Annotated in this window: 53 protein-coding genes (1 of these 53 running past the window's edge); 35 read left to right on the top strand and 18 right to left on the bottom strand. The window is 67.6% G+C overall.

Annotation, left to right across the window (positions count from 1 at the left end):
- Positions 1-115: 115 nt before the first annotated feature.
- Entirely contained in the window at positions 116-586 is a 471-nt protein-coding gene (locus NOV65_RS05680) for a peroxiredoxin (protein ID WP_257305025.1), read from the bottom strand.
- Positions 587-704: 118 nt separating this feature from the next.
- Here NOV65_RS05680 and NOV65_RS05675 point away from each other — a divergent pair, with 118 nt between their 5' ends.
- Positions 705-1,955: an L-serine ammonia-lyase, iron-sulfur-dependent, subunit alpha gene (locus NOV65_RS05675; protein WP_257305024.1), complete on the top strand. Its 1,251-nt coding sequence runs from the start codon at positions 705-707 to the stop codon at positions 1,953-1,955.
- 5 nt (positions 1,956-1,960) lie between these two features.
- On the opposite strand, the gene NOV65_RS05670 is transcribed toward NOV65_RS05675, so the two are convergent.
- The 3 genes from NOV65_RS05670 to NOV65_RS05660 are packed head-to-tail and all read right to left on the bottom strand — an operon-like array spanning position 1,961 to position 4,691.
- Positions 1,961-2,674 carry a hypothetical protein gene (locus tag NOV65_RS05670; RefSeq protein WP_257305023.1) on the bottom strand — a complete coding sequence of 238 codons (714 nt, stop codon included), beginning with the start codon at positions 2,672-2,674 and terminating at the stop codon, positions 1,961-1,963.
- Positions 2,671-3,333: a hypothetical protein gene (locus NOV65_RS05665; RefSeq protein ID WP_257305022.1), complete on the bottom strand. Its 663-nt coding sequence runs from the start codon at positions 3,331-3,333 to the stop codon at positions 2,671-2,673. Before NOV65_RS05665 ends, NOV65_RS05670 begins: the two co-directional genes overlap by 4 nt.
- Positions 3,330-4,691: an ABC transporter substrate-binding protein gene (locus tag NOV65_RS05660; protein WP_257305021.1), complete on the bottom strand. Its 1,362-nt coding sequence runs from the start codon at positions 4,689-4,691 to the stop codon at positions 3,330-3,332. The genes NOV65_RS05665 and NOV65_RS05660 overlap by 4 nt, the downstream gene beginning before the upstream one ends.
- 294 nt (positions 4,692-4,985) lie before the next feature.
- Between NOV65_RS05660 and NOV65_RS05655 the strand changes: the two genes are divergently transcribed.
- Complete coding sequence (locus tag NOV65_RS05655) at positions 4,986-6,740, top strand: ABC transporter ATP-binding protein (protein ID WP_257305020.1); 1,755 nt, start codon at positions 4,986-4,988, stop codon at positions 6,738-6,740.
- On the top strand, positions 6,737-8,635 hold the full coding sequence (locus NOV65_RS05650; protein WP_257305019.1) for an FUSC family protein: 1,899 nt from the start codon (positions 6,737-6,739) through the stop codon (positions 8,633-8,635). The genes NOV65_RS05655 and NOV65_RS05650 overlap by 4 nt, the downstream gene beginning before the upstream one ends.
- Here NOV65_RS05650 and NOV65_RS05645 read toward each other — a convergent pair whose 3' ends face one another.
- Complete coding sequence (locus NOV65_RS05645) at positions 8,636-10,267, bottom strand: GspE/PulE family protein (protein ID WP_257305017.1); 1,632 nt, start codon at positions 10,265-10,267, stop codon at positions 8,636-8,638. It lies immediately after the preceding gene.
- 134 nt (positions 10,268-10,401) lie between these two features.
- Here NOV65_RS05645 and NOV65_RS05640 point away from each other — a divergent pair, with 134 nt between their 5' ends.
- From NOV65_RS05640 to NOV65_RS05555, 18 genes are all read left to right on the top strand, one after another.
- Positions 10,402-10,755: an NADH-quinone oxidoreductase subunit A gene (locus NOV65_RS05640; RefSeq protein ID WP_257305016.1), complete on the top strand. Its 354-nt coding sequence runs from the start codon at positions 10,402-10,404 to the stop codon at positions 10,753-10,755.
- Positions 10,746-11,255, top strand: a complete 510-nt coding sequence (locus NOV65_RS05635) for an NADH-quinone oxidoreductase subunit B (RefSeq protein ID WP_257305014.1) — start codon at positions 10,746-10,748, stop codon at positions 11,253-11,255. The genes NOV65_RS05640 and NOV65_RS05635 overlap by 10 nt, the downstream gene beginning before the upstream one ends.
- The gene (locus NOV65_RS05630; protein ID WP_257305013.1) at positions 11,255-12,133 is read left to right on the top strand and encodes an NADH-quinone oxidoreductase subunit C; all 879 of its coding nucleotides are present in this window, start codon (positions 11,255-11,257) and stop codon (positions 12,131-12,133) included. The genes NOV65_RS05635 and NOV65_RS05630 overlap by 1 nt, the downstream gene beginning before the upstream one ends.
- Before the next feature lie 9 nt (positions 12,134-12,142).
- Positions 12,143-13,243, top strand: coding sequence for an NADH-quinone oxidoreductase subunit D (locus NOV65_RS05625; protein ID WP_257305011.1), 1,101 nt, complete (start codon positions 12,143-12,145; stop codon positions 13,241-13,243).
- Between the two features lie 19 nt (positions 13,244-13,262).
- Positions 13,263-14,429: a complex I subunit 1/NuoH family protein gene (locus NOV65_RS05620; protein ID WP_257305010.1), complete on the top strand. Its 1,167-nt coding sequence runs from the start codon at positions 13,263-13,265 to the stop codon at positions 14,427-14,429.
- 10 nt (positions 14,430-14,439) lie between these two features.
- On the top strand, positions 14,440-14,943 hold the full coding sequence (locus NOV65_RS05615) for a NuoI/complex I 23 kDa subunit family protein (protein WP_257305009.1): 504 nt from the start codon (positions 14,440-14,442) through the stop codon (positions 14,941-14,943).
- 34 nt (positions 14,944-14,977) lie between these two features.
- The gene (locus NOV65_RS05610) at positions 14,978-15,529 is read left to right on the top strand and encodes an NADH-quinone oxidoreductase subunit J family protein (protein WP_257305008.1); all 552 of its coding nucleotides are present in this window, start codon (positions 14,978-14,980) and stop codon (positions 15,527-15,529) included.
- Entirely contained in the window at positions 15,529-15,831 is a 303-nt protein-coding gene (gene nuoK / locus NOV65_RS05605; RefSeq protein WP_257305007.1) for an NADH-quinone oxidoreductase subunit NuoK, read from the top strand. The genes NOV65_RS05610 and nuoK overlap by 1 nt, the downstream gene beginning before the upstream one ends.
- The gene (nuoL, locus tag NOV65_RS05600) at positions 15,828-18,188 is read left to right on the top strand and encodes an NADH-quinone oxidoreductase subunit L (RefSeq protein ID WP_257305005.1); all 2,361 of its coding nucleotides are present in this window, start codon (positions 15,828-15,830) and stop codon (positions 18,186-18,188) included. Before nuoK ends, nuoL begins: the two co-directional genes overlap by 4 nt.
- 34 nt (positions 18,189-18,222) lie before the next feature.
- Positions 18,223-19,899: a complex I subunit 4 family protein gene (locus NOV65_RS05595; RefSeq protein ID WP_257305004.1), complete on the top strand. Its 1,677-nt coding sequence runs from the start codon at positions 18,223-18,225 to the stop codon at positions 19,897-19,899.
- A complete protein-coding gene (locus NOV65_RS05590) occupies positions 19,899-21,362 on the top strand; it encodes an NADH-quinone oxidoreductase subunit N (protein WP_257305003.1) in 1,464 nt (487 codons plus the stop codon). Before NOV65_RS05595 ends, NOV65_RS05590 begins: the two co-directional genes overlap by 1 nt.
- A 291-nt stretch (positions 21,363-21,653) precedes the next feature.
- Positions 21,654-21,944, top strand: coding sequence for an AtpZ/AtpI family protein (locus NOV65_RS05585; protein WP_257305002.1), 291 nt, complete (start codon positions 21,654-21,656; stop codon positions 21,942-21,944).
- Positions 21,931-22,329 carry a hypothetical protein gene (locus tag NOV65_RS05580; protein ID WP_257305001.1) on the top strand — a complete coding sequence of 133 codons (399 nt, stop codon included), beginning with the start codon at positions 21,931-21,933 and terminating at the stop codon, positions 22,327-22,329. The genes NOV65_RS05585 and NOV65_RS05580 overlap by 14 nt, the downstream gene beginning before the upstream one ends.
- Positions 22,330-22,341: 12 nt before the next feature.
- On the top strand, positions 22,342-23,073 hold the full coding sequence (atpB, locus tag NOV65_RS05575) for a F0F1 ATP synthase subunit A (protein ID WP_257304999.1): 732 nt from the start codon (positions 22,342-22,344) through the stop codon (positions 23,071-23,073).
- Between the two features lie 176 nt (positions 23,074-23,249).
- Positions 23,250-23,555 carry an ATP synthase F0 subunit C gene (locus NOV65_RS05570; RefSeq protein ID WP_257304998.1) on the top strand — a complete coding sequence of 102 codons (306 nt, stop codon included), beginning with the start codon at positions 23,250-23,252 and terminating at the stop codon, positions 23,553-23,555.
- An 80-nt stretch (positions 23,556-23,635) separates the two neighbouring features.
- Entirely contained in the window at positions 23,636-24,817 is a 1,182-nt protein-coding gene (locus NOV65_RS05565; protein ID WP_257304996.1) for a TIGR04552 family protein, read from the top strand.
- On the top strand, positions 24,811-25,149 hold the full coding sequence (locus NOV65_RS05560) for an anti-sigma factor antagonist (RefSeq protein WP_257304994.1): 339 nt from the start codon (positions 24,811-24,813) through the stop codon (positions 25,147-25,149). The genes NOV65_RS05565 and NOV65_RS05560 overlap by 7 nt, the downstream gene beginning before the upstream one ends.
- A 32-nt stretch (positions 25,150-25,181) precedes the next feature.
- Complete coding sequence (locus NOV65_RS05555) at positions 25,182-26,348, top strand: PP2C family protein-serine/threonine phosphatase (protein ID WP_257304993.1); 1,167 nt, start codon at positions 25,182-25,184, stop codon at positions 26,346-26,348.
- Between the two features lie 7 nt (positions 26,349-26,355).
- On the opposite strand, the gene rfaD is transcribed toward NOV65_RS05555, so the two are convergent.
- The 5 genes from rfaD to NOV65_RS15540 form a co-directional block, all read right to left on the bottom strand.
- Positions 26,356-27,291, bottom strand: a complete 936-nt coding sequence (rfaD, locus tag NOV65_RS05550) for an ADP-glyceromanno-heptose 6-epimerase (protein WP_257304992.1) — start codon at positions 27,289-27,291, stop codon at positions 26,356-26,358.
- Positions 27,292-27,322: 31 nt separating this feature from the next.
- Entirely contained in the window at positions 27,323-28,273 is a 951-nt protein-coding gene (locus tag NOV65_RS05545; protein WP_257304990.1) for a DMT family transporter, read from the bottom strand.
- Between the two features lie 68 nt (positions 28,274-28,341).
- Complete coding sequence (locus NOV65_RS05540; RefSeq protein WP_257304989.1) at positions 28,342-29,304, bottom strand: DUF1573 domain-containing protein; 963 nt, start codon at positions 29,302-29,304, stop codon at positions 28,342-28,344.
- A 268-nt stretch (positions 29,305-29,572) separates the two neighbouring features.
- Positions 29,573-30,574 (bottom strand): glycosyltransferase family 9 protein, encoded by a 1,002-nt coding sequence (locus NOV65_RS05535; protein WP_257304988.1) that lies wholly within the window; start codon positions 30,572-30,574, stop codon positions 29,573-29,575.
- Complete coding sequence (locus NOV65_RS15540; RefSeq protein ID WP_257304987.1) at positions 30,571-31,554, bottom strand: glycosyltransferase family 9 protein; 984 nt, start codon at positions 31,552-31,554, stop codon at positions 30,571-30,573. Before NOV65_RS15540 ends, NOV65_RS05535 begins: the two co-directional genes overlap by 4 nt.
- A 63-nt stretch (positions 31,555-31,617) precedes the next feature.
- On the opposite strand from NOV65_RS15540, the gene NOV65_RS05525 reads away from it, so the two are divergent.
- From NOV65_RS05525 to NOV65_RS05485, 9 genes are all read left to right on the top strand, one after another.
- Positions 31,618-33,069: a sigma-54-dependent transcriptional regulator gene (locus tag NOV65_RS05525; RefSeq protein ID WP_257304986.1), complete on the top strand. Its 1,452-nt coding sequence runs from the start codon at positions 31,618-31,620 to the stop codon at positions 33,067-33,069.
- Between the two features lie 88 nt (positions 33,070-33,157).
- Positions 33,158-33,658, top strand: coding sequence for a type II secretion system protein (locus tag NOV65_RS05520; protein ID WP_257304984.1), 501 nt, complete (start codon positions 33,158-33,160; stop codon positions 33,656-33,658).
- Positions 33,655-34,188: a YceD family protein gene (locus NOV65_RS05515; protein ID WP_257304983.1), complete on the top strand. Its 534-nt coding sequence runs from the start codon at positions 33,655-33,657 to the stop codon at positions 34,186-34,188. The genes NOV65_RS05520 and NOV65_RS05515 overlap by 4 nt, the downstream gene beginning before the upstream one ends.
- A 44-nt stretch (positions 34,189-34,232) precedes the next feature.
- The gene (gene rpmF, locus NOV65_RS05510; RefSeq protein ID WP_257304982.1) at positions 34,233-34,418 is read left to right on the top strand and encodes a 50S ribosomal protein L32; all 186 of its coding nucleotides are present in this window, start codon (positions 34,233-34,235) and stop codon (positions 34,416-34,418) included.
- A gap of 4 nt (positions 34,419-34,422) precedes the next feature.
- A complete protein-coding gene (gene plsX / locus NOV65_RS05505) occupies positions 34,423-35,448 on the top strand; it encodes a phosphate acyltransferase PlsX (RefSeq protein ID WP_257304981.1) in 1,026 nt (341 codons plus the stop codon).
- Between the two features lie 94 nt (positions 35,449-35,542).
- A complete protein-coding gene (fabD, locus tag NOV65_RS05500) occupies positions 35,543-36,481 on the top strand; it encodes an ACP S-malonyltransferase (protein ID WP_257304979.1) in 939 nt (312 codons plus the stop codon).
- A gap of 159 nt (positions 36,482-36,640) precedes the next feature.
- A complete protein-coding gene (locus NOV65_RS05495) occupies positions 36,641-38,431 on the top strand; it encodes a 2-oxoacid:acceptor oxidoreductase subunit alpha (protein ID WP_257304978.1) in 1,791 nt (596 codons plus the stop codon).
- 8 nt (positions 38,432-38,439) lie between these two features.
- The gene (locus NOV65_RS05490) at positions 38,440-39,315 is read left to right on the top strand and encodes a 2-oxoacid:ferredoxin oxidoreductase subunit beta (RefSeq protein WP_257304976.1); all 876 of its coding nucleotides are present in this window, start codon (positions 38,440-38,442) and stop codon (positions 39,313-39,315) included.
- A 10-nt stretch (positions 39,316-39,325) separates the two neighbouring features.
- Positions 39,326-39,847, top strand: a complete 522-nt coding sequence (locus NOV65_RS05485) for a ferritin-like domain-containing protein (RefSeq protein ID WP_257304975.1) — start codon at positions 39,326-39,328, stop codon at positions 39,845-39,847.
- Between the two features lie 78 nt (positions 39,848-39,925).
- Here the strand turns inward: NOV65_RS05485 and NOV65_RS05480 are convergent, their stop codons facing one another.
- The 5 genes from NOV65_RS05480 to NOV65_RS05460 are packed head-to-tail and all read right to left on the bottom strand — an operon-like array spanning position 39,926 to position 45,261.
- A complete protein-coding gene (locus NOV65_RS05480; protein ID WP_257304974.1) occupies positions 39,926-40,591 on the bottom strand; it encodes a hypothetical protein in 666 nt (221 codons plus the stop codon).
- A gap of 27 nt (positions 40,592-40,618) precedes the next feature.
- Positions 40,619-42,184 carry a DHA2 family efflux MFS transporter permease subunit gene (locus tag NOV65_RS05475; protein ID WP_257304973.1) on the bottom strand — a complete coding sequence of 522 codons (1,566 nt, stop codon included), beginning with the start codon at positions 42,182-42,184 and terminating at the stop codon, positions 40,619-40,621.
- 16 nt (positions 42,185-42,200) lie between these two features.
- Positions 42,201-43,313 carry an HlyD family secretion protein gene (locus tag NOV65_RS05470; protein WP_257304972.1) on the bottom strand — a complete coding sequence of 371 codons (1,113 nt, stop codon included), beginning with the start codon at positions 43,311-43,313 and terminating at the stop codon, positions 42,201-42,203.
- An 11-nt stretch (positions 43,314-43,324) separates the two neighbouring features.
- Positions 43,325-44,740, bottom strand: coding sequence for a TolC family protein (locus tag NOV65_RS05465; RefSeq protein WP_257304971.1), 1,416 nt, complete (start codon positions 44,738-44,740; stop codon positions 43,325-43,327).
- A gap of 38 nt (positions 44,741-44,778) precedes the next feature.
- Positions 44,779-45,261 (bottom strand): MarR family winged helix-turn-helix transcriptional regulator, encoded by a 483-nt coding sequence (locus tag NOV65_RS05460; RefSeq protein ID WP_257304970.1) that lies wholly within the window; start codon positions 45,259-45,261, stop codon positions 44,779-44,781.
- Between the two features lie 147 nt (positions 45,262-45,408).
- Here NOV65_RS05460 and NOV65_RS05455 point away from each other — a divergent pair, with 147 nt between their 5' ends.
- The 5 genes from NOV65_RS05455 to NOV65_RS05435 all read left to right on the top strand — a co-directional run bounded on the left by NOV65_RS05455 (position 45,409) and on the right by NOV65_RS05435 (position 50,470).
- Entirely contained in the window at positions 45,409-46,104 is a 696-nt protein-coding gene (locus NOV65_RS05455; protein ID WP_257304969.1) for a nitroreductase family protein, read from the top strand.
- 101 nt (positions 46,105-46,205) lie between these two features.
- Complete coding sequence (locus NOV65_RS05450; protein ID WP_257304967.1) at positions 46,206-47,240, top strand: alpha/beta hydrolase; 1,035 nt, start codon at positions 46,206-46,208, stop codon at positions 47,238-47,240.
- Positions 47,241-47,294: 54 nt separating this feature from the next.
- Positions 47,295-47,729 (top strand): hypothetical protein, encoded by a 435-nt coding sequence (locus NOV65_RS05445; RefSeq protein ID WP_257304966.1) that lies wholly within the window; start codon positions 47,295-47,297, stop codon positions 47,727-47,729.
- Between the two features lie 55 nt (positions 47,730-47,784).
- Positions 47,785-48,531 (top strand): 3-oxoacyl-[acyl-carrier-protein] reductase, encoded by a 747-nt coding sequence (fabG, locus tag NOV65_RS05440; RefSeq protein WP_257304965.1) that lies wholly within the window; start codon positions 47,785-47,787, stop codon positions 48,529-48,531.
- A gap of 7 nt (positions 48,532-48,538) precedes the next feature.
- Entirely contained in the window at positions 48,539-50,470 is a 1,932-nt protein-coding gene (locus NOV65_RS05435; RefSeq protein WP_257304964.1) for a PP2C family protein-serine/threonine phosphatase, read from the top strand.
- Positions 50,471-50,492: 22 nt separating this feature from the next.
- Here the strand turns inward: NOV65_RS05435 and NOV65_RS05430 are convergent, their stop codons facing one another.
- The 3 genes from NOV65_RS05430 to xseA all read right to left on the bottom strand — a co-directional run.
- Positions 50,493-53,252 carry a serine/threonine-protein kinase gene (locus NOV65_RS05430; RefSeq protein ID WP_257304963.1) on the bottom strand — a complete coding sequence of 920 codons (2,760 nt, stop codon included), beginning with the start codon at positions 53,250-53,252 and terminating at the stop codon, positions 50,493-50,495.
- A gap of 48 nt (positions 53,253-53,300) precedes the next feature.
- On the bottom strand, positions 53,301-55,847 hold the full coding sequence (locus tag NOV65_RS05425; protein ID WP_257304962.1) for a response regulator: 2,547 nt from the start codon (positions 55,845-55,847) through the stop codon (positions 53,301-53,303).
- 109 nt (positions 55,848-55,956) lie between these two features.
- Positions 55,957-56,489: the final stretch of an exodeoxyribonuclease VII large subunit gene (xseA, locus tag NOV65_RS05420; protein ID WP_257304960.1), read on the bottom strand. Its footprint extends 784 nt past the window's final position; 533 of the gene's 1,317 nt are visible here — the last part of the coding sequence; the start codon falls outside the window, past its right edge; its stop codon occupies positions 55,957-55,959.

Genomic DNA, 56,489 nt, shown 5'->3' with positions numbered 1-56,489 from the left:
TCCCCTCGCAACGCATGCGTTGCGAGGATCTAAGGGCGTGCTGCGCGCACACCCCCGGACCCCCGCGATCAGCCCGGCAGAGCCGGGCGGATCCGCATTCTTTCGGATCCGGGAATCAGGCCTTCAGGCGCACAAGCGTATCCAGCACATCCTGCACGTGCCCCTTCACGCTCACTTTGGGCCAGACGTGGCGGATGACGCCTTTGGGATCGATGAGGAAGGTGCTGCGGATGATGCCTTCGACTTCCTTGCCGTACATCATCTTCTTGCCGAAGGCGCCGAGGGGCTTGAGCAGGGCGCAGTCGGGGTCGGAGAGCAGGCGGAAGGGGAGGCTCTGCTTGGCGATGAAGTTCTGGTGGCTCTTCAGGCTGTCGCGGCTGAGGCCGTAGACCTGGGCGCCGAGGGACTGCACCCGGGCCAGGTTGTCGCGGAAATCGCAGGCCTCCGTGGTGCAGCCGGGGGTGCTGTCCTTGGGATAGGCGTAGAGCACGGTCCAGTGGCCCTTGAAATCCTGGGCCGTGACGGTGTCGCTCTGGTTGTCCTGCAGGGAGAAGGCGGGGAGGGGGTGGCCAACGAGTGAACTCATGGGCGGTAGCCTAATCTGGACCCGCGCTCCTGGATAGGAGATCCGGCGCAGCGGCCGCCGGGGGCCTGTGACCGGGGACAAACCCGGATGCGGACAGAATGGGGCCGCGAGGAAGCTCATGAACCTGACCGAGTACCTGGATGCCGAATGGAAGCCCGCCCTGGGCTGCACCGAACCCGCGGCAGTGGCCCATGCCGCCAGCCTGGCCGCGGCGCAGGGGACGGGTGAGGTCCGCGCAGTGCGCCTGGTGGTGGACCCGCGCACCTACAAGAACTGTCATGCCGTGGGCCTCCCCAACAGCGGCGGCCGCACCGGGATCCTCTGGGCCCTGGCCCTGGGCGCCTGTCTGCCGGACCCCTCCCTGGGCCTGGGCTGCTTCGCGGGGGTGGATGCAGGGGTGCTCGCGGCCGCGGCGGAGCTGCTCGCCCGCAAGGTGATCCGCGTGGAGGTGGATCCCTGCCGCGCCGAGCTCCACATCGACTGCACGGTGGACCGTGAGGACGGCACTGGCCGGGCGGTATTGGAAGTGGAACACACCCATGTGGCGCGGCTGGAGGCGAATGGCGCGGTGGTGGGCGGCGCCCCGGCGCGGATCGGATCCGAAGGGGCACCCTCCGTGCGGGCCACGGTGGGCACCATGGGCCTCCAGGAGCTGCGGAAGGTCGCGGCCACGCTCTCGGATGAGGATCGCCGGCGGCTGCGGGAGGGAGCCGCTTTCAATCTGGCCATGGCCGAGCATGGCGTGTCCCTGCTGCCCGCGGGCTTCGTGCCACCTCCAGGGTCGGACCTCATGACCCGGCTCTCCCGGCTGGTGGCCGCCGGCGTCTTCGCCCGCATGTCCGGCGTGCCCCTCATGGTCGTGTCCCTGGCGGGCTCCGGGAACAAGGGGATCACCGTGTCCGTGCCGGTGACGTTGTGGGGCCGGGCCGGGGGCCATCCCCAGGCGCGCATCGACGAGGCTTTGGCCTTCGCCTGCCTGGTGACCACCGCCACCACCCAGCAGCTGGGCACGCTGTCCGCCGTGTGCGGGGCCGCCAACGCGGCGGGCATCGGCATCGCCCTGGCCATCCTGCTCCTGGAGGGGGCCAACCCAGGGCAGATGGACCTGGCCGTGGCCAACATGGTGGGCAACGTGGCGGGCATGATCTGCGATGGCGCCAAGATCGGTTGCGCGATGAAGGCCATGACCGGCGTGGACGCGGCCTTCCGCTCGGCCACCCTGGCCCTGGCGGACTTCGGCATCCCCGCGACGGACGGCATCGTGGGTGTGGATGGCGACGCCTCCCTGGCCAACCTGGGCCGCCTGGCGCGCCAGGGCATGACCGGCGTGGATGCCGAGGTGCTGGAGATCATGCAGGCGAAGCTCTGAGCCCCTCATCCATGTTCGGGAGCGGCTGAACCGGACGCGCTCCAGGCGAGCGCCAGCACCACGGCCAAGGCACCCCAGCCGAGGGGGCTCGGGTCGGTGGCCAGACGGGGCAGTTGTTCCAGCAACAGGCGGCCCAGGCTGTCGTGGTCGGGACCCGGGCCCAGGCCCAGGGTGGACAGGGTGGCCTCGCCCCAGAGGGCCCCCAGCCAGGCGCTGGGGAAGAGGATCGCGGCCTGATCCAGCCCCCAGGGGCCCCAGCGGCGGAGGGTCGAGGCCCGGGTGGGACCCAGGGTCTGCTCTGCGGCCCAGGCTGGCGACTGGCGGAAGGCATCCAGCTTGACGCGCAGGGGTGGCTCCAAATGAGGCGCCAGCAGCAGGCCCAGCAGCAACAAGAGGGCCATGAGGCCGACACCGCCTGCGGCTGCGGCCAGGGGGAGGAGGAACAGGATCGGCGGCAGGCTGCGGAGGGCGGACAGGGTACCGCGCCAGCTCCGTCCGTACCAGGCCAGGAGCAGGGCGAGGGCCAGCGCCAGCAGGGCGCAGGCGCTGGCGAACCCCACGCTGCGGGAGCCTGCCAGCAGCAGCCGCAGCAGGGCATCCCGACCGAGATCGTCCACTCCCAGGGGATGCCGGAGCGAGGCGGCGAGGCCGCCATGGAAGGGGTCCAAGGGCAGGTCTGGCAGGACCAGGGCCAGCAGGAAGGTCAGACGCCACCTCACGAAACGGCCTCGGTTTCCAGGGGCCGCGACAGCAACCAAAGCAGGGCCAGGGTCGCCATCCAGGCTGCGAGTCCCGCCCGGTCCCGACCGGCCACGCGGTCCATCCAATCCATCCCGAGGCCGGGCACGCCCAGCATCCGTTCCAGCACCAGCGACGCCGTGAGCCAGATCGGCAGACGGGCGGCCAGCCAGCGGCTGACCAGGCGGGCCAGGGCGAGCCGTCGAACCTTCCGCACCACTTGGGGGCCCCAGGCGGCGGGGAAGGGGACCTCGCCCGGCAGGGCCGCTGACAGCCAGCGGACCTCGCCCGGAAGCGCGGCGGCGAGGAAGGCGACGAGCCAGCCGCCTTGGCCTGGCGGGCCCCAGGACGCGGGCCAGAAGGCGAGCAGAGCGCCGGCCCAGAGCAGGTCGGGCGGGGCCTCCAGCAGGGCCAGGGGGCGCCGGGTCGCAAGATCTGGCCCTCCGAGCCAAGCCAGCAGCGGAGCCGTGAGGGCCAGGGCACCCAGGGCGAGGCCGGCGGGAAGCAACGCCTGGACGGGGAAGGGCGGAGGCGGGACGGGCCGCCATAGGGCCCCGGGAAGGCTCCAGGCCAGGACCAGCGCCAGAGCCCAGACGGCCGTGCCCTGGGCGACGGCGCTCCTGGCCAGGGACCGTGTCACCGGTTCCAGCGCCAGCCCGCCGCCCCCGGGGTGCCGAGATAGAGCCCCAGAATGCTGGGCTCCACTGTGAGCCGCTTGTCCACCCAGACCAGGCTCTGGAAGTCGAGGAGGGGCAGAGCGGCGGGGTGTTTGGCCCAGAGGCTCTGGAGGTCCCGCCAGGCGAAATCGCCAGGGAGCCGGAGCCCCGCCGCCAAGGCGGCCAGCTGGGGATCGCGCCAGCCGGTGACATTCATGGGGCCCTTCGGTTCCATGTATTCCAGCACGGCCCAGGGATGCGGCTCGAAGACCACCACGGAGCAGGCCAGCTCGAAGTCGCCCTTGCGGAGCCGATCCACCAGGATGGCCTGCTCCAAGGGGACCAGCTGCAGGTCGAAGCCGTCCTTCCGGGCCCGCTCCCGCAGCGCCAGTAGCAGGTTCTCCGTGAAGGCCTCCCCGGAGGCGTAGAGCAGCTTCAGGCGGGCAGGGGGCTTGGGCGGGGGGGCTTCGGTGTCGATGGCCTGGGGTTCGAAGCCCAGGCTTTCGGGCCACAGGCCGCGGCTGGGCTTCGCATTCTGGCCGAGGAGGCCGGGGGGGAAGGCATCCTGGCGCCAACGCTCCAGCAATTGGAGGGCCCCCATTCCGGTGTGACTCCAGACCACCAGCTGCGCATTCATGGGCTGGATCACCACGCGGTGGGTGGCGGGAGGCGCCAGCGGGCGGGCGGGCGGGACACCCACCGTAAGCCAACCCTTCTGGGTGGCCTGGAGCACCGTGGCGGGGTCGGGCAGCAGGCGGAACCGGATGCCATCGATGCGGGGCTTCAGGAAGTGCTCACGGCGCAGGAAGGTCCAGGCGGCCGGTTCCTTCTGGTACAGGAAGGGGCCTGAGCCCCGTTCCGGGTGGCCTTTCTGGGTCACTGGCACCCGGGCCAGCTCCAGCAGCAGGCGGCCCGGGGGTTTGGGTGAGCGGATCCACACCCGGTCCTCCTGCAGGCGCACCACGACACCCTCCAGAATGGCCCGCTTGGTGGGGCTGGCCTTGGGATCGCGGCTGATCTCCGTGAAGGTCCAGAGGACATCCTCGGGCGTGACCAGACTGCCGTCGGTGAACCTCGCATCGTCGCGCAGGGTGAAGGTGATGGCACCATCCTTCTGGATCTTCCAGGAGGTGGCCAGCCGAGGCACCGCCTGGCCGCCGGAACCGAGACCCACCAGCGCATCCCCCGCCAGGGACTGGAGGATCCACTGCTCATAGCTGTCGCCGTGGATGAAGTCGAGGGGCCCTGGATCCCGGGGCAGGGATTCCTCCACCATCTGGGCTCGGATCGGGGCCAGGGCCGAGAGCAAGACCAAGGTCAGGGCGGCAAAGCGATTCCGCATGGGTGGTGGCTCGAGGAAGTTTCATCCAGCATGCCCGGGAGGGTGGGGCCTGCCAAGGGGCTGCTCGTCAATGCCAGGACATCTTCAAGAAACTGCAATCAGCCGGTGATGAACGGTGATGGACGTTGATAAAACCAATATCAGCCTCATCACCGTAATCACCGTTCATCACCGGCAAAACTGCCTTTGAATCCTGTTTATCCATCTTGCATTTCCGGTAATCCCGTCCGCGTTTTTGTCAGGCCTGCCTACGGTCGGGGGATTGGTGTTGCTACTCTGAATGGTGGAGGCGCTGTGGCGGATCTTTCGGAGTCGAAGCTGTTCTGGTGGTGGCCGCTCATGGACCGCCATCGGCGCACCCTCTACTGGGGTCTGGCGGCCACGGTCTGGTGCAGTGTAGCGGCTTCGGTGGTGCCCTACTGGTCGGGCCGGGCGGTCCACGCACTCGAGCGCCATGACTGGCATGGTTCACGCGTCTACCTGGTCTGGATGCTGGCCTTCACGGCGGTGGCGGGCATCGGCCGTTACCTCATGCGCAATACGCTCATCGGCCTCAGCCGCGATGTGGAGCGGGAGCAGCGCGAATCCCTCTACAGCTTCCTGCTGGCCCGTCCGTTCGCCTTCTACGAGCGGCAACGGGTGGGCGACCTCATGTCGCGGCTGGGCGATGACGTGGGCACGGTCCGCATGGCGACGGGACCGGGCCTCATGAGCTTCCTCCAGGTCCTGTCCATCCTGCCGGTGACCCTGGGCCTGATGTTCAGTACCAGCTGGCGGCTCACCCTGGCGGTGATGCTGCCCTTCTCCTTCCTGGCACTGGGTTTCTACATCATCGGGAAGTGGAGCCACATGGTGCAGCAGAAGCTGCAGCTGGCCTTCTCGGCTCTCTCGACCTACAGCCACGAGACCATCAGCGGCGAGCGCGTGGTGCAGGCTTTTGGCCTGGAGGAAGCGCGGGTGGCGCAGTTCGATGCCCTCAGCCGGCGCCACGCCTCGCTGAGCATGAAACAGTCCGTGATCTTCAGCGCCTATGCGCCCCTGTCGGCCCTCATCAGCGGTGTGTCCGCGCTCGTGCTGGTGACCTACGGCGGCAGCCTGGTGGTGCGGGGCGTCCTGAACCTGGGCGACCTCACGGCCTTCACGGGGTTCCTGGTGGCCCTGGCCTGGCCCATGATGAGCCTGGGCTGGTCCGCGAACCTGTTCCAGCGGGCCAAGGCTGGTCAGGAACGGCTGGACCAGCTGCTCCACAGCCCCGAGCAGCCCCTTCCTCCCGCAGAGATCATCACGTTGCCCGAGGTTCCCGTGGCCCTGGCCCTCGAGGGCGTGAGCCACCGCTTCGAGACCGGTCGCGGCCTGGGCCCGCTGGATCTCGCCCTGGCGCCCGGCGACAGCCTGGCCGTGGTGGGCGGCATCGGCTCGGGCAAGACCCTGCTGCTGCAGGTGCTGGCGGGTCTGCGCGCCCCCCAGGCGGGACGCATGCTCGTGGATGGCGAGCCGCTGTCCGACCCCACCCTGCGCCGCCACTGGGCGGGCCTGGGCTGGGTGCCGCAGGAGGCCTTCCTCTTCTCGGATACGCTGCGCATGAATCTGGCCATGGGTCGCCCCGAGGCCACCGAGGAGGAGATCTGGGAGATCGCCCGGGTGGTGGCCATGGATGAGCTGATCCACCGCCTGCCTGAGGGCCTGGATACGGTGGTGGGCGAGCGGGGCGTGGCGCTCAGTGGTGGGGAGCGCCAGCGCACGGCCCTGGCCCGCGCCCTGCTGCGCCGTCCCCGCCTGCTGCTGCTGGATGATGCCCTCTCGGCCGTGGATGCCGAAACGGAGAGTCGCATCCTTGAAAACCTGCGGGCCTTCCTCGGCAAGTCCACTCTGGTGCTGGCCACCCACCGGGTCTTCGTGGCTGAGACCTGCGCCCGGGTGCTGGTATTGGAGGAAGGCCGGGCGGTCCAGCTGGGCACCCCCGAGTCGCTGACCACTCAGGCGGGTCTCTTCGCGCGGCTCAAGCGGCTGCAGAGCCTGGAACGGGAACTGGTCAAGGGCGCGATATGAAGGATCCGGAGATCGACCGGCCCGTGGTGACGCGGGCCCTGGTGCTGGCTCTGTCGGCCTGGGTGGCCTTCGCCATCGCCACGCTCGTGCACGTGCAGAACGCCTACTGGGCGGCCATGCCGGTCTGGGTGGTGGCCCAGGCCTCGCGGGGGGTGCTGTTCGAACGGGCCCTCCTGCGGGTGCTGGGAACCCTGCTGGGGGCGGCGGTCGGCTTCGCCATCCTCCATGCCCCGGTGCATCCATACGCACAGTTCGCCCTGCTGGGGCTGTGGGTGGGCGCCAACGGCGGGCTCACTCATGTGCTGCGCGGTGTGCACGGCTACGGGGCCCTGTTGGCAGGCGTCACGGCCGCCATCGTCGTCATTCCGGCGGTCCTGGCCCCAGGAGGTTCACTGGACCTCGCCACGGCGCGGGTGGAATGCACCCTGATCGGGGTGGTGGTGACCACCGTCATCACCGGCCTCGCGACCCCCCGCTCGCCAAGCCAGGCCTTCTTCGCCCGCATCCGCCGCCTGTCCGCGGATGCCATCACCTACGCCGCGCAGGTCCTGCGGCGCGGGGCCACCGACATGGGGGCGGAGAAACGCCGGATCCTCTCGGAAATCAGCGAGGTCGAAGCCTCCGCCCGCCTGATCCTGGCGGGCTCCTTCGAGGGCTACCGCCGCCTGCATGATGTGGATTCGCTGGTGGTGGGCTCGCTCGCGGTCATGAGCGCCGGGGTGGCGTTCGGGCCGGGGGATCGGGCCGCGGCCGAGGCCTTGGCACAGCACCTCGACCAGGCTGCGGAAGGCTTGCTCGCGGAGGCTGGAGCCCCGCCATCCAGCGGACTGGCCTTCAGTGGCCCACTGTCCGCCTCCAGTCGCCTGGAGGGCGCCCTGGCCCGTATTCTGGAGGCCAACGCCAGCTTGAGCCAACCCCTGGTTGCCGCCACCGTTCAGCCCTTCCGCCGACAGCTGGCGGTCCTCGCGCCCCACCGGGAATGGCCCCAAGCCGGGCGCACGACCGTGGCCGCGGGGGCCGCCACTTTCCTGGCCGCGGCTCTGGCCCGCTGGACGGGCTCGCCCCTGGTGGTCCAGGCGGCGGTGGGAGTCTGCATCTTTTCGCTGGTGCTGGGCTCCATGGCGCTGCCCCAGCACATCGCGCCCAAGCTGCTGGCCGGGGTGGTGGGCGGCGCCGCCCTCGCGGTGTTCTACCGCCTCGTCGTGCAACCGGTCTTCCCCGCCCCCCCAGGCCTGCTGCTGACGCTGGTGCCCTTCCTGCTGCTGGGAGGCCTTCTGCGGGCCCATCCCCGCACCGCCCTCGCGGGAGTGGATTTCAACATGTGCTTCCTGCTGGCCAGCCAGGCCGGCACCACGGTGGCCGCCAGCGCCATGGCCGTGGTGGGGGGCTCGGCCGCACTCGCCTCAGCGGCCTGCCTGGTGGCCGGCAATTACATCCTGATGCCCCGGAGTTCCGTGCGGCAGGCGGAGGAGACCGCGGAGGTGATCCGCCGGGATCTGCTCCGGATGATCGAGGCAGAGCCCGGAGCCGCCAGCGAGGACTGGCGGGCGCGCGGGTCGCGCCAGATCCTGCGTCTCTCCCTGCATCTGGGCCGCGCGAAGGATCTGGGCGAGCGCTGGCCCAGGGGGATCCTGGCGGTGCTCAACCTGGGATATGCCATCGAGCAGCTGCACGAGTTCCCGGATTCAGTCGCCGGCGTCGCGAAGGCAGGCGCCTTCGAGGTCTTGCGGCATCTGGTCGAGGATCCCCTGCGGACCGCGGGAGCGCTGCGAACGCTGGCCACGGAGGAGGCCGGGGAAGCCCTGCGTCGCGTGCTGTTGGACTTGGCGGAGGGCCTCGAGAAATCGGCCGATCTGCTGACTTTCGGCCAGCCTCAGGGGGCCGGGCCGGTCTGATCAGGCCCCGTCGCGGAAGGTCACCTTGTTGATCTCGGCGAAGGTGGTGATACCCAGCCGCACCTTCTCGATGGCGCTCTCCCGGAGGAACTGCATGCCTCCCCGGCGGGCCGCGGCCTTCACTTCGCGGGTGGGGGCCCGCTGGATGAGCAGCTCGCGGATCTCGTCGTTGAGGCCCATGAACTCGATGATGGCCTGCCGGCCGCGGAAACCGGTGCCGTGGCAGTCCACGCAGCCCACGCGGTCGAACAGGGTGGCGTGGCGCAGCCAAGCCTCGTCCACGCCGTTCTCCACCAGGTCCTGCGGGCTGGGAGCCGGGGCGGGGCGCTTGCACTTGGGGCAGAGCACGCGGATGAGGCGCTGGGCCAGGATGCAGTTCAGGGACGACACGAAGTTGTAGACCTCGACGCCCATGTGCTGGAAGCGGCCGATCACGTCCAGCACGTTGTTGGCGTGGACGGTGGTGAAGACCAGGTGGCCCGTGAGGGCGGACTGGATGGCGATCTGGGCCGTCTCGGGGTCGCGGATCTCACCCACGAGGATCTTGTCCGGGTCGTGACGGAGGATGGACCGCAGGCCCAGGGCGAAGGTGAGGCCCTTCTTCTCGTTCACGGGGATCTGGGTGACGCCCTCGAGCTGATACTCGACGGGGTCTTCGATGGTGATGATCTTGTCCTCGGGGGCCTTGATCTCGCTCAGCACCGCATAGAGGGTGGTGGTCTTGCCCGAGCCCGTGGGACCCGTCACCAGGAACATGCCGTAGGGCTCGCGGGCGAAACGGCGCAGGCGCTTCAGTTCGTGGTCAGAAAAACCCAGGATCTCCAGGGTCAGGGTTTGGAACTCCTCGGTGAGGTTCTCCTTGTCGAGGATGCGGATCACCGCGTCCTCGCCGTGGATGGTGGGCATGATGCTCACGCGGAAGTCGATGGCCCGCCCGCGGACCTTGAGCTTGAAGCGGCCATCCTGGGGTTTGCGCTTCTCCGCGATGTCCAGCTCGGACATGACCTTGATGCGGCTGATGATGGGTGAGGCGAACCGCCGGTCGATGGGCTCGGCCGCGGGGTAGAGGCTGCCGTCGATGCGGTACTTGATCTGGAAGCCCGCGCCGGTGGTTTCCAGGTGGATATCCGAGGCGCGACGCTGGAGGGCGTTGAAGATGGTGGTGTCCACCAGGCGGACGATGGGGGCCTCGTCCTTGTCGGTAAGGCGCTCCAGATCGAGCACCTCGTCATCCAGGTCCTCCTCGTGGAGCACCTGGATCTTGAGGGCCTCGCCCGCCTCGTCCATGACCTTCTGGCCGCTTTCGGATTTCTTCAGCACTTCCTGGATCTGGGCCAGGGGGGCGCCCGCGAAGCGCAGGGGCCGCTTGAGCTGCTGCCGCAGGAGATCCTGGGTGGGGATGTCCAGGGGGTCGGCCATGGCCACCCACAGGACGCCCTCCCGTTCCTGCACCGGCACGAAGTGGTGCTTGAGCATCAGGTCGATCGGGATGGCCTGGAAGAGCGCGAACTCCACCGGCTCCCGGGTCAGATCCAGGTTCGGGTACAGCTCCCGGGCCGGCCGGAAGCCGGTCAGAGCTGGATCGCCGGTCTCGACGGCATCCGCGGGGTCCGGAGGATTGGGAAAAGTCATGGAAACATCCTACTGGAAGGTGCGCCGCCCTGAATGACCGGAATCGGGCATGGGTCACAAAGGACGCAACGGTTGGCTTAGATCGTTGACCTGCGCGGGACCGGCACTCCACAATGACTGGTCCTGGAGGCTCCATGCGTGGGTACGCGTCCATCCTGCTGCTGATTCTGGTAGCAGTGGCCCTGCCGATCATCATCCTGAACCTGTCGTGGCTCCTGCGCCCCAGTTGGCCCAGCGCGGCGAAATACTCCACGTACGAGTGCGGCATCGTCACGACCAACGACGCCCGGGAGAAATTTTCCGTTCGTTACTACTTGGTGGCAGTGATGTTCCTGGTGTTCGACGTGGAAACGGTCTTCCTGATGCCGTGGGCCATCCAGATGAAGGAACTGGCTGTGTTCGGCTTCATCGAACTCGGCCTCTTCCTGTTCCTGCTGCTGTTCGGCTACGGCTACATCTGGTCCAAGGGAGCCCTGACATGGGAATGAACCAACCCTCCGCCCTTGAGCACATCCTGATCACCACCAAGGTGGAGAAGGTCATGAACTGGTCGCGCGCCACCAGCGTGTGGCCCGTGACGTTCGGCCTGGCCTGCTGCGCCATCGAGATGATGGCGGCGGGCGCCAGCCGCTTCGACTTCGACCGCTTCGGCGCCGGGATCTTCCGCGCCAGCCCGCGGCAGGCCGATCTGATGATCATCGCGGGCACGGTGACCTACAAGATGGCCCCGATCATCAAGACCCTCTACGACCAGATGCCTGAACCCAAGTGGGTGATGGCCATGGGCTCCTGCGCCACCGCCGGCGGGCCCTTCGACTCGTACCACACGATCCAGGGCGTGGACAAAGTCATCCCCGTGGACGTCTACATTCCGGGTTGCCCCCCGCGCCCTGAGGCCTTCATCTACGGGTTCCTGAAGCTACAGGACAAGATCATGACCAGCAGCCTGGCCGATCGGTACAAGGACATCTTCGAGGAGGTCGGCTGATGTCGGAACCGAACACCCCTCCGGTCCCGGAAGTGCCCGAGGCTCCTGCCGGCCCGTACGTATACGACTACAAGGCCGCGCCCTTCCGGCAGATCGCCATGCCGAAGACGGTGCCCCTGCCGAGCCGCCAGACCTACCTGGCCGAGCAGAAGGCCGCCGCCGAAGCCGACGAGGCCAAGTGGCAGAAGATGCTGGCTGATTACGAGGTCGCCAAGACCAAGGCTGAGGCCGAAGGCAAGGATGCCCCCAAGGCCCCCGTCCGGCCCGTTCCCCGCAAGGACGACAACGACCTGAAGACCCCCGTGCCCGAGGAGGCGAAGGACGCCGATCTGCTGAAACTGCAGACTCTCCTGGGCGACAAGGTCGAGGAGATCTTCGAACAGGCCGGCGAGCTGGTCTGTCAGGTGAAGAAGGAGGCCATTCTCGAGGCGCTGACTCTCTGCCGCGAAGACGCCGCCCTGAAGTACGAGATGCTCGCCGACCAGTCCGCCACCCACTATCCAGCGGCCAAGGATTTCGCCTTCAGCGTGGTCTACCACCTGACGAGCATCAGCCGCCGCAAGCGGCTCCGGCTCCGCATTCTCGTGCCCGAGGGTTTCGTGCCCGAGAGCGCCTGCCCGCTCTACCCCAGTGCCAACTGGATGGAGCGTGAGATCTACGACATGCTCGGGATCCGGTTCGCGAATCATCCCGACATGACTCGCATCCTCTGCCCCGAGGACTGGGAAGGCTACCCGCTGAGGAAGGACTATCCGACCGTGGGCTGGGGTCAGCGCGACATCTCTTTCCGCGAGGACCGCAGCGGCATGCTCGAGCGCATCGCCCTCCAGAAGGCCGGCCAGCTGGGCATCAACCTGAAGCAACCCAAGGCGGACTAGGAGCGGACGGTGTTCAAGAACGAGGAAATGGAGATCAACCTAGGCCCGCAGCACCCGTCCACGCACGGTGTGCTCCGGGTGAAACTGCGGCTGGATGGCGAGACCGTCACCCACTGCCGGCCGATGATCGGCTACCTCCACCGGGGCGTCGAGAAGATCTGTGAGAACCAGTCCTTCTTCCAGGGCCAGGTCTGGACGGATCGCATGGACTACTGTTCTGCCGTGGCCAACAACCTGGGCTGGGCGGAGGCCAACGAGAAGCTGTTCGGCATCACGGTGCCGCGCCGCGCCCAGTACATCCGCACCCTGCTGAACGAGTTCAACCGCATCGCCTCGCACCTCATCTGGCTGGGCACCCATGCCATGGACATCGGCGCCCTGACGGTGTTCCTCTACGCCTTCCGCGAGCGCGAGGACGTCCTCGACATCAATGAGGCCTTCTGCGGCTCCCGGCTTACCACCACGGCCTTCCGCATCGGCGGCTTGAGGGAGGACCTGCCTCCCGGGTTCGAGAAGCTGGTGCACAAGTTCCTGGCCAAGTTCTCCAGCTGCCTGGAAGAGTACGAGAACCTGCTCACCGAGAACCGCATCTGGAAGAAGCGCACCGTCGGCGTGGCCCGGCTCAGCGCCGAAGATGCCATCGCCCTGGGCGTCACCGGCCCCATGCTGCGCGCCGCCGGCGTGGCCTACGACATCCGCAAGGCCTTCCCCTACGCGGCCTACTCCGAGATGGACTTCGAGATCCCCACCCGCACCGAGGCGGACACCTACGCCCGGTACCAGGTCCGCATGGCGGAGATGCGCCAGAGCGCCCGCATCATCCAGCAGTGCATGGATGGCATGCCCGAAGGCCCCGTCATGGCCAAGCTCCCCAAGATCCTGCGGTCCGAGGTCAACGAGGTCTACCACGCCACCGAATCGCCGAAGGGCGAGATCGGATACTACCTCGTGGGCGAGAAGGGTTCCCTGAACCCCTACCGGTTCCACGTGCGGGCTCCTGGGTTCATCAACCTCCAATCCCTGCCCAAGATGGCCGAGGGAGGACTGATCGCCGACGTCGTCGCGGCCATCGGCTCCCTGGACATCGTGCTCGGCGAGATCGACCGCTAGCCGACGAGGATCCCAAGACATGCCGACCCCGACCCTCACCCAGTCCATCGTGATCACGCTCATCCAGTGCCTGCTGGTCGTGATCTTCGTCTTCGTCGTCGTTCCCCTCACGGTGTTCGCCGAGCGCAAGGTGCTCGGCCACCTCCAGCAGCGCCTGGGCTCCACCCGCGTGGCCAGCGGACACATCGGCTTCAGCGGCTGGATGAACCGCAGGATGTGGAAGATGGGCAGGGTGCCCGTCGTCTCCTATTGGCGCGGCATCCCCGGGCTCGTGGGCGACGTCCTGAAGCTGATCCTCAAGGAAGACATCATGCCGGCGAAGGCCGACAAGTTCGTCTTCTTCCTCGCACCCTCCATCAGCATGGTGGCCGCGATCGTGGTGTTCGCCGCGATCTCCTTCGTGCCCGGCACCTTCTTCACGTTCCCCACCTGGTTCCCCTACCTGGGCGGCCTCCCGGTCTCCGGGGGCATCTCCGACATCAACGTGGGCCTGCTCTGGATTCTGGGCGTGGCGACCGTGGGGGTGTACGGCATCGTCCTGGCCGGCTGGTCCTCGAACTCCAAATACCCCCTCCTGGGCGGCCTGCGCAGCGCGGCCCAGATGGTGAGCTACGAAGTCCCCCTGACCCTCAGCCTCCTCGCGCCGGTGGTGCTTTCCGCCAGCCTGAACTTCAGCGAGATGTCCTCTCACATGGCGATCGGCATGCCCGCGTGGGCACTGATCCCCCAGGTCATCGGCTTCCTGCTGTACCTCACCTGCGGTTTCGCGGAGACCAACCGCCTCCCCTTCGATATGCCGGAGGCTGAGAACGAGCTGGTGGCGGGCTTCCACACCGAGTACTCCGGCATGAAGTTCGGCCTCTTCTACCTGGCCGAGTACATCAACATGACCGTCGTCTCGGCCCTGGCCTCCGCCTTCTTCCTGGGCGGTCCCTGGCTGCTCCCCTTCGGCCTGCAGGGGCTGCTGAACCCCTACCTGCCCGGGTTCCTGTCGTGGTTTGGCGCACCCCACGCCATCTTCTTCGTGGCCAAGATCATCTTCCTCCTCTTCACCTACATCTGGGTGCGCGGCACCATCCCCCGCTACCGGTACGACCAGATCATGGCCGTGGGCTGGAAGTACCTGATCCCCCTGGCGCTGGTCAACCTCCTGCTGGCGGCCGTCATCCGCTGCTTCGCCGTCTAAGGGGCCGTCCATGAACAAGTTCCTGAGGACCCTCATCCCCGCCGACATCGCCAAGGGCCTGTCCGTCACCGGCAAGCACTTCAGCCAGGTCTTCTTCACGGCCAACCGGCGCAAGGTGCCGTTCCACATCGTCTCCGAGTATCCCGAGGTGCCAGCCAAGGTCCAGCCGCGCTTCCGCGGGCGCCTGACGCTGCTGAAAGACGAGCAGGGCGAGATCAAGTGCGTCTGCTGCCTGGCCTGCGAAAAGATCTGCCCCACCCAGGTGATCACCATCGAGAAGGGCAAGAAGGAGGGGCGCAAGATGCCCTTCCCCGTGCGCTACGACTTCGAGATGGAGCGCTGCATCTTCTGCGAGTTCTGCGTGGAGAGCTGCGGATTCGATTCCATCATCCTCAACCACCAGTTCGAACTGGCCGCCTACAACCGCGAGGATTTCTCCCTCGGCACGGAAGGGCTGGGCCAGAACATGTTCGAGCCCTCGCACGTGGGCAAGTTCAGCGTGGCTGACGACTGATTCCATCCCTTCGCGCATATCCAGAGGACGTCCCATGGAACATTTCATCGAAACGATCGGCCGGAACATGTTCGCCATTTTCGGCGTCATGGCCCTTGTCGGCGCCCTGCTCATGATCGGCTCCAGGAGCGCGATCCACAGTGTGCTGGGCTTCCTCTTCGCGATGTTGAACATCGCCGGATGTTTCCTCGCGCTGGAGGCCGAGTTCCTGGGCGTGGCCCAGATCCTGGTCTACGCGGGCGGCATCGTGGTGCTCTTCCTCTTCGTCGTCATGCTCGTCGAGATGAGCAAGAAGAAGGAGGGCGAGGTCTTCCAGCTGCAGTCGCGCTATGCGGTGGTGGCCGTCGCGGGGGGCGCCGCGCTGTTCCTGGCCGTGTTCCGCAAGGCGATCTTCGGCGCGCCCTCGCCGGAAGCCCTGGTCCTGCGGCCGGAACTGGCCAAGGGGCTGGATGTGGCCCATCAGAATGCCCAGGCGGTGAGCCGCGGCCTCTTCGCGGACTACCTCCTGCCTTTCGAGATCCTCAGCGTGATCCTGCTGGTGGCCCTGGTGGGCGCGGTGGTGCTGGCAAAAACGGAGCGGGTGTGATGGTCAGCCTGAACGCGGTCCTCCTCATCTCCTTCCTGCTGTTCTCCATCGGCATCGCGGGGGTTCTCATCCGCCGCAACGCCCTGATCGTCCTCATGTGCGTCGAGCTCATGCTCAACGCCGCCAACCTCAACTTCATCGCCTTCGCCCGCCACAGCGGCTCCGTCTCCGGCCAGGCCTTCGCCCTGCTGGTGATGGGTTTCGCCGCCGCCGAGGTGGCTGTGGGTCTCGCACTGGTGGTGGCCCTCTACCGCAAGCGCGACACCGTCCAGGTTGATGACATCAACCTGCTGAAGGGATGACGACGATCATGAGTGCCGAGATGACCCTGACGCACGCCGCCACCGCCGCATCCCAGGCGGGCAGCTACCTGTGGCTGATCCCCTTCCTGCCCTTCTTCGGGTTCCTCATCAATGGCCTCAGCGGCCGGAAACTGAAGAACACCAAAGTCGTGGATTTCTTCGCCCTCGGCAGCGTGGGCGTGGCCTTCCTGCTCACGATCGGGTATTTCATCCAGCTCGCCGGCCTGCCCGCCGACGGGCGGTCCATCCACCAGAGCCTCTGGACCTGGTTCGATATAGGCGGCGCCCATGTGTTGGGCGGGATGACCACCTACAAGATCGAGTGGGCCTACAAGTTCGATGTGCTCAGCGGCTGCATGGCCCTGCTGGTCTCGGGCGCCGGCTTCCTGATCCACCTGTTCAGCACCGGCTACATGGCCGAGGAGCGGAACGACGGCCGGTACTACCGCTTCATGGCCTACATGAACCTCTTCGTGTTCAGCATGCTGAACCTGGTGCTGGGTGCCAACATCCTGATGATGTTCCTGGGGTGGGAAGGGGTGGGCCTCTGCTCCTACCTGCTCATCGGCTTCTACTTCGAGAAGGAGTTCGCCGCCGTCGCCGGCAAGAAGGCCTTCGTCACGAACCGCATCGGCGATTTCGGCTTCATGATCGGGTTCTTCCTGATCTTCCAGGTCTTCGGAACTCTCGACTACGACACGCTGATGGGTTCGGTCCGCGGGCTTGCGACCATGCCGGCCATCACGCTCTACGGCCATACCGCGAGCCCCACCTGGTGGTTCAACCTCATCGGCTGCTGCCTCTTCGTGGGCGCCATGGGCAAGTCCGCGCAGATTCCCCTCTATGTGTGGTTGCCGGATGCCATGGCAGGTCCGACGCCGGTCAGCGCGCTGATCCATGCCGCCACCATGGTGACCAGCGGCCTCTACATGATCACGCGGCTGAACTTCATCTACGTGAACGCCCCGGTGGCGCTCGCCGTGGTGCTGGCCTTCGGCTCCCTGACGGCCTTCGTGGCCGCCACCATGGGCCTCGCCCAGTACGACATCAAGAAGGTGCTGGCCTACTCCACCGTGTCCCAGCTGGGCTTCATGTTCATGGGCATGGGCGCGGGGGCCTTCAGCGCCGGCATGTTCCACGTCTTCACCCACGCCTTCTTCAAGGCCAGCCTCTTCCTCGGGTCCGGCGCTGTCATCGCCGCCTGCCACCACGAGCAGGACATGCGCAACATGGGCGGCCTCAAGAAGCTGATGCCCATCACCGCCATGAGCATGATCCTGGCGACCTTCGCCATCGCTGGCATCTTCCCCTTCTCGGGCTTCTTCTCCAAGGACGAGATCCTCTGGAAGGTGTTCGAGGGCTGGTACCAGCACGGCCACTACACGGGCCCCACCCTGAACCTGGTGGCCTGGATTCTGGGCATGCTGGGCGCCTTCTGCACCGCCTTCTACATGACCCGCCTCATCGCCATGACCTTCTACGGCGAGTACCGCGGGGCCGGGAACGATCCCCACGGCCTGTCCGTCCAGTCCGAGGCCCATCACGGCCACGATGACCATGGGCATGACGCCCATGCCCACGCCCACGGCCACGACGCGCCCAGCCACCTGGGAAACGGCCTCCACGAACTGGACAAGCCCCACAACCACCGCGGAGATGATCCGGAAGATCACGACATCGTGCCTGGCCACCATCCTCATGAGGTCTCCTGGCGCATGTGGCTGCCGGTGGCCATCCTGGCTGGCCTCGCCGTGGTGGGCGGCTTCCTCAACTACCCCGAGAGCCTTCATCGCGTCCTGCCCATTGTGCCTGCCGAACTGTTCAGCAAGTGGATCGAGCCGCTGCTCTACCAGGTGGCCCCTGTCCATCACGGCGAGCACGTTCCGCCCGCCATGGAATACGGCCTCATGGCCTGGGCGACCCTGGTCTGGGCTCCTGGCGCCATGCTGCTGGCCTGGTGGATCTACAAGGTGGATCCCAGCTGGAGCCGGGCGAAGGCCTTCGTGACCCGCTTCCCGAATCTGTTCCGCTGGGTGAACGCCAAGTACTACGTGGACGAGTTCTACGAGGCTGCCCTCATCGAGCCCATCAAGCGCTTCTCCGCCCAGCTCTGGAGCTTCGACACCTGGGTGGTGGATGGCATGGTGAACGGCGCCGCCCGGTTCACGATCATCTGGGCCGATCTGTCGAACTGGATCGACCAGAAGCTGGTGGATGGTGCGGTCAACCTCGTCGCCTACATCATCCAGGAGACCAGTTCGGTCTTCCGGGGCCTGCAGAGCGGCCGCGTGCAGCACTACGCCTTCGTGATGTTCCTCGGCTTCCTCGTCTTCGCCTTCTGGAAATTCCTCGTATAGCCTTCCCTGCCTGGCCTCATTGGTTGGAGTCCCCATGTTCACCGCAAACACGACACTGATGCTGGTGGCGACCTTCCTGCCCCTACTGGGGGCGCTGGTCCTGCTTCTCGTGCCCAAGGACCAACGCCGGGTCTTCGAGATCGGTTCCCTCCTGGTGATGATCGTCAGCTTCCTGATGAGCGCGGTCTTCTGGTTCGGCTATGACCGGGCCAGTGACGCCGTCCAGTGGGCCGGATCCTGGAACTGGATTCCGTCCATGGGCGTGAAGTTCAGTGTGGGCATGGATGGCATCAGCCTGCTGCTCTGGCTGCTGACCACCTTCATCGGCCCCATCGCCATCGCCTGCTCCTTCAAGTCCATCGAGGAGCGCCACAAGGAGTACTACATCTGGATGCTGGTCCTTCAGACGGCCATGCTCGGCGTGTTCATCACCCAGGACATGTTCCTCTTCTACCTCTTCTGGGAAGTGATGCTGGTGCCGATGTACTTCCTCATCGCCATCTGGGGCGGCCCACAGAAGCTCTACGCCGCCATCAAGCTCTTCCTCTACACCCTGGCCGGCGGCGTGCTCATGCTGGTGGCGATCCTCGCCATCTACTTCCTGCAGCACAAGACCACCGGCGGCTACAACTTCTCCCTGGAGAGCTTCCAGGCCATGGCCCCGGTGATCGCGCAGCAGAGCAAGACCTATCAGATCCTGCTGGCCCTGGCCTTCTTCATCGGCTTCGCCATCAAGGTGCCGATGTTCCCCTTCCACACCTGGCTGCCGGACGCGCACGTGCAGGCCCCCACGGCCGGTTCCGTCATCCTGGCGGCCATCCTCCTGAAGATGGGCACCTACGGTTTCGTGCGGTTCCTGCTGCCCATCCTGCCCGATGCGACCCGGATGTTGATGAAGCCCTTCCTCATCCTGTCCCTCATCGGCATCATCTACGGCGCGCTGGTCGCCATGATCCAGAAGGACATGAAGAAGCTGGTGGCCTACTCTTCCGTGAGCCACCTGGGCCTCTGCATGCTGGGCCTCTTCGCCTTGAATCCCTATGGCATCAAGGGCGGCATGTTCCAGATGATCAACCACGGCATCAGCACCAGCGGGCTCTTCCTCGCGGTGGGCATCGTCTATGAGCGCCGCCACACCCGCATGATCGCGGATTTCGGCGGCCTCTCGAAGAGCATGCCGATCTACGCCACCGTCTTCATGCTCATGACCATGAGCAGCCTGGGGCTGCCCCTGCTGAATGGGTTCATCGGCGAGGGCATCATCCTCATGGGTTCCTTCCAGGCCTTCCCCTGGGCCGCCGTGGTGGCCACGCTGGGCATCATCCTCGGCGCTGCCTACCTGCTGTGGATGTACCAGCGCGTGATGTTCGGACCCATCACCGCCACTAACGAGAAGATGGAGGACCTCAACCTCCGCGAGATTCTCTACTTTGCCCCCCTCGTGATCGCCGCCTTCTGGATCGGCATGTATCCCAAGCCGATCATGGACGTGATGGAGGCTCCGGTTCGCAAGCTCGTCACCCAGGTGAACCCCGACTTCTACAAGGCCGAGCAGTTGGCTGCGCAGCAGGCCATCGCCGCCAAGCTCGGCATGCAGGGCATGACCGCCCCGGCCGCGCCCCACCAGGCGGCTCCCGGAGGCCATGACGCCGCCCCGGCTGGCCACGAGGCTCCTGTCCACGAAGCTCCTGCCCACGGCGGAGGCCACTGATGACCGGCTTCGCGCAGGGGCTCCTGGGCGCGCTCCTCCGGGACACGCACCTCATCACGCCCCAACTCTTCCTGATGATCGTGGCCACGCTCATGCTGTGGCCCGGCGACCTCTTCTTCAACCGGAACGAAAAACACAAATGGGCGCCGATCACCCTGGTGATCCTCGCGATCACCGCGGCCCTGGTCGGTCGCACGCCGGATGGCGAGGGCTTTTCCCGCATGTTCCGGATGGACGGCCTCACCCGGGGCTTCCAGATGCTGTGCGTGCTGGGCGCCGCGGGCACCGTGGCCCTCAGCGTGAAGCTGCTCAACGGCCTCAAGCAGCAGACGGTTGAGTACTACGCCCTGATCCTGTTCTCCCTGTCCGGGATGCTGTTCCTCTGCGGCGCCTCGGATCTGATCTCGGTCTACTTCAGCCTCGAGCTGATGGCCATCTGCATCTACATCCTGGTGGCCTACCTGCGCGACCGCGCCACCAGCGTGGAAGCAGGCGTGAAGTACTTCCTGCTGGGCGCCTTCTCCAGCGGCATCCTCGTCTACGGCATCAGCCTGCTCTATGGCGCCGCCGGGGGGACCACGACGAACCTGGCGGACCTGAACCAGGCCCTAGCCCTCACGCCGACCACCAGCAACCTGCTGGTCTTCTCCGGCGTGCTGATGGTGCTGATCGGCATGGGCTTCAAGGTGGCGGCTGTGCCCTTCCATATGTGGTCGCCGGATGCCTATGAGGGCGCCCCCACGCCCATCACCATGTTCATGGCCACGGCCCCCAAGGCCGCCGCCCTGGCGGCCTTCCTACGCGTCTTCGGCGCCGGCCTCCACGGAGTGTCCTCCGACTGGGTGCTGCCCCTCTGCTACATCGCCGGGGCCAGCATGATCCTGGGGAATGTGACCGCCGTGAAGCAGGAGAGCATGAAGCGTCTGCTGGCCTACTCCAGCATCGCCCACGTGGGCTATATGCTGCTGGGCGTGCTCTCCGGCGACGCCAGGGCAGGGGCCCAGGCTGTCTGGCTCTACATGCTCATCTACATCGTGATGAACACCGGTGCCTTCGCCGTGGTGATCTACCTCCAGGGCAAGGGCGAGGGCGAGCGGATCGAGGACTTCAAGGGCCTGGGCCGCAAGCACCCCGTGCTGGCCTTCGCCATGATGATCTTCCTGCTCAGCCTGGCGGGAATTCCGCCCCTGGCGGGCTTCTTCGGCAAGTTCTACCTCTTCAAGCTGGCCATCGAGCAGGGCTTCGTCACCCTCACGACGATCGCGCTGCTCACCAGCGCCGTGGGCGCCTACTACTACCTGGGCGTGGTGGCGCAGATGTATTTCCGGGAACCCGAAGGCGAGGCCGTCCCCATGGGCGCCACGTCCGTCTTCATCGTGACCCTGGCCTGCGCTCTGGTCCTGGTGGCCACGGCCTTCGGTCCCTGGCTGGTGGACTGGGCGACGAAGATCACCTGGGTTTGATGTTCTCCGGGGGGTCCCCCCGCGACGCGTGCGTCGCAAGGATCTAAGGTCTCGCTTACGCGAACACCCCCGGCCCCCCGCGCAGAAGCCCGGCCAAGCCGGGCTTCTGCTTTGCTACTCCGGAGATTGCGCGCTACGCGCCTCTAGGTAGCGCCCGTCGCACGGGCTTCCACGCAAAGGCACGGCCCGGCCATGCCTCTGCTTTATCTCTCCGCGGGTCCCTCCTGTGGCGGAGGCCCCGGCTTACACTGAAAGGCGCGGGGTGACGCACCATTTCTTGGGGGACGATTCGTGATTTTCAGGCGCGGCAGCAGGGATGCGGATCCCGGGGAGCGGGCCCTCTGGGGCGACCTCATGTCCATGGGCCTGACCTTCCCCCTTTGCATCACCCTCGGTTTCTTCCTTGGCCGCTGGATCGGGGGGCGGTTCGGGCATCCGGCCACAGGCCAGTGGGTGGGGCTGGTCTGGGGCATCGCCACGGCCTTCTGGGAGCTCTACAAGGTGAACCGGCGCATGGCGAAGCGGGATGCGGAAGAACTCGAGCGCCTCAAAGAAGGGAAGGACTCCGATGAGCGGCACTAGGGACGAGGGCGAGGATCACCTCCGTCGCGTGACCGGCGCCATGGTGGTCCTGGGGATCCTGGGCATTCCCCTCTGGGGTTTCCTGCGCTCCTGGACCGCTGCCCTGGCCTTCGGCGTCGGGGCCCTGGCCAGCTTGGCCTTCTGGACCCTTCACCGCGTCCTGACGGCCCGGATGCTGACACCCTCCGTGCGCCGGAGATGGCTCTACGGCTTCCTGTCCGTGGGCAAACTGGCATTGATCGCACTGGTGCTGCGTGGGATGATGGGCAGATACCCGGCGGAAGCCCTGCCGCTGGCCTTGGGAGTGCTTCTCTTCGTGGCCGGCATCCTCCTGGAAGCCGTGCGCCTCGTCTTCCAGAAACCCGAAGCCACCCCGCCTGATTGAGGTCTGATCCAGATGGAACACCACGCATCGTTGCTCGCCCAGTGGCTCACCCAAGTGCTGGGACTCGCCCAGCACCCGTGGCCCGGGTTCGCCCACGGGGCGGCCCTGTCCATCCTGGAGCGCTATGACCACCTGCTCAACGCCGCCCTGGCGGCCCTGGTGGCCATGCTCTTCACGGCCCTGGTGCGGAAGAACCTGTCCCGCATCCCCGGCCCCCTCCAGCAGATGTTCGAGGGCGTAGTCGAGTGGCTCAAGGGCATGATCAACGACAACATCGCCCACCACGGCGAGAAGCACCTGCCCTTCATCGGGACCATGGCGCTCTTCGTCTTCTTCAACAACCTCTTCGGTCTGCTGCCAGGCCTCAGCCCCGGCACCAGCAACTGGAACATCACCCTGGGCGCGGCCCTCGTGGTGTTCGGCTACTACAACTTCCAGGGCATGAAGGAGCAGGGCGTCGGCAAGTACTGGCTGCACTTCGCGGGGCCCATCTGGTGGCTGATGCCTCTGATGTTCCCGCTGGAGATCCTGGGCCTGCTCAGCCGCATCCTCAGCCATTCCCTCCGTCTCTTCGGCAACATCGCCGGCGAGCACGTGGTGGCCGGCATCTTCTTCGGCCTGATGCCCATTCTGCTGCCGGTGCCCATGATGTTCCTGGGCCTCTTCTTCGGCCTCATCCAGACCTTCGTGTTCACCATGCTGGCCGTGATCTATCTGAGCGGCGCGGTCTCGCACGAGCATTGATGATTGATATTGTCCGGGGGGTGCCCGCCTAGCGGGCAAGGGCCCCCCCGAGACCCCCCGGATGCCGCGCCTCGGCAAAGCCAAGTCACGGCATCCGTCCCATTCGTCCACGACCCTTTTCACTTAACCGTCTGCGGGATTCCGAACCCCAAGGACATGCTTCAAGGAGTACCACCATGAAGAAGTTCCTCACCACCGCCTTCCTGTTCACCCTGGCCGCCGTCGCCTTCGCGCAGGGCGCCCCCACCGCTGCCCCCGCCGCCAAGAGCCTCTTCGAAGGCCAGTTCACCGCTCACATCGCGCTCGCCATCGCGGCCGCTGGTTGCGGTCTGGCCCAGGGCAAGGCCGTGGTCGCCGCCTGCGAGGGCGTGGCCCGCAATCCCCAGGCCGCCGGCAACATCCGCACCACCATGATCATCGGCCTGGCCCTCATCGAGGCCCTCGTGATCTACGTGCTCGTCGCCGCCTTCGCCATTAAGTAGGACAAAACCGGTTTTCAATGGGGCGCCCCTTTTTCGGGCGCCCCGTTTTTTTATGATTCATAGTGAGAGAATCGGTAAAGATGCTTGACGTCATGCGCCACCATGCCCTGTTCCCTATGCCTCCGGAGGTCACTCAGGTGATCCTCGGCGGGGGGTCACCCATCGACCTTGATGGCCTGCGGATCCAATCCCATGACGAGGCTTGGACGTTCGCCCTCAACTACGGCTACGACATGAGCGTGCCGGGGCAACGGGCCCGGGTGGTCAAGATCTATGAGGACGCCATCGACTTCCTGGAGGGGGTGGTGCTCGAGGGGACGGACCTGCACGTTCCGAACGAGCTCAGGACCCTGGGGGACCCCCTCGACCTCATGGTCTGGGCGTCCGAACGCCCCCGCACCTTCAGCGGTCGCTGGGCCTGCGCGATCCTGCGCGTGATGCACACCCTCTTCCACGTGGACCACAACGTGAATCTCCGGTTCCTTCCTGAGATCCAGCGCCAGGTCTTCAGCCGCTACGACCAGTTCCTCGTGTGCGAGGAGGGGCGCTGGCTGCTCCGCGGCGCCTACGAGGTGCCCCTGGTGGCCGTGGAGCGCAAGGAGAACAAGGACCGTGTGTCCATGCTCCTGAAGATGCTCCACAAGCCCGAGAACGTCGCGGAGACCATCTACGACCAGATCGGCATCCGCTTCGTGGCCGAGGACCGGCTGGGCGTGCTTATGGTCATCCGCTTCCTCCTGGATCATCACGTGCTGATGCCCACCCACATCAAGCCCAGCCGGAGCCGGAACCTCATGATCGACCTGGAGGCCCTGGCCGCCTGGACGGAGACGTTGCCCCCGCTGTTCCAGATCCAGGATCTGAGCCCCGCGGATCGGCAGGAACTCAGCAGCACGCTGGCCCTCAAGTCCGGCGGTATTGAGCAGAACCCCTTTTCCAGCAAGGATTATTCAGCCATCCAGTTCACGGCGCGCACCCTGATCCGCCTGCCGGGTCCGGGCGCCTCGGCGTTGGAGGCCCTCCAGGAGCGCCTGCGGGACCTGGGGCACGGGGGGCTGACGGACCTCGCCGGCATTCCAGAGTTGATCCAAGAACAGGAGGAGTTTACTTTCTTCTTCGCACATGAAGTCCAAGTGATGGAACAATCAGGGTTTCAAAGCTCACGATCAGGTCCTGCATCCCATTCGGAATACAAACAACGCCAGCGTGATGCTGCGCGGCGGCGAGTGCTTCAGGGAATTCTTCAGGAGGAGCCATGCTGAACATCCAGACCCGCCAAGAGGGCACCGCATCCGTGGTGTCGATCCAGGGCAAGGTCAACTTCGAAGTGACCGCCCAGTTGCGGGATGTGATCCGGGAAACGGTGGCCACGGCGCAGCCGAAACTCCTGGTGATCAACCTGGAGGGCGTGAGCTTCATCGATTCCTCGGGCCTGGGTCTCCTCGTCGCGGCCCGCAACAGCGTGGACAAGTCCGGCGGGAAGCTGCATCTGTCCTGCCTGCCGGCCCCGGTGAAGAAGACCTTCGATCAGACGAACCTCACCAACTACTTCTCCATCTTCGCCACCGAGCAGGACGCCCTCCGCGGTTCGTGACAGGCGCGAACACCGTTCCCTGAAGGTTCTGCATGGCCAAGGGCGTGGTCCTGGTGGTGGATGATGAAGCACCCATCCGGGATATCCTCAGCTTCTACCTCAAGCGGGCGGGCTACCAGGTCCTGACCGCGGGCCACGGCGTCGAGGCCCTCGGTGAGATGGGGCGCCTGAAGCCCGACCTCATCATCTCGGATCTCCGCATGCCGGAGATGTCCGGCGACGAGCTCTGCAAGCGGGTCAAGAGCGATCCCGCCACGCAGGACATCTACTTCATCATCCTGTCCGCCCTGGACGGTACGGCTTCGCGCATCGGCAGCCTGACCCTGGGGGCCGACGACATGATCCCCAAACCCTTCCATGCCCAGGAAGTGCTGGCCAAGGTGGATTCCACCTTCCGGCTCATCGGGATGCAGAAGGAGATCAAACGCCAGAACAAGGAGCTGACGGCCTTCCAGGAGCGTGTGCGCGAGGAGATGGAACTCGCGGCGGCCCTCCAGATGGGCCTGCTGCCCAAGCTGCCCGGCGAGGGGGCGGGCGTGCACTACACCCACTGCTACCTTCCGGCCGCGGGCATCGGCGGGGATATCTACGCGGTCCTGCCGCTGCCGGATGGCGCTACCGCCATGATGATCGCGGACGTGAGCGGCCATGGCGTCACCGCGGCGCTCATCTCGGCCATGGTGAAGACCTCCTTCGAGAACCAGGTGCGGCTGGGCGGCGAACCGCTGACCTGGGCCCTGGGGATGAACGAGGACCTGTGCCGCTCGACGCTGGCCGAGCAGTTCGCCACGGCCTGGCTGGGCCGCCTGGACCCCACTGCGGATCGCATCTGCTATGTGGCGGCAGGCCACTGTGCGCCACTGCGCATCGTGCGGGGCTCCCGGGGCGGGCTCCAGCGGTCCGAGGTCCTCCGCGGCAAGGGCTTCATGCTGGGGCTGGACGCCCAGCTGCCTTTCATGGAGCACGAAGCGGAGTTCCTTCCCGAAGATCGGCTCGTGCTCTACACGGATGGCCTGGTGGAAGTGGAGCGCGAGGATCGCACCATGCTCGAAGAAGCCGGCCTGCGGCGCATCTGCGCGGAGCTCCCCGCCGGAGCCGAGGCGGCGGCTGACTCTGTCATCGCCCAGGCCCGTGCCTACAATGCCCCGGCGCCGTTCGTGGATGACGTCACCTTGGTGATCCTGGACCGGAAGGCCTAGCCGGCCTCTAGATCTCCGCCAGCGTGGCGGCGATGCCGGCTTCCAGCTCCGTGAACGGGGCCGTGTAGCCCGCCGCCCGCAGGCTGCGCACGTCGGCCTGGGTGAAGCTCTGGTACTTGCCGCGCAGGGCTTCGGGGAAGGGGATGTATTCGATGCGCCCCTGACCCAGGTGGGTGATGAGGGCCTGGGCGATGGCGTTGAAGCTGCGCGCCTTCCCGGTCCCGGCGTTGAGGATGCCCTTCGCCATGCCCGCGCCGCCGAAGTGCAGATTGATGGCCACGACATCGCCCACGAAGATGAAGTCGCGATGCTGCTCGCCGTTCGCGTAGCCATCCGTCCCTTCGAAGAGACGGCAGACACCCGTCTCCTTGAGTTGGCGCAACAGCTGGTGCAGCACGGACATCATGCGGCCCTTGTGGCCCTCGCGGGGCCCGAAGACGTTGAAGTAGCGCAGGCCCACCACGGGGCTCTGGATGGCGGCCATCAGGCTCCGCACGTGCTGGTCGAAGGCCAGCTTGGAGTAGCCATAGACGTTCAAGGGCCCCTCGTTGCGGGGCACGGGCTCGAAGTCCGTGCTGGCGCCATAGGTGGCGGCGCTGCTGGCGTAGACCAGGGGCGATTTGCGGGCCAGGCACCAGTGGAGCAGGGCCTTCGAATCCCCGTAGTTGTTCTCCATCATGTAGCGGCCGTCGGTCTCCATGGTGTCGGAGCAGGCGCCGTTGTGGAACACGGCCTCGGGGCGCAGGTCCAGGGTTCCCGCATCCAGCCGGGCCCGGAACTCCCGCTTGTCCATGTAGTCGGAGAGCGTGAGGTCCGCCAGATTCCGGGCCTTCTCCGCCCGGGCCAGGTTGTCCACCACGAGGATGTCCGTGTGCCCCCGGCGGTTCAGCTCCCGCACCAGGTTGCTGCCCACGAATCCCGCGCCCCCCGTGACGATGAACATGCCCGACTCCTCTTCTCCAACAGGATACCGGCTATCCGATGGCCTCTTCCGGTTCGGGCCGCTGGAGCCTCCGGAGCAGCCTCGGCCCCAGCTCGGCCACGAAGGTGGCGGCGAGGATCAGGAGACCGCCCGCGAGCTGGGTGGGTCCCAGATGTTCGAGGACGCCCGGGACGAGGCCGCTGACGGCGATGCCGGCGGTGTACACGGGTTCCAGGCTGAAGAGGATGGCGCTTTCCGTGGCCCCCAGGCGGGCCTGCATGGTGCTTTGCACATAGAAGGCCAGGGTGGTGGCCAGCAGGCCCATGAAGGCCAGGGAGACCCAGGTGCCACCCCGGGAAAGGGCCGCGCCCGCGCCCTGGAAGCCGTACGGCGCAGGGAGGGCGAGGGTGACGACCAGCGAGATGGCCCCGGTGACAGCCACCTGCATGAAAGCCAATACCCAACCGGAGGAGCGCCGCGAGAAGTGCGCCGTCATCACGATGTGGAACCCGCACAGCACGGCCGCCAGCAGCGTTTCGGAATCGCCGCGATTCCAGCCCCCCCACGCCGCCCCGGGTTCGCGGACCAGCAGGGCCAGACCCGTCAGGGCCACCAGGGCGGCCAGGCCGTGGGAGGGCCGCAGGCGGTCGCCCGCCAGCAGGGCGACCAGCGGCGTGAAGATCACGTACAGGCCGGTGATGAACCCGGATTTCGAAGTCGAAGTGAACCGGAGGCCATCCGTCTGAAGCCAGAACAGGGTGGCCAGCACCAGACCCAGCCAGAGGCCATCCAGGGCGTCCTGGCGGCGGATGGGCACCCGGAGGATCACCATCATCAAGCCCAGGCCCGCGGTGCCGATGGCGAATCGCAAGGCCAGCACGGCACCTACGGAGAGGCCCCCCTGCAGGCAGTACTTGGTCGCAGGGAACCCGCCGCCCCATATGGCCGCGATGGCAGCCATGGCGAAGACGGCGACAAGGTGGGATCTGCGGGACTCCGGCATCCCTCCAGGCTAGCTCCCTGCTGGGGGAGGGCGAAGGAGAAATCGCGTCGGATCTTGACGGTTTGTTGCTATTTCAAGATCGCAGCCAGGCGGATCGTCAACTCCGGCTGATCCGGATCATCGGTGGTCAGGGACAGCACCTCGCTGTACCTTCCGGCCTTCAGGGTGGCGGGCAGCACGACTGATAATTCGTGGGAGGCCGCCTTTTGACCCAGGCCCTCCACGCGGACGCCCGTGAGGGAGCAGCGGCTGCCGGTGACGCGGAAGGCGTGGCCTTCCGCCTGCTTGAGGGCAAGCTTCTGCCTCAGTTCCCGGCCGGCGGCATCCTGGAACACCAGCTCGGCGGGGGTGGCCTGGACCGAAGGCTTCAACTCCCACTGGATGTTCAGGGGCAGCTGATTCATGCGTGGGTTCGTGAAGTGCACCGTGGCCTGCTCGACGCCGCGGAACCGCCCTGCGGGCACCTTCCGGCCGTCGAAGGCCACTTCCATCACCAGGTCCTTGCCCTCCTGCCGGTAGGCGAAGGTCAGGAAGGGGGCGCCGGGGGCCTTCACGTCCACGATCTGGACCGGCTCGCCGTTGCCGCTGGCGTACCGGAGGAGGGTGCGGGAGGTGGTGGACTTGGGCACGTGGTGGAAGAAGACGGAATCCACGGAAGGCATGATCTCCTGCACCACCTCCGCCTCGAGGGTCAGGCTCACGGCCGGGGACTTCGGATCGTTGGAGACCACCTCGATGGACTTCCGCACACCGCCTTTGAGACCCCTGGGATCGAAGGTGGCTTCCAGGTCCGTGCTGTCGCCCGGGGGGATGGACCACTTGCCGATCACGGTGGCGGTGCAGCCGCAGCTGGGCCGCACCTGCGTGATGCTAAGGAGGGCGTTGCCGGTGTTGGTGACATGGTACTTCGCGGCCACCTTGCGGTCCGGCGTGATGCGGCCGAAATCGTAGTGGGTCTTGTCGAAGGTGATGACGGGACCCTGGGCCACGAGGGTGACGGCGGCGCAGGCGAGGAGGAGGCGACGGAGCATTCGGGACCTCGGCAGGAAGACCTGTGATTCTATCCGGAGATGAGGGCAAAGAGCTCATAACAGAACCCGACGATGCCGCGATGAAGCCAGGCGGGATGCACCCGCCAGGAAGGGCCCGCAGGGCGATGCGGGACATCGTTCAAGGGGCCTGACGCCGCGGGGCGCCCGCCTGGCTTCATCCCTCCGGGCGGGGGGTGGCGGGCGTCGTGATGCCGCGTCACGCTCGGCGCGCGTAGTACCCGCTACGCTCCGTCTCGCGCTCCTCGCCTCACTCGCCCGGCACCCCCCGCGAGGCGACGTGGGGTTTTGTTATGAGCTCTTTCAGCTCGGCCCAGACCTGGTCGGGCCCGATATCCGCCAGGCAGGGGTGCCCCGGCGTGAAGCAATCCCGCTTGAAGCAGGGGGCACAGGGGATGCCCTCCTTCCGCAAGCCACGGCTCCTGGGGCCCCAGGGGGTGGACCCACCCGGGTCCGTGGCCCCATAGAGGGCCAACGCTGGCGCGCCGGTGGCCGCGGCCAGGTGGCTGAGCCCCGAGTCGTTGCCCATGACCGCCGCGGCGCCGCGCATCCAGGCGGCGGCCTCCTTGAGGGTCGTCCTGCCGCAGAGGTTGATGCCTTCTGCCCCGGCCACCGCCGAGCAGGTATCCGCCTCGTCGGGTGAACCCAACACGGCCACCGCGAACCCCTCGGATCGGGCCTTCAGCAACAGGGTCCGGTAGTGGTCCACGGGCCAGGCTTTGGAGGGCCAGGTGGAACCGGGCATGAGGCAGAAGTAGTGCTCCGATGGCTTCTGGATGGCCACCCGCGGATCGAAGTCGGCGTAGGGCATGGGCGGCAGGTCGGGCCAGCGCCGCTTCAGCACAGCGTGGTAGCGCAGCAGGAAGGGGCCCTCGGCCTCCCAGAAGGGGCCGCTGTGGGTGTTGAAGAGGCCCGCCAGGCTCTCGTCCACGCCGATGCGCTCAGGCACCCGGGCCAGCCAGGCCGCCAGGGCCGGTCGCAGGGACTTCGGGAAATGGATACTGCGGGCCGCGTGATGCCGCCGGAGGGTGCGGGCCATGGCGAAGGGGCTGGGCTTGCCCTCGTCGGGCAGGGTCGCGTCGCAGAACCAGGTATCCGTCACTAGGCCTACGGTGGTCTTCGGCCCCCACACGACGATGGGGCCCGCATCGATCTCCCGAAGGAGGCGCAGCACCGGCAGCTGCATGGCGGCGTCCCCGACAAAGCGCGGGAAGCGCACCCAGGTGGCGTGGGGTGGAATGACAGCGCTCATGCGCGCACGCCCTCGTTCAAGTGCGACAGCCTCGCCAGGTGGGGCAGGAGAGCTTCCGGGTTGAGCCGGTCCATGCCGCCAGAGAGGTCGGCTTCGGGGCCGGGATACTGGACCACCTGGACCTTGGCCCCAAGGGGCGCCCAGCGGTCGGGGCTGTGGTTGGGGCGCAGACCCATCAGGCAGAGCAGGGGCAGATCCAGGGCTGCGGCTATGTGGGCCGGGCCGGAGGAAGGGCTGAGGATCGTCTGGCAGGCGCTCATCCGGGCCATGAGCCCGCGCAGGTCAGTGGGTGCCAGGTGCGAGAGATCTGGAGGACCAAGGGGCACGGGGGACCACCCGGCTTGGGCGAAGACGAGCAGGGCTTGCTTCCACCAGCCGGGGCTGGGGTGGGCTCCGGCCCCGGTGCCGCGGAAGAAGAAGCCCAGACGGGGGCCAGGAAAGGCCTGCAAGTCCCGCATGCCTTGGACGCGTTCGGCCTCTGTCAAATACAGACGAGGCGGCATGGGTGCCCCGCCGCCCAGGCCCCATGGGCCGAGAAAATCCATCACGTTCATGGCCTCGTGGCGTCCGCTTCCGTAACGGCCCTTCCAGAGGAGATCCGTGGCGCCGAGGATTTGGGGAAGCCTACGCGCCCGGGCTACGCGCACCGGCACCTCGGCCTTTTTCGCGGCCACGATGACTGCCGCGTCGCGGTGGCCCAGATTGAGGACCGCATGAGGTTTCAGTTGGGCGAACAAAGCTTGCAGATCCTGTCCATCCGTACGCAGATGCACACCCGCAACGTCGGGATGACCTTCGAGGAGGGGCGCCGAGTAGGGCCGGACGAGCCAGTGGATCTCGAGTCCGGGAAACCGCGACAGCAGCCGCTGCTGCACGGGGAGTGACACCATCAGATCGCCCAGGGCATCCGTCCGGGCAAGCAGCACCCGCTCGCGCCCTTCGAAGCCGAGGTTCCGTCGGGCGGACAGGACGTGCTTCACGGGACTCCAGAAAAGGGTTCAAGATAGGATAACTGACCTAACGCGTCACTTCTTCAGGTTGCCATGTCCCTCGCCTCGACCCAACGGATCCTGCTGGTGGAGGACGAACCCGGCCTTCGGGAGGTGCTGACCCTGGCCTTGGAAGGGGCCGGCTTCCGGTGCGAGGCCGCCGCGGGCATCGAGGAGGGGCAGCGGGCCCTCCGGGAGACCACCTTCGACGGGGTGCTCTCCGACCTGAAGCTGAAGGACGGTTCGGGCATCGAATTGCTCACCTGGATGAAGGAACAGGGGCTGGAGACGCCGGTGGTGATCATGACCGCCTACGCCACCACCGAGACCACGGTCCAGGCCCTGAATCAGGGAGCGGTGGACTTCATCACCAAACCCTTCAAGCACGAGGAACTCATCGGCACGCTGAAGGGGTTGCTCGCGGCCGCCGAGCCGGCCGCGCCGCCGCCCCAGGACCTGGGCGAGCTGGTGGGCGTCGGGCCCGTCATGCGGAAGATCAACGCGCTCATCGGCAAGGTCTCCCGGGCCGACACCACGGTGCTGCTCACGGGGGAGAGCGGCACGGGCAAGGAGGTGGTGGCCCGGCTCATCCACCGCTATTCCGACCGGGCCAAGGGCCCCTTCGTGGCAGTGAACTGCGGGGCCCTGCCCGAAGCCCTGCTGGAAAGTGAGCTGTTCGGGTTCGAGAAAGGGGCCTTCACGGGCGCTGGCGCCATGAAGCGCGGGCTCTTCGAAGAGGCCGGCGGCGGCATCCTGTTCCTGGACGAGATCGGCGAGATGCCCCTCTCCCTCCAGGTGAAGCTGCTGCGGGTGCTCCAGGAGCGCCGCCTGCGCCGCCTGGGGGCCACGGAGGAGCGGCCGGTGGATGTGCGCGTCATCGCCGCCACCAACCGGGACCTGCGGGCCCGGGCCGAATCCGGCGCCTTCCGGGAGGACCTCTTCTACCGGTTGAACATCCTTCAGATCGAGCTGCCGCCCCTGCGGGAGCGGCCCGAGGACCTGCCGGTGCTGGCCGAGCATTTCCTGCGGCGCTCCTGCCTGAAGCTGGGCAAGGCCCCCATGCAGCTCCACGCAGACACCATGGCCCAGCTGCTGGCCTACCGGTTCCCGGGCAACGTGCGGGAACTCGAGAACCTCATGGAGCGCTGCGTGGCGCTCAACGCCGGTGGCCCCATCACCAAGGACCTGCTGCCGGAGGGCTTCGGACAGGTCCCCAGCGAAGGAGCCGGCCGCTCCGCCCCCCTGACCATCCCGCCCGAGGGCTTCGATCTGGAGGCCTGGATCAACGCCCTGAAAGGCCACTTCCTCCGGCGGGCCCTGGAGGAGGTGGGTGGTGTGAAGACCAAGGCCGGTAAACGGCTTGGCATGAGCTTCCGGGCCTATCGATACTGGCTGGCCGAACTGGGCGGCCTGGAGGCCCTGCCGCAGGACTTCCCCTGGCCCGCGGACTTCCCCGCCCCCGTGGAGGAGGAAGGCAGCGGAACCGAAGGCCCCAAGGACGCATGAAGCCGATGAAACCTTGCGTTTTCAGCCATTCCTGGCACACTGGAACGCTCGGATGCGACGCAGCCGAGCCCTCTCACCGGACCTTCCCATGACCCCGACTTCCGCCCTCCGCCGAGACCGTGGCTTCTCCCTGCTGGAGCTACTGGTGGCGATGATGATCATCGCCGTGCTGGGCACCCTCGGCTTCTCCCAGTTCCGGAAGCATTCGGCCCAGGCCCGTTACCTCAAGGCCGGCGACGACCTCAAGATCGTGGCCGAGGGCCTCGACCAGTACTACCTCAAGCATGGCCGCTTCCCGGATTTCGGCAGCTTCGACGCCATGGTGGATGGCAACTCCTCGCTCGTGAAGGAAAGCCTCATCAAGGTCGGCATGTCTGCCCAGGATCCTTTCGGCCAGCCGTACGAAGGCAAGTCCAGCCGCGCCACCTACGAGCTGAAGTGCGCCGGCGATCCGAACAATCAGGAAGATTCGGGCCCCATCATCCGGACGCCTGGCCAGGTGGCCGGCTCCTCCCCGGTGAGCGCTCCTGCTGGAGGCGCTGCGCCCAAGGCCGACGCCCCGGCCGCCGATGCCGGAGCCAAGAAGTGATCGATCTCCACAAGCTGCCCCAGGAGGGCCTTCGCCTGAATGGCACCACCGAACTGGTGGCGCTGGAGGGCGGCGTCTCGCTGCGGGACCTGGACTGGTCCGTGTTCGCGCTGGCCTCGGACGGGGACGTGTTCCTGGAAGTGAAGGGCCAGGCCGTCTGGCAGGGCTCCTGCAGCCGCTGCCTCGCGCCCCTGGACCGGCCCCTCATGGTGGAAAGCCAGTTCCTGGGCAGCAAGGATCCCGACCTGGTGGGCCGGGGCTCCCACACCCTGGGCACCCAGGATCTAGACGTGGTCTTCCTGCCCGAGGACACCCTGGACGAGACCGAGCTGGTGCGCGAGCAGTTCGAGCTCCAGGCCCCCATGCATCCCCTCTGTTCCGAGGCCTGCAAGGGGCTCTGCCCCACCTGCGGCAAGAACTGGAACAAGGGCCCCTGCCAGTGCGCGCCCGATTCCGTGCAGGCCCCCTCCGCCCTCAACCAGGCCCTCACCAAGGCCCTGGCGGGAATCAAGCTGGACCCGGAATCCTGAAACCCTTAACCTGGAACTTTGCATTTTCCCACTAGGAGCAAGCCATGCCGAATCCCAAGCGCCGCCATTCCAAGGCCCGCCGCGACCGCCGGCGCACCCACGACGCGCTGGAAGTCATGAGCGCCAGCACCTGCCCCAACTGCCAGACCCCCAAGCTGCCCCACCGCGTGTGCCCCAGCTGTGGCTTCTACCGCGGCAAGCTGGCCGTCCGCGTCGCCGCAACTGCCTAAGGCAGTGGACGGCCATCGCATCGCACTGGACGTCATGGGGGGCGACCACGCCCCCCATGCGACGTTGCTGGGCGCCCGGGAGGCCCTCCAGGCCTGGCCGGGGCTCTTCCTCTTCCTCGTCGGGGATGAGGCGGTGCTCCGCCCGCAGTTGGCCCGCCACGGCTTCACGCCGGAGCTGATGGCCCGCGCGGAGCTGATCCATGCCTCCCAGACCGTGGTCATGGAAGACAAGGCCACCAGCATCCTCAAGGAGAAGAAGGACAGCTCCATTCGCGTGGCCGCCCAGCTCGTGCGCGAGGGGCGGGCCCACGGCGTGGTGTCCATGGGGCACACCGGGGCCGCCATGGTGGCCTCCAGCCTCGTCATCGGCAAGCTCGACGGCGTGGATCGGCCGGCCCTGGCCAGCGTCCTGCCCAACATGAAGGGCGGGCCCACGGTGCTGCTCGATGTGGGCGCGAACGTGGATAGCCGCGCCGAGCACATCGCCCAGTTCGCGGTGATGGGTTCGGTGTATGCCGAAGAAGTGCTTGGCCTCGAGCATCCGCGCGTGGGAATCCTCAGCGTGGGCGAAGAGGACGGCAAGGGCACGGACGTGACCAAGGATGCCTCCGCCATGCTTCGCGAGATGGGGATCCGTTTCGAAGGCAACGCCGAAGGCCGGGACATCTGGAACGGCAACTTCGACGTCATCGCCTGCGACGGGTTCGTGGGAAACGTGGTGCTGAAGTCCAGCGAAGCCCTGGCCGAGGGCATCATCGGTGGCCTCCGGGACAGCTTCATGGAATCGTCGATCACCAAGTTGGCCGGCCTGCTCGCAAAGCCCGCCATGAAGCGGTTCAAGAAGAAACTGGACTACTCGGAGTACGGCGGCGCGCCCTTGCTCGGCGTGAAGGGCGTGAGCATCATCGGCCATGGCCGCAGCGACCACAAGGCCGTGCGGAACGCCATCCGGGCAGCCCTCCGGGCCGTGGAGCACCGCCTCCACGAGCGCATCCAGGAGCGCGTAGCCCTGCTGCTGCCCCAGGACTGATTTTATCTGCCACGGATGAACACGGATCAACACGGATGGGCATTTATCTGAGTTCATCCGTGTTCATCTGTGGCTGTTTCTTTCAGAGGTTCCGATGAGCAAGGTCGCTTGGCTGTTTCCGGGGCAGGGATCGCAGGCAGTGGGCATGGGCGTGGCGTTGGCTGGGGCCGAGCCCGCGGCCCGGGCCGTCCTCCAGGACGCGGACGCCGCCCTGGGCTTTCCGCTCTCGCACCTCATGGCCGAGGGGCCGGAGGAGGCCCTGAAGCTCACGGAGCACACCCAGCCCGCCATCCTCACCCACAGCACCATGGTGGTCCGCGCGTGGGCCCATCATCTGCCCAAGCCCGATTTCGCCGCAGGCCATTCCCTGGGTGAATACAGCGCCATGGTGGCCCTGGGCGCCCTGGGCTTCCAGGATGCCGTCCGCACTGTGCGCGAGCGCGGCCGGGCCATGCAGGAGGCCGTGCCCGTGGGCGTCGGCGCCATGGCGGCCATCCTGGGCATGAGCCAGGCGGATGTGGAGGCCAGCTGCGCCGAGGCCGCCGCTTCGACTGGCAAGATCGTGGTGCCCGCCAACTTCAATGGCCCTGGCCAGATCGTCATCGCCGGCCATGCCGAGGCCGTGGACGCAGCCATGGAGGCCGCCAAGGCCCGCGGGGGGCGCAAGGCCATGAAGCTGCCCGTGAGCGCCCCCTTCCATTCGCCGCTCATGGAGCCCGCCCAGGCCCGCATGCTGCCCATCCTGCAAGGGTTGGCCTTCAAGACGCCCATCTGTCCTCTGGTGAACAACGTGGACGCAGCCGCTGTCTCAGCTCCCGAGGCCCTCAGGGATGGGCTCGTACGCCAGATCCCCGGCGCCGTGCGCTGGCAGGCCACCCTGGATCTGCTGCTGGACCAGGGAGTCACCACCTTCATCGAACTGGGGCCGGGCAAGGTCCTGGCCGGCCTGGTGAAGCGCCAGGCCAAGGAACGGGGCCTGGCGGTGTCGGCCCTGAGCCTGGGTGCGCCGGAAGACCTCGCCCAGCTGGGCTGACAGCGCCCTGGCAGGGCCTTCCCGGCGGGAAGGTGTGATGAAAAGCAATGCCCCTCGGGGGTAGGGTTGTTTGGACGACACTGCGTCTTCCAGTGTGCGGCGCCGAGCGGCGGAACGCGGCTCGGAGGCCGCCTACATCACCCTCAGTCCGAGGTGCCCATGCGCAAGGATCTTGTCTTCGGAATGGCCGGTTCAGGAGGCGATGGCATCGTCTCCGCCGGCGACTCCCTCCTCCAGGCGGCATCGGCCGAGGGTTACCACGGTGTGATGACCAAGAGCTTCGGCTCCCAGATCCGCGGCGGCGAATCCTCCTGCCGCGTGCGCATCAGCACGGATCCCGTCCTGAACCCCGGCGGCAACCTCGACGTGGCCGTGGCCCTGAACTGGGAGGACTTCCTCAAGTTCGGCGCTGAGCTTCCCGTGGCCGGCACCACCGTGGTGATCTACGAGGCCGCCACCGGCGTGCCCGAGAATCAGATCCCGCTGGTGGGTGTCACGCCGCTGCAGGTGATCGCCGTGCCCATCGCCGCGATGGCCAAGGAGACCGCCGGCACCGAGCGCGCCAAGAATACCGTGGTGCTGGGTCTCATCGCAGGCTGGTTCGGCATCGGCGCCGTGGCAGTGATGAAGGGCATCTCCAGGAAGCTCGCCAAGAAGAGCCAGGAGCTCGTCGAAGCCAATCAGAAGGCCTTCGATGCGGGCATGGCCTTCGCGAAGGAACATCCCCTCAAGGCCGACATGACCATCGTGCCGTCCGAAGGGAAGGGTGGCGTGAAACTCCTGACCGACGGCAACGACATGTGCGCCGCCGCCGCGATTTTCGCCGGCTGCCAGTTCTTCGGCGGCTACCCGATCACGCCCTCCACCGAGATCATGCAGTTCTTCACCAACCACGTCTGGAAGTACGGCGGCGCGGTCCTGCAGGCCGAGGATGAGATCGCCGGCATCGGCGCGGCCGTGGGCGCCTCCTTCGCCGGCAAGAAGGCCATGACCGCCACCAGCGGCCCGGGCCTCTCCCTCAAGTCCGAGATGATGGGCCTCGCCAGCATCGCCGAGCTGCCCCTGGTGATCGTGGATGTGCAGCGCGGTGGGCCCTCCACGGGCCTGCCCACCAAGACCGAGCAGTCCGATCTCTTCGCCGCGGCCTTCTCCGCCCATGGCGATGTGATCCGGCCCGTCCTGGCCCCGACTTCCGTGGCCGACACCTTCCGCACCACCATCGAGGCCTTCAACATCGCCGAGTACTACCAGACGCCGGTGATCATCCTCTCCGACCAGGAGATCGCCTCCCGCAAGGAAACGCTGGATCCCATCGACACCAGCCAGTTCAAGATCATCAACCGCCTCGCCCCCACCGGTTCGGATCTGCAGGACTACAAGCGCTTCAAGCAGACCGAGAACCACATCAGCCCCATCAGCCACCCGGGCATGCTGGGCGGCACCTACCTGGCCTCCGGCATCGAGCATGTGGAATCCGGCGCGCCCACGAACAGCGGTTCGGTCCATGCCCGCATGAACGACAAGCGCATCAAGAAGTTCGATCCACTCAAGGAGCGCAAGGACCTCTTCGAGATCACCGGCAACCCCAATGCTCCGCTGGCCCTGGTGGCCTGGGGCAGCGTGGCCGGCGTGTGCCGCGAGGCGCTGCAGATGGCCCGTGAGCAGGGCCTCGACGTCAAGCTGATGGTGCCCTATCTGCTCTATCCCGTGGCCGAGCAGACCTACCGCGACTTCTTCGCCTCGGTCCAGAAGGGGCTCGTCGTCGAGCAGTCCCACCTGGCCCAGACGTTCAAAGTGCTGCGCATGCACCTCGACCTGCCGAAGGGCTTGCAGTCCCTGGCCCGCAGCGGCGCGAACCCCTTCCTGCCCGGCGAGATCGTCGTGGCCCTCCACCATCTCCTCTCGGAGCTGCAGCGCAGCCACGAGGGCAAGCTTCAGCCCCAGGAGTGAGGTCGATCATGAGCGCCACCTGCGAATTCCAAGCGAAAGACTACAAGAGCGACCTGAAGCCCATCTGGTGCCCCGGCTGCGGCGACTACTCCGTGGTGCAGGGCATCTACCGGGCCATGGCCGCCATCGGCCGCCCGCCCCATGAGATCGCCTTCATTTCGGGCATCGGCTGCTCCAGCCGCATCCCCGGCTACACCACGGCCTACGGCTTCAACACCGTTCACGGCCGTGCCCTGCCCATCGCGCAGGGCATCAAGCTGGCCAACCCCGACCTGCTGGTGCTGGCGGCCGGCGGCGACGGCGACGGCTTCTCCATCGGTGGCGGCCACATCGCCCACCTGATCCGCCGCAACATCGACATCACCTACATCGTGATGGACAACCAGATCTACGGCCTCACCAAGGGCCAGCTCTCGCCCACCTCCCAGAAGGGCCGCACCACCTGCACGTCGCCGTACGGGAGCCTCGAGAACCCCGTCAATCCGCTCCTCTACACGCTGGCCTACGGCGCCGGCTTCGTGGCCCAGGCTTCGCCGACGGATCTGGTGGGCATGGCGGCCATCATCGAGGAGGCCATCCGCTACCCGGGTTTCGCCTTCGTGAACGTGCAGTCCCCCTGCGTCACCTACGGCGAAGAGGCCCAGCAGATCAAAGGCCTCAAGGCCATCAGCGAATCGCTGAAGGACCTCGGCCACGATCCGGCAGACCGCCTGGCGGCCATGGATCTGGCCCAGCACTACGGGTCCAAGATGCACCTCGGCGTGTTCTACAAGAACCCCGAGCCGCCGGCCACCTACGACGCCCAGATCCGCGAGCGCCAGATCCAGCTGTCCCAGGGCGCCCTCCCCAAGGAGCGCATCCTGGATCTCTTCATCAAGAAGTAGGAGGGACGCCATGGCGACGCGCATCGACTTTGCCAGCCTGAGCCTGATGGATGCCCTCGATCTGGCCATCCTGATCGAGGATGAGGCGAAAGAGCGTTACGAGGAGTTCGCGGCCCAGATGGAGCAGCACCGCACGCCGGCCGCGGCGACCTTCTTCCGCCTCATGGCCCACAACGAGGCCAAGCACGGCCAGGAGCTGGCCGACCGCCGCGGCCAGCTGTTCGGCGGCCTGACGCCCACCGTGACCCGGGCCATGATCTTCGACGTGGAGGCTCCGGACTACGATGAGGCCCGCGCTTTCATGAGCCCGCGCCAGGCCATGAAGGCGGCCCTGGCCTCCGAGATCAAGGCCCATGCCTTCTTCGTGGCAGCCCTTCCGGCCCTGAAGGATGCCGAGGTCCGGGCCCTCTTCGAGGAACTCCGCGACGAGGAGGTCCAGCACCAGACCCTCGTCAAGGCCGAGCTCGCCAAGCTTCCCCCCGATAGCGGCCTCTCGGATGAGGATTTCGTGGACGAGCCAGCGGCCCAGTAGGACCGTTCACTCGTACCACCCGAAACCTTTCACCACCGAGACACCAGGAAAAGAAATTTTGTGTCTCGGTGGTGATCGTTATCGCTTGCCTTCGGATGGGCCGCGCCACAGGTCCGCGAGCACCACGCCCGTCAGGACCAGGAAGGCCACGGACAGCACGATCAGCCCTGTCCAGGCCGCCCAGGCGTGGCCGGGATGCCCCTGCCGCAGCCACCACTGGCCCGCATCGAAGATTACGGCCACGGCGCAGCCGCCCGTGAGGATGGTCTGGCCCTTCCAGTCCGTCCGCCGCAGGTAGCCGAAGGCCGCCACCAGGAAGACCAGGGGGAACCCGATCAGGTGCAGGCCGCGGGCGCCGAGCGTGGCGAACAGGCCCTCGGAGGCCTCCTCCAGGGCCAGGGGGCGCAGGTCCTCGTAGCTGGTGAGCCGGGGGAACTGGCCGCCGGGACCATGGCAGCTGGCGCAGTTGTTCGTGACGATGGCCTCCACGGGGGCGAATCCCTCGCGGGTGGCGCCGCCCTGCACCCAGGTGCGGAACACGGCGGCCTCCGCCGGGCTGGTATTGGGGGCCATCACGCCTTCGAGAACGGCCATGAGGCGGGGCTGTGCGGCGGGAGCCTGGGCCCTCCCGGCGCGTTCCTGGCGCGTGGTGAAGGCCAGACCACCCGCCAGGAAGGCCGCCAGGGCCAGGATCACGAAGGTCGCGAAGGCGCGTTCGGAGGGGGGCAGGTTGCGCAGGCTCATGGCGCCCATGGTATCCGTCCCGCCAGATCAGTCGATGGCCACGGGTCCCGTGGCTCGGCTCCGCCGCATGAGGAAGAGCAGCGGGAAGAGGCAGAAGCAGAGGACCCCCATGAACCAGAAGGTGTCCGAGAAGGCCATCATGCTCGACTGCTTGACCACGGTGCCGTAGGCGGCCCCCTGGGCCATGTGGGCGGCATCCGCCGGTGACAGGCCACCGCGCAGCATGCCCAACTGGGTGGCCCGGTCCAGGAGGCCCTGGTAGGCGGGATCACCTGGGGCCAGGTGGCCGATGAGGTTGGCCTGGTGGAACTGGGAGCGGCGGGACAGCAGCGTGGTGGCGATGGCGATGCCAGTGCTGCCGCCGATGTTGCGGACCAGGTTCATGAGACCTGCGGCATAGGCCGTCTTCTCATGCGGGATGTGCTGGAAGGCGGAGACGTTGATGGGGATGAAGAGAAAGGCGAAGCCCAGGCTCTGCACCACTCGGGACGTCATGGCCGACTGGAAATCCACCTGCAGGTTGAAGCCTGACATCTGGATGAGGCCCAGGCCGCAAGTGAAGAATCCGATACCGATGAGCCAGCGGGTGTCGACCTTCTTCAGCAGCATGGCCACCACCGGCATCATCAGCATGATGGCCAGGCCGCCGGGACTCAGCACCCAGCCGCTCAACAGGGCGGAGTAGCCCAGCAGCGTCTGCAGGAAAATGGGCAGCAGGGCCAGGCTGCCGTAAAGCACGAAGCCGAGCACGAAGAGCATGAGGATGGAGACCGCGAAGGTGCGGTCCTTCAGCAGTCGCAGATCCACAATGGGTCGTTCCTTCCGCAGCTCGTGGAAGATCGCGTAGAGCAGGGTGACCACGGCGACGACTGCGAAGAAGACGATGAAGTTCGAGGAGAACCAGTCCTTGCGCTGCCCCTCGTCCAGGACGATCTCCAGCGAAGCCAGGCCCAGGGTGATGACGCCGATGCCCAGGTAGTCGAACCGGCCGCCCTCCTTGAGGGAGATGCGGTGGAAGGCCGGCGGGTCATGGACCAGCGAGGTGGTGAGCACGATGGACAGGAGGCCCACCGGGATGTTGATGAGGAAGATCCAGTGCCAACTGAAGTTGTCTGTGATCCAGCCACCCAGCACGGGACCGATGATGGGCGCCAGCACGACGCCCATGCCGTAGACGGCCATGGCCGCGCCACGTTTTTCGTGGGGGAAGGTCTCCACCAGGATGGCCTGGGAGATGGGCTGCAGGCCGCCGCCGCCGAGGCCCTGAAGCACCCGGAAGAAGATGAGCCAGCCGAGCGACGGCGCGATGCCGCAGAGGAGCGAAGCCACCGTGAAGATGCTCACGCAGGTGATGTAGAACCGCTTCCGCCCCATGAGGCTGGAGAAGTAGCCCCCCAGCGGCAGCACCACGGCGTTGGCCACCAGGTACGAGGTGAGCACCCAGGTGGTTTCCTCCACCGTGGCCGACAGGTCTCCCGCGATATGCGGCAGCGCCACGTTGGCCACGCTGGTGTCGAGGACCTCCATGAAGGTCGCGATCATCACCGTGAGGGCGATGATCCAGGGGTTGATGGTGCGGTGGGAGGAGGTCACTGGGTCGCTTCCAGGATCACTTCACGATCACCGTAGCCTCGACGTTCATGCCGGGGCGGAGGACGACCTTCTGGGCCTCGGCTTCGTCGATGTGGATCTTCACGGGGATGCGCTGGACGACCTTCACGAAGTTGCCCACGGCGTTCTCGGGGGGCAGCAGGCTCATGCGCGAGCCCGTGGAGCCGGCGATGGAATCCACGTGGCCCTTGAGCACCATGCCGTTCATGTCCACCTTGATCTCCGCTTCCTGGCCGGGCTTCATCCGGGCGAGCTGGGTCTCCTTGAAATTCGCCGTGACCCAGGTCTGGTGCAGGGGGATCAGCGTGAGCAGGCCCTGGCCAGGCTGGATCGTCTGCCCGGCTTCCACGAACTTGCGGGTGACGACGCCATCCACGGGGGCGAGGATCCGGGTGTAGCCGAGCTGGAGTTCCAGGCCCTCCTGGCTGGCGCGGGCCTGGTCCACCTGGGCCTGCGCCGAGGCCAGCCGGGCCTCGGCGGCGCCCACGGCGACTTTGCGGATATCCGCTTCGCGCTGGAGGGAACCGAGCTTCTGCTGAGCGGCCCGCCAGTCGCCGTCGGCCACTTCGGCCTGAGTGCGGAGGCCATCGAACTGCTGCGCGGAAATCTCCTCCCGTTCCGCCAGCGGCTTCATGCGCTGGACATCGGTCTTCGCCTTGTCGAGGCTGGCCCGCTTGGAATCCAGGTTGGCCTTGGCGGTCTCCAGGTCCGAGCCCTTGGCCTGCTGGAAGGCCACCCGCGCCCGCTCCAGATCGGCCCGGGCACCTTCAACCTGCGCCTTGGCCTGGGCGAGGGCGGCTTTCGCCTGATCCAGTTTCGCCTGGATGTCCCGGGGGTCCATGGCCACCAGAGGATCCCCGGCTTTCACGGCCTGGTTGTCCTCCACCAGCACTTTGTCCACGGTGCCGTAGACGCGGCAGGAGACCGGCACCAGATGGCCGTCCACCTGGGCATCGTCCGTGCTCACGCGATCGCGGGAGTAGAGCCAGAGGCCACCGCCCAGGAGCAGGGCGATGGGCGTGCCGATGAGCAGGGCTCTCAGGGCCTTGGACATGCCGGCGGCGGCGGCTCCGCTGGGGGTGTCCTGAACGGTGGAAGCTTCTTGATTCATGGGGGTCTCCATCAGCGGGCGAAGAACGATTCAAGCTGCCCCGTGGCCCGGGCCAGGTCCGCGCGGGACTGGTTCAGGCGGTAGAGGGCGCTGATCTGGTTGTCGGCGGCGCGCGCCAGTTCGTCCTGGGCGTTGATCACTTCGATGTTGTTGCTCACGCCGGCTTCGAAGCGATGTCGGGCCTGGGTGAGCGCTTCCGTGGACAGAGATACGGCGAGGTTGGCCACCTCCACCTCGTGGGCGGCGGCATCCAGCTCCGCCTGCGCCACCTGGACCTCGTAGCCCACCTGAGCCCGGACCTCGCGCCGAGCCTCCTGCACCCGGCTCTGCTCGGACTTGGCGCGCGAGATCTGGGAGGACACCAGGCCGCCGGTGAATAGCGGCACCCGGAGGCCCAGCGAGATCTGGTACGTGTTGACCCAAGGCTCGGACTGCAGGCCTGTGGAACCATACGTCCCGGTGGCGACGAGGGTGGGCAGGCGCAGGCCCTGGGCGGCCTGGCGCAGATTCTCGGCGGCCTTCTCCCGGGCCTCCAGCGCCGCGAGCTCGGGGCGCTGGGTCAGGCCCGCCTGATAGGCCTCCTCGAAGCCGCCCGCAGGCAGGGCGGGAGCCGCGAGGGTGTCCGCCAGTTCGATATGCGTGCCGGGCTTCAGGTCCAGCAGGCGGCCCAGGCCAGCCAGGGCCGTGAAACGCTGGGTCTGGGCCTGGATGAGGCGCTGGCGCTCGGTCTGCAGCTGGAGCTGGGCACGCAGCGTGTCGAGCTTGGTGCCGACCCCCTGTTTCTGCTGGTTCTCCGCCAGCTTGGCCAGGGCCTCCGCCAGGTCCACGCGGGATTCCCCCGCCTGCACCGAGGCGGCCGCGCGGAGGGCACGCAGGTACTGGCCCACCACCAGGGCGGCGATCTCCTCGCGCACGGCGCGGCCCTGGGCGCGGGTGGCGTCCTCCGCGTTCCGGGAGGCCCGCCACTTCTTCCAGAGGCTCAGGTCGAAGAGCGAGACCTGGGCTTCAACCCCCACCTGGCCCCAGTTGAAGGGACCCACCACCTCGGGGCCGTGGGGCTGCGGCAGGCCCATCAAGGCGTCCAGGTTGTACTTGTTGCGCTGTCCGATGGCCTGGGCGGCCACGGTGGGCATGAGCGCCGCGGCAGCGGCCCGGCGGTCGTCGCCGCTTTCCGCGATGGTCAGCAGCGACTGCTGCACCCGCGGGTTCTGGTCGAGGGCGGTCCGCAGGGCCTGGGCCAGGGTGAGCTGCACGGTCGGGTACGGACTGACCGCCGGGGCGGATGCCGGTGCGGACGCCGGGCCGGGCGCCTGGACAAGTGGAACCTGGGCCCAGGTTGCGCCCGCGCCCACCAGGGCGAGCAGGAGCACCCGGCCCCGGCCGTGGGCACGGGAGGCGCCAAGGGCTCGGGAGCTGGTGCGGGACATGAAGGCCTCCATCGGTCTTGAGAACGGTCTGTTGCGGGTCATGCGGACAGGTCGCTGTTGGCCCTGATCCGGTTCAGGAACCCCTTGAGCTGCTCCAGTTCCTCCCGCGTGAAGCCCTTCAGGTGCGCGTTCAGCACCTTGATGGCCACGGGGGGCAGGTGGGGCAGCAGCTCCTGGCCGGCCTCCGTGAGCTCCAAGTGCGTGACCCGGCGGTCCGTGCTGCTCGGAACGCGGCGGATCAGGCCCTTCTCCTCCAGACGATCGAGCATCCGCGTCATGGAGCCGGTGTCGCAGTGGCCGAAGCGGCAGAGCTCGGCGGCCGTGGACGCGCACCCCCGCGCGATGCGCATGAGGATCACCCACTGCGCCCCGGTGATGCCCATGCCCTGGTTGGCCATTTCATCATCGAACCCCGTCAGGATCCGCCGGGAGGCATCCGCGATGAGGCGCCCGATGCTCTCCTCCGGGTTGTAGTTCTCGGGGGTGTACAGCGGCCCGGTCTCCTTCGGATCGGTGTTCATGGGGTGGGCTCCATTTCAATGCCTAAGCAATCACTGTCAGAGCAGCAATATTGAGTAGTCCTGAGCCCACTGTCAACGGCCTATCGTCCACGCCCGGGTCTGCCTAGCCGGAAGGGGGACAATGGGAGGCGTTTGCAGGAGGTTGCCGTGTTCCGTGCACCCGTCCTTCGTCCGGCCCTGCTGTCCGTCCTGCTGGGGGTGGTGTTGGGTTCCGCCCAGGCGCCACCGGCGGCCCCTCCCAGGGAATCCTTGGCCTTGCCGGCCCCGTCGGCCGGGACAGTGCCATTGGACGCGACCCTCCAGGCGCGACGGACCACGCGGGACCTCGCGGGCCCGGCCCTTTCCCTGGCAGAGGCCGCGCAGCTCCTGTGGAGCGCCCAGGGCGAGAACCGCCCCGGCCGGCGCACGGTCCCCAGTGCCCATGCCCGCTATCCGCTGGGCCTGTACCTCGTCACCGAGGGGAGTCCCACCCTCGGGCCGGGCACCTACTGCTACTTGCCGAATACCCACACCCTCCGGACGGTCGGGACCAGGGGCGTTTCGGCCCTGTTCGGCTCCATCCGGGCGATGCAGCCCTGGATCGTCAAGGCCCCTTCGGTCTTCGTGGTCACGGGAACGCCCCTGAACCTGTCTTCCCGGGGTTCCGCCGCGAAGATGGACTATACCTTCTGGGAGGCGGGCGCGGCCTCCCAGGCGCTGCTGCTCCAGGCCGCGGCCCTGGCGCTCGGCAGTGGCGTGGCCTCCGGCGTGGATCTGGCCGCGATAGGGACCGCCCTGGGCCTGCCGCCCGAGGAGAAGGTCCTCGTCCTGCTGCCCGTGGGGCGGATGAAGCCGGGCCAGTGAGCCGGCGTGAACCTTCGGCGAGGCCGGCCCACTGAACTGGGGAGGCCGGCGCTTCGTCTACCCTGAAGGGCAAGGACGTCGCCCGCGACTCCGGAGGTTTCATGAACCCTGTCTGGCTCTGCCTTCCCACTGCGGCCTTCGTGGCCATGGCCCAGGCCACGCCCGTCCAGGCACCAGCCACGCCCGCTCCGGCGGCAGCCACGCCCGCCCCGGCGCCGGATCGAGAGGTCACTTTCCCCGGCTTCAACGCCTTCCCGCTGAAGGGCAGTGTCAAGGCGGGCGGCGCCCATCCCTACTTCGCGGTGATGGTGGCGGGCTCGGGCCCCACGGACCGCGACTGGTCCAATCCCCTGATCCCGACGCCGAGCCACGGCGGGCGCGACTTCGCCGCCTGGTTGCAGGGGCGGGGCATCGGCTCCCTGCGCTACGACAAGCGCTTCATCGGCTCGAAGGATCCCAAGCTCGACATCTCCCTCGACGCCCAGGTGGGCGACCTCAAGGCGGCGCTGCAGGCGGCCCGTGCCCTTCCGGAGGCCCGGGGGAAGAAGCTGCTCCTCGTGGGCCACAGCGAGGGCGCGCTGCTGTCCCTGTTGGCCGCCGGAGAGGCGGACGCAGCCCTGCTGCTGGCCATGCCGGGCTTCAGCATGGGGCGCGTGATCCTGGCCCAGGTGAAGGCCCAGCTGGACGCGGCCGGGGCCCCCGCGGAAGTGGCCCAGGCCAATCTCGGCTACCTGGAGGGGGCCCTGGCCTCGATCCGCCAGGACCAGGCCCTGCCCGAAGCCGGCGCCCAGGTGGCCCCCGGTGTCCATCGGCTGGCCCGGTTGCTGGCCAAGCCCGAGAGCCGGGGGTTCGTGCGCGCCACCCTCGACCTGGATCCCTGGGCCCTGGCCCAGCGCCTGCCGGTGCCCTGCGCCGTGGTCTGGGGCGACCGGGATGTGCAGACCTGGCGGCCGGACGCCGTGCCTCCCGGGTTCAAGGGCACCGTCATCGAAGTGCCGGAGGCGAACCACCTCCTGAAGCGGGAGACTCGGCCCCGGGCCGGCCTGGATGGAGCCTCGGCCGCCGCAGCCTACGGTGACCAGACTCCCCTGGCGAATCTCGACCCAGTGGGCCGGTGGCTGGAAGCCTTGAAATAGGTAGAAACAGGATGGGGATCGTTTCATCATAGGAAAAGATCTTCCGAGGTATTCATGTTTTCCATCCGACTCCTGTCGCTTGTGATCGCTCTATCCGCAGCCCGGACGGCGCTCGCCACCGAGACCTGGGAAGCGGCCTCCTCGCGGCTCCAGGCCCATGTGGACGCCCGGCAGGGCCAGGGCGCCATCGTGCAGCTCGAGCGCGTGGACGCGGGGACCGTCCGGGTCAGCCTGAAGGCCCTCTGGCCCCGGTTCCTCCGGGCCAGTTTCCAGGGCGGCGGTGAGTCGCGTCTCCGCCATCGCCTCTGCCAGATGGAGGCCCGAGGCGCCGAGACGCTCATCGGCACCACCCGGATCGAACCCGGGACCACCCACCTGGACGTGCGTCTCCACGGCTCGGACTTCAATCCCAAGATCAGGCTGCGGGTGCCCGCCCCCGGCCAGACCGAGGTGGACACGGTGCTCATGAGCGGCAGTCCCGACGCCTGAACGGGCTGTCCGGCAGTGCCTTGCTAGACTGGACCTTCACTCATTCGGAGGTCCCATGTTCCGCCTCGACGGCAAGATCGCCCTCGTCACCGGCGCCAGCCAGGGCATCGGCGAAGCCATCGCGAAGCGCCTGGCCGCCCAGGGCGCCACGGTGGTCTGTGCCGCCCGCACGCTGAGGAAGCTCCAGGAGGTGGCGGATGCCATCACGGCGGAAGGCGGCAAGGCCGAGGTGGTGGTGGCCGACCTGGCGGATGGGGCCTCTGTTCGCGCCGCGGTGGCCACGACGGTGGAGCGCTTCGGCGCCATCCACATCCTGGTGAACAACGCGGGCATCACCCGCGACAAGCTGCTCATCCAGATGAAAGAGGAAGACTGGGACGCGGTGATCGACACCAACCTCAAGGGCGCGTGGACGGCCATCCAGGCGGCCACCAAACCCATGATGAAGCAGCGCTGGGGCCGCATCATCAACATCGCCTCGGTGGTGGGCCAGATGGGCAACGCCGGCCAGGCGAACTATGTGGCGGCCAAGGCGGGCCTCATCGGCCTCACCAAGTCCGTGGCGCGGGAGCTGGCCAGTCGCAACGTGACCGCCAACGCGGTGACGCCGGGCTACATCGAGACCGCCATGACCGCGGGTCTGCCCGCGGAGGTGAGGGCCGAGTTCACCAAGCAGATCCCCCTGGGCCGCATGGGCACCGGCGACGACATCGCCGCTTCCGTGGCCTTCCTGGCGAGCGACGAGGCGGGCTACATCACCGGCCAGGTCCTCAGCGTCAACGGCGGCATGTTGATGGTCTGAGCCGATCATGCCGTCCCGGAGCCTGGATCTGATCCGCCGCGGCTGGGCCGCCTTCCGCTTCCGCCGCCACTGGCCCTGGGTGGCGCTGGCCGTCGGCCTGCTCCTCTCCCGGCGGCCCGTGGACTCGGGTTGCGCCGCGGTGGTGGCCTGGATCGGCGGTCTGGTGCTCCTCCTCCGCGGGCTGCGCTGGATCTGGGATCGGTTGCTGTTCCGGGTGTCCCGGCGGCTCTGGATGATCCTCGCCCTGATGTCCGTGCTCCCCGTGGTGGCCCTGGGCTTGATGCTCATCTCCGTGAGCTGGCTGGGACTCGGCGCGCAGGTGAGCCGTTCCACCCAGCAGACCCTGACGGCCTGGGAGGAGGCCTTGAAGGTGGCCAATGCCGAGCCCTCCGGGGCCGCGGCCCTGCAGGCCCTCCACACCTATGGCGGCGCCTGGGTGGAGCACGCGCCACAATTGCCCGAAGGCGTCAGTGACACGTTCGTCGGCATGGTCTGGGCCGACAGCCACGATGCGGACCAGGCCGGGGGCCGCAAGGATACCTACCTCCGGGCCGTGCGGAAGGAACCCGGCGGCTATCGGATCCTCTCGCTCAACCTCGGCATCCTCGGCGACCGCGCCCAGGCTCTGGCGGGGGGGCAGGTGGTGTTCCAGCTGACTCCGCGGAAGGAAGGCCGCGAGGGCGCGGAGACCTTGCAGATCAAGACCGGCGACCGGCGCACGGAGCGGGACGCCCCCATCCTCGTGGGCCAGCGGGAGACCCTCGCGACCTGGACCAAGGGGAAGCCGCTCCAGGGCTCCGGATTGTTCGCCCCCTTCAACCTGCCGCCTCTGGCGTTCCCCATCCTGGACTGGTCCACGGGGCGCCCCATGGTGCTGACCGCGACCCCCGAGACCAACCTCTATGCCCTGTTCGCGGGCTTCCGCTCCGGCGAACGCCAGGCGCTGTCCGAGGGCACCGTGAAGGCCATCGTCGTGGTCGCCCTGGCGCTCATGGGCTTGCTGCTGGCCCAGGCCGTGGCGGCGGTCCTGGGGCTGGTCCTGGCCTGGTCCCTCGGCCGGGCGGTGAACGATCTGGATGGCGGGGTGAAGCGCCTCAGCCTCGGCGATTTCTCCACGCGCATCCGGCCGCGGGGCAGGGATCAGGTGGCCCAACTCTCCACGGCCTTCAACGACATGGCCGCCCGCCTCCAGGCCGCGGCCTCCGAGCGGGAGGAGCGCCTGCGGATGGAGGAGGAACTGCGTGTGGCCCGCGAGGTCCAGATGCGGCTGCTGCCGGACCTGGAGGCCCTGCGGATGCCTTCGGTGCGGGCCACCATCCTGCCGGCCCGCGAGGTGGCGGGGGACTACTACGACCTGTTCCCCCTGGCGGACGGGAGCCTGGCCTTCCTGATCCTGGATGTGAGCGGGAAGGGGACCAGCGCCGCCTTCTACGCCGCGGAGACCAAAGGCGTGCTGTCGGCCCTGGACAAGGAGGCCCTCAGCCCCGTCGAGGTGGCCGATCGCCTCAATGGCATCTGGTGCCAGGGCCATGACCGCCGGCTCTTCCTCACCCTCGCCTACGGCACCTTCCACCCCCGGACGGGCCGCTACCAGTTCGTGCGGGCGGGTCACCCCTCCGCCTTCCTGCGCCGCGTGGATGGCCGCGTGACGCGCCTCCACCCCGGCGGCCTGGGCGTGGGGCTCAGCGCCACCCGGTTCAAGGACACGCTGGAGCCCAGCGAGGGCGTCCTGGAACCCGGCGACAGCCTGATCTTCTACACCGATGGGTTGTCCGAGGCCCAGGCGCCGGATGACACCTTCTACGGCGAAGACCGGCTGGAGGCCCTGCTCGCCGGTCCCACCGAGGACCTGCAGGCCACCATCCTTGCGGATGTGGTGGCCTTCACTCAGAGCCGTCCGCTGGCGGACGACCTGACCCTGCTCATCCTGAAGCGTTGACCGGGCCCCTCTCAGCAGCGGCCTAGCGCAAAGCCTCCTTCAGCTCCCGTACGATCTCCGGGGCCTGGATGCGGGCCTCGCCGAGGGCCTTCGCGAAGAGGAGCTTCGCCTCCTCCGCTCGACCCTCGCTGCGGGCCAGCCACGCCTGGGCGCGAAGGATGTAGGGCGTCTCCTCGGTGGATAGGGCCCGGCTCCGGTCGAGCAGGGCGCGGGCCATGCCGCGCCGGCCCTCCCGGGCCATGCATTCGGCTTCAGCGGCCAGGCAGTGCGTCTCCATGAGGGCGTCTTGCAGCTCCTGGTGGAGGGCGAGGGACTGCCGGTAGAACGTGCGGGCCACGTCGTAGCGGCTGGCATCCCGATTGATCTCCCCCAGGTTGTAGAGGGCCGTGGCCTCCATGGGACGAAGCTGGGTCTTGCGGGCCTGCTCGAGGCACTGGCGTTCCAGGCCCTCGGCGCGGTCCAACTCGCCCCGCGCCTGGGCGACGCTGGCCAGGCCCATCAGGGAGTAGGCCAGGCCGTTGGCGTCGCCGATGGTTTCACGCAGCGACTGCGCCTTGCGGAAGAAGGTCTCGGCCCGGTCCAGGCCGCCTTCCTGGGCCAGCGCCAGGTCCCCCAGGTTGTTGGTGATGAAGGATTCGCCCCAGCGGTCGCCATAGGCCTGTACGGTCTGGAGGGCGCTCTGGTAGCGGGCTTCCGCGTCCTTGAGGTGGCCGCGCTCCTTTTCGAGCACGGCCAGGTTGTTCAGGGATCGGGTGGCGTTCAACTGGTCGCCCAGGCGCTGGTACATGGCCAGGGCCTGCTGGTACTCAGCCTCCGCCTCGGCGGGTTTGTGCTGGCGCTGGAAGTTCACCCCGAGGGTGGCGCGGATGCCGGCTTCGAAGGAAGTCTCCCCAAGGGCCTTGGCCAGGTCGAGGGCCTCGCGGCCGATGCGGTCCGAAGCCTCCCACTGGCCCCGATCGCCGTGCCGCACGGAGAGGTAGTGGAGGGCCTTCATCTCGCTGACGCGATCCCCCTGGGCACGGGCGGACCAGCGGGCCCATTGGAACACCGGCTCGGGGGGGACATCGGCCAGGCGGCTGAGGCACCGGGCATAGCCGAGGATCGCCGGCGCGAAATCAGGAGCCTTCAGCGCCGCGGACTGGAACGCCGGTGCGGCCTCCTTGAAATCCCCCCGGTCCATGAGGTCGGCGCCGCGGACATAGGCCTCCAGGGCTTCAGGAGCCACGGGCAGCATCGCCTTGGGCTGGGAGGCCAGGGGATCCACGGCCTTGATGAGTTCCGCCGCCACCTTGCGGGCCAGGGGCAGGGACACGGCCACGCGGTCGCTGGCCTCGCGGGTTTCGCCGGCATGGCGGACCTTTCCGGAGGCGTCCCGGAGCTCATAGGCCAGCACCACCGAGGTACCGCTGCCCCGAGTGAGGGTGCCGCGCAGGACCAGCTGGGCGCCCAGGGCGGCGATCAGGCGGGTCTGATCCTCCGCGGGGATCGGCCCCCGGAGCGCCAGGCGCAGGGCCGCGCGGCCTCGGGCCAGGCTGTCGCCATCCACGGGCGCGAGCTTGGCCTGGCCGCCCAGAGAGGTCTCGAGCATCTGCGGCAGCACGAGCTGCGTCATGGAATCCAGCCGGTCATCCCCGGTGGCGTTGGTGAAGGGCAGGACCGCGAGCCGCGCGGGGCGCTGGCGGGTCAGGTCGGCGATGATCCCCCGGGACGTGAACCAGTTCACGCCCGCGGCCAGGGCCAGCGCGCCGAGGGCAGAGGCACCGGCCCAGCGCAGGGCGCTGCGGGGCCGAAGCAGGTCGTCGAGCCGTCGGCCCACCTGAGCTGCGGTGGGCCGCTTGAAGGGGTGGGCGTCCAGCATGGCCAGCAGCAGCTCGGCGGCTCCCGAGGGCAGGCCGCGGACCTTGAGATCCCGGTGGCCGCCCCGGACGATGGCCAGCATCCGCGCCCGTCCTTCGCCGGGGAAGGGATGCTCTTTCGCGAGCAGTTCCCAGGCGAGGATGCCGAGGGAGAACACATCGCTGGAGGAACCCGCCGCCTGGCCCTGGATCTGCTCTGGGGACGCATAGCTCGGGCTCCCCATGAAGGTCCCGGCCTGGGTGATCCGCTCCCAGGCCTGGTTGCCGGAGGGTTCCTCGCCACCCTCGACGGCCGTGCAGTCCTTCGCCCGTTCGGCCTCTTCCATGGCTTTGAGGGTGGCCAGGGTCGGCACCCCCGAGGGCGTGGTGCGGCTTTCCCCCGGGCCCGACGGATCCACCAGCCGCGCCAGGCCGAAGTCGAGCACCTTCACCTGGAGCTTCCGGCTGCCCGGCGCCTGGGCCACCATGACGTTGCCGGGCTTCAGATCGCGGTGGATCAGCCCCTTCGCGTGAGCGGCTTCCAGGGCGTGGGCCACGGCACTGACCACCTGGAGCTTCTCGCGCACGGTGAGATCTGGCGCGGCCTGGTCCAGGGTGCGCCCCTCGATGAGTTCCATGGCGATGTAGGTGCCGCTGGGGCTTTCCATCCAGTCGTGCACCTGGCAGACATTCGGATGGTTGAGCTGGGCCAGGGCCAAGGCCTCGCGCCGGAAGCGCTCCGGTGCGGAGGCCTCGCGATCGGCACCCGCCCGCAGGGCCTTCAGCGCTACGCTGCGTTCGAGCGTCGGATCCCAGGCCTGGTAGACCTCGCCCATGCCGCCGGTGCCCAGCAGGGCCTCTACGCGGAACCGGCCCACCTGCGTGCCGGCTTCCAGAATCCGCCTCCGGAAAGAGGGCGCGGACTCGGCATCGGATTCATTGGACATTTGGGCACCGGCGATTTTTTTTACCTTACTACCACGCGGCGCGGATTGTCACATGTCTTTGGGGCCTTTTCCCACGGCGCCCAGCACGGTCTGCTCCAGGGTGCGCAGGGTGTAGGGCTTCTGGAGGAAGGCGGTGAGGCCGCGGCCCATGAAGTCCTGGAGGGATTCCTGCTCGCTGTAGCCGCTGCTGAGGATCACCGGGAGCTGGGGCAGGATGCGGCGGATCTCCTGGAAGGCCTCCCGCCCATCCATGTGCGGCATGGTGAGGTCCATGAGCACCACGTCGACCTCGCCGCCCCGGTGGTGGAGGACGTCCAGGGCCTCGAACCCGTTCCCGGCCGTGATGACGGTGAGGCCAAGCGATTCCAGGGCGGCGGCGGCCGCTTCGCGGATCATCTCCTCGTCATCCACGAGCAGCACCGTGACCCGCCCCGAGGGCGCGGGTGCGGCGGCCGGCGCGGGTGCGGCCTCGCCAAGGACTTCGCTGGCGGGGAAGAGCAGCTTGAAGGTCGTGCCATGGCCCGCTTCGCTGTAGATCCGAAGGCCGGCGTGGTGGCCCCGGAGGATGCCCACCGTGGCCGACAAGCCCAGGCCGCGGCCCGAGAGCTTGGTGGTGAAGAAGGGCTCGAAGATGCGGGCCTGGATCTCCGGCGTCATCCCGCAGCCGCTGTCGCTCACCTCCAGGGTCACGTAGGCGCCCGGCGCCAGGTCCTGGCCCTGGAAGACCTGGTCGAGGTAGGCGCGGTCCACCTCGAGGCTGCCGGTGCTCAGGCGGATGGTGCCTTCGGTCTCGCCGATGGCGTCCGCCGCATTGGTGACCAGGTTCATGATCACCTGCTGGATCTGGGCCGCGTCGGCCTCCACCAGGGGCAGCACCGGGGCCAGCTGGAACCGGAGGGCGATCTTCTTCGGGATGGAGACTTCGAGCAGGTGGGTGACTTCCTGCACCACATGGTTCAGGTCGTAGGGGCGCACCACGAAGCGGCCCTTGCCGGAGTAGGCGAGCATCTGGCGGGTGAGATCCGCGGCCCGGTGGATGATCTGCTCCAGGCTGTCCAGGTGGGGCATGGCGGGCGATTCGGGGGCGAGCTTCAGCTGAGCCACGTTCATGTGGCCCAGCATGGCGGTGAGCAGGTTGTTGAAGTCATGGGCGATGCCGCCCGCGAGCACGCCCAGGCTCTCCAGCTTCTGCGCGTGCTGCATCTGCCGTTCGAGCAGCAGCCGGGCCTCCTCCGCGTTGCGTCGTTCCAGTTCCGCGGCGGCCCGGGTGGAGAAGATCCGCAGCAGGGCGGCGACCTCCGCAGGGGAGGCCGGAGAAGCGCGATGGAGCACGGCCAGCACGCCGAGGGTCCGGCCCTGGGAATCGACGAGGGGGGCGCCGATATAGCTATCCGCATTTTGATCGCGCAGCATCCCGCAGGTGGGGAAGCTCTCCTGGACATGGGCGGCGAACACGCAGACCTCGCCGCGGAGGGCTCGCTCGCACGGGGTTCCAGCCTGGGCGTATTCGAAGTTCTCTCCGGGAACGCCTCTGGAGAAGACCGACAGGGTGCGGATCCGCCCCGCGTCGCCGGCGCTGAGGCACTCTCCGATGAAGGCCACGTCCGCTTCCGTGGCCTGGGCCAGGTGTTTGACCAGCTCGTGGAGGAAGGATTCCCCCGTGGCGGCGGAAAGGCCGTTGACCATGTGGAGGATCTGCTCCGCCACCCGCTTCCGTTCCGCCAGTTCCCGCTCAAGGCCCCGATTCAAATCCCTGATCTCTGCCGTGGCCTTCCCAACCTTGCGTCGGAAGGTGAACGCCACCGCGATGGACAGGGCGAGCGCCGCGAGGATGGCCAGGCCCGTCCGCCAGGCCCAGGGGGGCAGCCCCACCTTCGATTGGGGGGACAGCCAGCGGTTGATGGCCCGGTGGTAGCCGGAGTCGGGCCGGTTCCGCCCGTCGCGGAGGTAGGCGTCCAGCGCCGCCAGCAGATCGCCGTTCTGCCCTTCCCGGGTGGCGAAGTGGTGATCGAAGGGGCTGAAGACCACCGGGGTGCGCTCCACCCCGTACAAGGATTCCTGAGAGTAGCCGTAGATATTGGAGGTCACGCCCCCGTCGGCATGCCCATCGGCCACGGCCTGGAGCACATCGGAAAAGCCGTTGTATTCGCTGAAGACGGCGGAAAGGTTGAACTGGGTGCAGAGCTCCCGGAAATGCTCGCCATTGATGTCCCCCCGCATGAGGGCGATGCGGCGGTTGCGGGTGTCCAGCACATTGGTGATGCCGGAGCCGGGATGGGTGTACAGGATGCTCCACACCGTGAACGAGGGTTCCTGCCCGTAGTCCAGATAGCGATCGCGCTCCGGGGTGTAGGCCACGCAGGTGAGCAGGTCCACTTCACCGGACTGGACCCGGTCGAGGCTTTCCTGCCAGGTGCCGGGGACGAAGCGCAGGTCCCAGCCCTCCTTGGCCGCCACCTCCCGGAGCATGTCCACGTAGAAGCCATAGGGTTCCCCCTGTTTGTCCATGAAGATGGCCGGAACATTGGGGAACACCGCCACCTTGACCACCCGCTGCGGAGCCGCGGCCAAGCCGATGGCCGAGATGAGGGTCATCAGGGTGATCGTCAGATATTTCCTGAAGGGTGGTAGTAAAAAATACGTTTTTGACATAGTCCTGCCTAGGGCTCCATCGTCATAAACCACCGCCGGCTGAAATTTGTCGTTATTCCAGCCGGGCCTTCCGCTCGCCGTCACGCCACCGAAGGCGCAGGGCGGCCCCGGCGGGCTGCGCCAGCGCGGCGGTGACGGGGCGCCCTACGGCATCCAGGGCCAGCACGAAACCCCGCTGCAGGGGCCCGGCGGGGTCGAGGCCCCGCAGGCGCTCCGCGAGCACCGCCAGGCGCTGATCCCGCCGTTGGAGCCCCCGCAGGACCGCCGGCGCCAGGGCGCGCTGGGCCTCGCGCACCCGCGGTAGGTCCATCTCCCCGGCGGCGCGGCCGGCGGCCTGCCCCAGGCGCTGGCGCAGCAGGGCCAGGCGCCCGCCTGCGGCATCGAGGCCGCGGCTGGGGTGGGCCAGGGCCAGGCGCTGGCCCAGGGTGAGCAGTCGGGAGCCGAGCGTCGCCACGGGATCCGCCCGCTGCAGGCCGTGGTCCGTCAGCAGGTTGAGCGTGGTCTCCAGGCCCCGCAGGCGCCAGGCGGTCTTGGCCGTCAGGGCCTCCATGCGGCGGCGCAGCTCCGCGCCCAGGGCCGCACGGT

The organism is Geothrix campi, assembly GCF_024609265.1.
In the GTDB taxonomy this organism is placed as follows: Bacteria; Acidobacteriota; Holophagae; order Holophagales; family Holophagaceae; genus Geothrix; species Geothrix campi.
Note: the sequence above shows the minus strand (reverse complement) of the source record. Positions and strands in the feature narration are given on the sequence as shown.

Excerpts from the sequence above, each read along its gene's own strand:
- NOV65_RS05680 (WP_257305025.1), bottom strand. The coding sequence starts at position 586 with ATGAGTTCACTCGTTGGCCACCCCCTCCCCGCCTTCTCCCTGCAGGAC.
- NOV65_RS05675 (WP_257305024.1), top strand. The coding sequence starts at position 705 with ATGAACCTGACCGAGTACCTGGATGCCGAATGGAAGCCCGCCCTGGGC.
- NOV65_RS05660 (WP_257305021.1), bottom strand. The coding sequence starts at position 4,691 with ATGCGGAATCGCTTTGCCGCCCTGACCTTGGTCTTGCTCTCGGCCCTG.
- NOV65_RS05650 (WP_257305019.1), top strand. The coding sequence starts at position 6,737 with ATGAAGGATCCGGAGATCGACCGGCCCGTGGTGACGCGGGCCCTGGTG.
- NOV65_RS05645 (WP_257305017.1), bottom strand. The coding sequence starts at position 10,267 with ATGACTTTTCCCAATCCTCCGGACCCCGCGGATGCCGTCGAGACCGGC.
- NOV65_RS05640 (WP_257305016.1), top strand. The coding sequence starts at position 10,402 with ATGCGTGGGTACGCGTCCATCCTGCTGCTGATTCTGGTAGCAGTGGCC.
- NOV65_RS05635 (WP_257305014.1), top strand. The coding sequence starts at position 10,746 with ATGGGAATGAACCAACCCTCCGCCCTTGAGCACATCCTGATCACCACC.
- NOV65_RS05630 (WP_257305013.1), top strand. The coding sequence starts at position 11,255 with ATGTCGGAACCGAACACCCCTCCGGTCCCGGAAGTGCCCGAGGCTCCT.
- NOV65_RS05620 (WP_257305010.1), top strand. The coding sequence starts at position 13,263 with ATGCCGACCCCGACCCTCACCCAGTCCATCGTGATCACGCTCATCCAG.
- NOV65_RS05615 (WP_257305009.1), top strand. The coding sequence starts at position 14,440 with ATGAACAAGTTCCTGAGGACCCTCATCCCCGCCGACATCGCCAAGGGC.
- NOV65_RS05610 (WP_257305008.1), top strand. The coding sequence starts at position 14,978 with ATGGAACATTTCATCGAAACGATCGGCCGGAACATGTTCGCCATTTTC.
- nuoK (WP_257305007.1), top strand. The coding sequence starts at position 15,529 with ATGGTCAGCCTGAACGCGGTCCTCCTCATCTCCTTCCTGCTGTTCTCC.
- nuoL (WP_257305005.1), top strand. The coding sequence starts at position 15,828 with ATGACGACGATCATGAGTGCCGAGATGACCCTGACGCACGCCGCCACC.
- NOV65_RS05595 (WP_257305004.1), top strand. The coding sequence starts at position 18,223 with ATGTTCACCGCAAACACGACACTGATGCTGGTGGCGACCTTCCTGCCC.
- NOV65_RS05590 (WP_257305003.1), top strand. The coding sequence starts at position 19,899 with ATGACCGGCTTCGCGCAGGGGCTCCTGGGCGCGCTCCTCCGGGACACG.
- NOV65_RS05580 (WP_257305001.1), top strand. The coding sequence starts at position 21,931 with ATGAGCGGCACTAGGGACGAGGGCGAGGATCACCTCCGTCGCGTGACC.
- atpB (WP_257304999.1), top strand. The coding sequence starts at position 22,342 with ATGGAACACCACGCATCGTTGCTCGCCCAGTGGCTCACCCAAGTGCTG.
- NOV65_RS05570 (WP_257304998.1), top strand. The coding sequence starts at position 23,250 with ATGAAGAAGTTCCTCACCACCGCCTTCCTGTTCACCCTGGCCGCCGTC.
- NOV65_RS05565 (WP_257304996.1), top strand. The coding sequence starts at position 23,636 with ATGCTTGACGTCATGCGCCACCATGCCCTGTTCCCTATGCCTCCGGAG.
- NOV65_RS05560 (WP_257304994.1), top strand. The coding sequence starts at position 24,811 with ATGCTGAACATCCAGACCCGCCAAGAGGGCACCGCATCCGTGGTGTCG.
- NOV65_RS05555 (WP_257304993.1), top strand. The coding sequence starts at position 25,182 with ATGGCCAAGGGCGTGGTCCTGGTGGTGGATGATGAAGCACCCATCCGG.
- rfaD (WP_257304992.1), bottom strand. The coding sequence starts at position 27,291 with ATGTTCATCGTCACGGGGGGCGCGGGATTCGTGGGCAGCAACCTGGTG.
- NOV65_RS05545 (WP_257304990.1), bottom strand. The coding sequence starts at position 28,273 with ATGCCGGAGTCCCGCAGATCCCACCTTGTCGCCGTCTTCGCCATGGCT.
- NOV65_RS05540 (WP_257304989.1), bottom strand. The coding sequence starts at position 29,304 with ATGCTCCGTCGCCTCCTCCTCGCCTGCGCCGCCGTCACCCTCGTGGCC.
- NOV65_RS05535 (WP_257304988.1), bottom strand. The coding sequence starts at position 30,574 with ATGAGCGCTGTCATTCCACCCCACGCCACCTGGGTGCGCTTCCCGCGC.
- NOV65_RS05525 (WP_257304986.1), top strand. The coding sequence starts at position 31,618 with ATGTCCCTCGCCTCGACCCAACGGATCCTGCTGGTGGAGGACGAACCC.
- NOV65_RS05520 (WP_257304984.1), top strand. The coding sequence starts at position 33,158 with ATGACCCCGACTTCCGCCCTCCGCCGAGACCGTGGCTTCTCCCTGCTG.
- rpmF (WP_257304982.1), top strand. The coding sequence starts at position 34,233 with ATGCCGAATCCCAAGCGCCGCCATTCCAAGGCCCGCCGCGACCGCCGG.
- fabD (WP_257304979.1), top strand. The coding sequence starts at position 35,543 with ATGAGCAAGGTCGCTTGGCTGTTTCCGGGGCAGGGATCGCAGGCAGTG.
- NOV65_RS05495 (WP_257304978.1), top strand. The coding sequence starts at position 36,641 with ATGCGCAAGGATCTTGTCTTCGGAATGGCCGGTTCAGGAGGCGATGGC.
- NOV65_RS05490 (WP_257304976.1), top strand. The coding sequence starts at position 38,440 with ATGAGCGCCACCTGCGAATTCCAAGCGAAAGACTACAAGAGCGACCTG.
- NOV65_RS05485 (WP_257304975.1), top strand. The coding sequence starts at position 39,326 with ATGGCGACGCGCATCGACTTTGCCAGCCTGAGCCTGATGGATGCCCTC.
- NOV65_RS05480 (WP_257304974.1), bottom strand. The coding sequence starts at position 40,591 with ATGAGCCTGCGCAACCTGCCCCCCTCCGAACGCGCCTTCGCGACCTTC.
- NOV65_RS05470 (WP_257304972.1), bottom strand. The coding sequence starts at position 43,313 with ATGAATCAAGAAGCTTCCACCGTTCAGGACACCCCCAGCGGAGCCGCC.
- NOV65_RS05465 (WP_257304971.1), bottom strand. The coding sequence starts at position 44,740 with ATGTCCCGCACCAGCTCCCGAGCCCTTGGCGCCTCCCGTGCCCACGGC.
- NOV65_RS05460 (WP_257304970.1), bottom strand. The coding sequence starts at position 45,261 with ATGAACACCGATCCGAAGGAGACCGGGCCGCTGTACACCCCCGAGAAC.
- NOV65_RS05450 (WP_257304967.1), top strand. The coding sequence starts at position 46,206 with ATGAACCCTGTCTGGCTCTGCCTTCCCACTGCGGCCTTCGTGGCCATG.
- NOV65_RS05445 (WP_257304966.1), top strand. The coding sequence starts at position 47,295 with ATGTTTTCCATCCGACTCCTGTCGCTTGTGATCGCTCTATCCGCAGCC.
- fabG (WP_257304965.1), top strand. The coding sequence starts at position 47,785 with ATGTTCCGCCTCGACGGCAAGATCGCCCTCGTCACCGGCGCCAGCCAG.
- NOV65_RS05435 (WP_257304964.1), top strand. The coding sequence starts at position 48,539 with ATGCCGTCCCGGAGCCTGGATCTGATCCGCCGCGGCTGGGCCGCCTTC.
- NOV65_RS05430 (WP_257304963.1), bottom strand. The coding sequence starts at position 53,252 with ATGTCCAATGAATCCGATGCCGAGTCCGCGCCCTCTTTCCGGAGGCGG.
- NOV65_RS05425 (WP_257304962.1), bottom strand. The coding sequence starts at position 55,847 with ATGACCCTCATCTCGGCCATCGGCTTGGCCGCGGCTCCGCAGCGGGTG.